29 protein-coding genes are annotated in these 45,446 nt (G+C 41.3%); 27 read left to right on the top strand and 2 right to left on the bottom strand.

Translation table 11 applies throughout. The features are described from left to right. Positions 1-239 precede the first annotated feature (239 nt). Together IQ246_RS11935 and IQ246_RS11930 are read right to left on the bottom strand one after the other, a co-directional pair. Positions 240-1,547 (bottom strand): sulfite oxidase, encoded by a 1,308-nt coding sequence (locus tag IQ246_RS11935; RefSeq protein WP_194003230.1) that lies wholly within the window; start codon positions 1,545-1,547, stop codon positions 240-242. A 112-nt stretch (positions 1,548-1,659) separates the two neighbouring features. Further along, positions 1,660-3,114, bottom strand: a complete 1,455-nt coding sequence (locus tag IQ246_RS11930) for an aminotransferase class V-fold PLP-dependent enzyme (RefSeq protein ID WP_194003228.1) — start codon at positions 3,112-3,114, stop codon at positions 1,660-1,662. 885 nt (positions 3,115-3,999) lie between these two features. Here IQ246_RS11930 and IQ246_RS11925 point away from each other — a divergent pair. The 27 genes from IQ246_RS11925 (at position 4,000) to IQ246_RS11780 (ending at position 45,400) form a co-directional block, all read left to right on the top strand. Further along, on the top strand, positions 4,000-4,446 hold the full coding sequence (locus tag IQ246_RS11925) for a DUF2127 domain-containing protein (RefSeq protein ID WP_244142003.1): 447 nt from the start codon (positions 4,000-4,002) through the stop codon (positions 4,444-4,446). Positions 4,447-4,508: 62 nt separating this feature from the next. Then, the gene (locus IQ246_RS11920) at positions 4,509-5,915 is read left to right on the top strand and encodes a 1-acyl-sn-glycerol-3-phosphate acyltransferase (protein WP_194003224.1); all 1,407 of its coding nucleotides are present in this window, start codon (positions 4,509-4,511) and stop codon (positions 5,913-5,915) included. A gap of 1,203 nt (positions 5,916-7,118) precedes the next feature. Further along, complete coding sequence (locus tag IQ246_RS30335) at positions 7,119-15,848, top strand: non-ribosomal peptide synthetase (protein ID WP_244142002.1); 8,730 nt, start codon at positions 7,119-7,121, stop codon at positions 15,846-15,848. A 273-nt stretch (positions 15,849-16,121) separates the two neighbouring features. Continuing rightward, positions 16,122-16,784, top strand: coding sequence for a hypothetical protein (locus IQ246_RS11895; RefSeq protein WP_194003222.1), 663 nt, complete (start codon positions 16,122-16,124; stop codon positions 16,782-16,784). Positions 16,785-16,985: 201 nt separating this feature from the next. Then, a complete protein-coding gene (gene cysC, locus IQ246_RS11890) occupies positions 16,986-17,561 on the top strand; it encodes an adenylyl-sulfate kinase (protein ID WP_194003220.1) in 576 nt (191 codons plus the stop codon). 21 nt (positions 17,562-17,582) lie between these two features. Beyond that, positions 17,583-19,736, top strand: coding sequence for a Rieske 2Fe-2S domain-containing protein (locus IQ246_RS11885; protein WP_194003218.1), 2,154 nt, complete (start codon positions 17,583-17,585; stop codon positions 19,734-19,736). 202 nt (positions 19,737-19,938) lie between these two features. After that, positions 19,939-20,844, top strand: a complete 906-nt coding sequence (locus IQ246_RS11880; protein ID WP_194003216.1) for a DMT family transporter — start codon at positions 19,939-19,941, stop codon at positions 20,842-20,844. Between the two features lie 52 nt (positions 20,845-20,896). Continuing rightward, a complete protein-coding gene (locus IQ246_RS11875) occupies positions 20,897-21,505 on the top strand; it encodes a LysR family transcriptional regulator (protein WP_194003214.1) in 609 nt (202 codons plus the stop codon). Beyond that, positions 21,498-22,202, top strand: coding sequence for a cupin domain-containing protein (locus IQ246_RS11870; RefSeq protein WP_194003212.1), 705 nt, complete (start codon positions 21,498-21,500; stop codon positions 22,200-22,202). The genes IQ246_RS11875 and IQ246_RS11870 overlap by 8 nt, the downstream gene beginning before the upstream one ends. Positions 22,203-22,214: 12 nt before the next feature. Next, on the top strand, positions 22,215-23,009 hold the full coding sequence (locus IQ246_RS11865; RefSeq protein ID WP_194003210.1) for an SDR family oxidoreductase: 795 nt from the start codon (positions 22,215-22,217) through the stop codon (positions 23,007-23,009). A 107-nt stretch (positions 23,010-23,116) separates the two neighbouring features. Then, positions 23,117-27,970 (top strand): non-ribosomal peptide synthetase, encoded by a 4,854-nt coding sequence (locus IQ246_RS11860; RefSeq protein WP_194003208.1) that lies wholly within the window; start codon positions 23,117-23,119, stop codon positions 27,968-27,970. Between the two features lie 78 nt (positions 27,971-28,048). Beyond that, a complete protein-coding gene (locus IQ246_RS11855) occupies positions 28,049-28,825 on the top strand; it encodes an SDR family NAD(P)-dependent oxidoreductase (protein WP_194003206.1) in 777 nt (258 codons plus the stop codon). Between the two features lie 33 nt (positions 28,826-28,858). Then, complete coding sequence (locus IQ246_RS11850) at positions 28,859-30,631, top strand: ABC transporter substrate-binding protein (RefSeq protein ID WP_194003204.1); 1,773 nt, start codon at positions 28,859-28,861, stop codon at positions 30,629-30,631. A gap of 69 nt (positions 30,632-30,700) precedes the next feature. After that, a complete protein-coding gene (locus IQ246_RS11845; RefSeq protein WP_194003202.1) occupies positions 30,701-31,675 on the top strand; it encodes an isopenicillin N synthase family oxygenase in 975 nt (324 codons plus the stop codon). 111 nt (positions 31,676-31,786) lie between these two features. After that, positions 31,787-32,776: an isopenicillin N synthase family oxygenase gene (locus tag IQ246_RS11840; RefSeq protein ID WP_194003200.1), complete on the top strand. Its 990-nt coding sequence runs from the start codon at positions 31,787-31,789 to the stop codon at positions 32,774-32,776. 81 nt (positions 32,777-32,857) lie between these two features. Continuing rightward, a complete protein-coding gene (locus tag IQ246_RS11835; RefSeq protein ID WP_194003199.1) occupies positions 32,858-34,012 on the top strand; it encodes a hypothetical protein in 1,155 nt (384 codons plus the stop codon). Positions 34,013-34,046: 34 nt separating this feature from the next. Continuing rightward, positions 34,047-35,582, top strand: coding sequence for an MBOAT family protein (locus IQ246_RS11830; protein WP_194003197.1), 1,536 nt, complete (start codon positions 34,047-34,049; stop codon positions 35,580-35,582). Between the two features lie 37 nt (positions 35,583-35,619). Beyond that, positions 35,620-36,336, top strand: coding sequence for a class I SAM-dependent methyltransferase (locus tag IQ246_RS11825; RefSeq protein ID WP_194003195.1), 717 nt, complete (start codon positions 35,620-35,622; stop codon positions 36,334-36,336). A gap of 111 nt (positions 36,337-36,447) precedes the next feature. Further along, the gene (locus IQ246_RS11820) at positions 36,448-38,286 is read left to right on the top strand and encodes a carbamoyltransferase (protein ID WP_194003193.1); all 1,839 of its coding nucleotides are present in this window, start codon (positions 36,448-36,450) and stop codon (positions 38,284-38,286) included. A 5-nt stretch (positions 38,287-38,291) separates the two neighbouring features. After that, the gene (locus tag IQ246_RS11815; RefSeq protein WP_194003191.1) at positions 38,292-38,699 is read left to right on the top strand and encodes an SxtJ family membrane protein; all 408 of its coding nucleotides are present in this window, start codon (positions 38,292-38,294) and stop codon (positions 38,697-38,699) included. Further along, positions 38,699-38,863 (top strand): DUF5989 family protein, encoded by a 165-nt coding sequence (locus IQ246_RS11810; RefSeq protein WP_194003189.1) that lies wholly within the window; start codon positions 38,699-38,701, stop codon positions 38,861-38,863. The genes IQ246_RS11815 and IQ246_RS11810 overlap by 1 nt, the downstream gene beginning before the upstream one ends. Positions 38,864-38,873: 10 nt before the next feature. After that, positions 38,874-40,163, top strand: a complete 1,290-nt coding sequence (locus tag IQ246_RS11805; protein WP_194003187.1) for an SGNH/GDSL hydrolase family protein — start codon at positions 38,874-38,876, stop codon at positions 40,161-40,163. Positions 40,164-40,220: 57 nt separating this feature from the next. Further along, on the top strand, positions 40,221-41,300 hold the full coding sequence (locus IQ246_RS11800; RefSeq protein WP_194003186.1) for an SGNH/GDSL hydrolase family protein: 1,080 nt from the start codon (positions 40,221-40,223) through the stop codon (positions 41,298-41,300). Positions 41,301-41,322: 22 nt separating this feature from the next. Beyond that, a complete protein-coding gene (locus IQ246_RS11795) occupies positions 41,323-42,294 on the top strand; it encodes a carbohydrate-binding protein (RefSeq protein WP_194003184.1) in 972 nt (323 codons plus the stop codon). 56 nt (positions 42,295-42,350) lie between these two features. Continuing rightward, positions 42,351-43,253 carry a carbohydrate-binding protein gene (locus IQ246_RS11790; RefSeq protein WP_194003182.1) on the top strand — a complete coding sequence of 301 codons (903 nt, stop codon included), beginning with the start codon at positions 42,351-42,353 and terminating at the stop codon, positions 43,251-43,253. A 104-nt stretch (positions 43,254-43,357) separates the two neighbouring features. After that, a complete protein-coding gene (locus IQ246_RS11785) occupies positions 43,358-44,371 on the top strand; it encodes an isopenicillin N synthase family oxygenase (protein ID WP_194003180.1) in 1,014 nt (337 codons plus the stop codon). Between the two features lie 75 nt (positions 44,372-44,446). Continuing rightward, on the top strand, positions 44,447-45,400 hold the full coding sequence (locus IQ246_RS11780; RefSeq protein ID WP_194003178.1) for an isopenicillin N synthase family oxygenase: 954 nt from the start codon (positions 44,447-44,449) through the stop codon (positions 45,398-45,400). The last annotated feature ends 46 nt before the right edge of the window (positions 45,401-45,446 follow it).

The raw sequence follows: 45,446 nt of genomic DNA, 5'->3' as shown, positions 1-45,446 counted from the left end.
GGGCATGGGGCATGGGGAAGAAGTAATAAAGATGTACTGAATTTTTTTCAAAAATCAAATATGATTCCTATAGAGTAATCTGATTTGATTCGTGAACTGACTCGTAGAGATGGGGAATGGAGAATAGGAAATAGGGAACAGCAAAAAAGGGAGTTAGAGGTATACGCAGTTTTTTCCAAAATCAAATATGAATCCTATAGAGCAATAAATCGCTGATTACGAACCAGAGATTTAGCTTGTTAACCTTGTACAGTTACTGGATGGCTAACAACACCTCCGTAGAGCAATCCAAAATCATTCCACGGAACTGTAATCGGCTGTGTGTTACCTAAATTGTCAGTAGCACGAGCTTGGAGAGAATACTCTCCAGGAATTGGGTTCCATTCAATGTCCCAACGTACCCATGCAAATGGAAAATTAGGTTCTCTCAATCGTGCAAATTGCCAGATTTTACCACCATCTAGGCTGACTTCCACACGTACAATCTTCCCTTTTCCAGACCAAGAACGTCCGCGCAGTAAGTAAGGTTTAGCAACAAGTGTAGCTGGCCAAGCTAACTCAAAGGCGCTTTTAACATTTTGGTACTTAATTAATTTACCTTTGTATGGAGAAATAGCTGGGTAATCTGCACCAACTAGCACCATCTGCTCTAGCACCCATTGGGTGTATATTGGTGTTTCAGAAACCTCAATTCGTTCAATCCATTTAACGTTAGCATTTCCTCCCCAACCAGGAAATAAAGCACGGCATGGCTGACCGTGGTCTGGAGGTAATGGTTCCCCATTCATTGCATAGACGAGGAGCGAATTATCTGCTAGTGCCTTTGAAATCGGAACTACACTACTAAACTTGGATTGCTTTGAATCCAGCGAATCTAAATCTCCGCCTTCAACTAGTACGTCTGTTGCAGTTGATTTCAATCCAGCTCGCTCAAACAATATGCTCAGTGGTACACCAGTCCACTCAGCGACACCAATAGCGCCAAGCCGCCACCGCGTTCCAGAGAGTGGCTTGTTATAAGCGTCTTCAAAGAAGCGCCGACCATTAGCAGCACACTCAATAGCGCAAGTGACTGATATGGATGGCATAGTAATGATTTCATCGTAAGAGAATTCGCACGGTGTGGAAATGCCAGTTCCTTGAATCTGCAAACGCCAAGTAGATGGGTCGAAAGGAGGAGGCGTATTGCGATTATGAACGTAAAACCAATCATTTGGTACTATGTACCCACGTTCATACATCGCTTCCCAGTTCATCTCTAATGTGCCTTTGCTATGAGAGATATATCCTGGTGGCAATGGCTTAAGTATCTTACTGCTTTTGGCTTTGACAGTAGCAGAGGGATTTGACAGACTTGATGTGCTCGTCTGGCTGTGAGCAGGTGCAGGTCTAGCCAATCCTCCAATGGCTGTTGCGCCAACCATAGTGGCTAGTATTTGCAAAAACCGCTGGCGCGAAATACCTGCATCTGAGCTTTTTTGCCAAATGTATTCATCAACCCGTGCTTGTAGGTAATCTTCCTGGTCAAAGAGGTTTTCATCTCTCAAGCTATTACCCCCTTGTAATTAAATATTCTCAGGTAGCAAAGGTGTTTAAAGTTTGCCTCTGCTACCTGAGAGGATCAACAAATATCAGTTTTAGCGTCAAGAACAGATGAGACTAATCGTCTATTGCAGCCCAAACGCCAGTTGTTTGATCTTGTTTGTAGGAAGGCAAATAGTGATCAAGTCCATTTCGAGCTATTTCCGAAATCGCGTCAAGGAACCGATCGCAATCTTCCAATGTATTATACACAGCAAAGCTTGCCCGAATAATGGTAGGAATGTTACGCGTAATTCCGCTTTCTACTTCCTTAGCAATCTCGCAGTCTTGCTCGTCCGAAACATTTTTGAGTTTGCGAATGTATTCATAAGTGCAGAAAGCCCCGGCTCGAACTCCAATTCCATATTCTTGGGCCAGAATCTCTGCTACTAAACGTCCGTCAAACCCATTAATGTCGAAGGGTATGACATGAGCTAAATTATCTCCTGAGATGTGTACTTTCACACCAGGAATCAGCCGCAGCCGTGTGAATGTAAATTCAACTAGAGAGTGTTCGTATTCAGCAATGCGATCGCGTCCAAGTGCCTCTATAATTTTAATTGCCTTGGCAATAGCGATCGCACCCATTGCATTTGGTGTTCCGGGGTCATGTGCCCGTTCTGTATAAAAGCGCTTGATCTCTAGGTTTCTGGTAATATACGGCAAGTTTCCACCGCCGATTTGATAAGGATAAGAGCTATCAAAAAACTCCTTCGGCCCCAGCAAAACCCCTGTTCCATAAGGGGCATACATTTTATGTCCAGAAAAAGCTACAAAATCCAAATGACATGGGTCATCATCTGCACGCATATCTACCCGCTCATGCTGGATTAACTGACATACGTCAGCAAACATCTTAGCTCCATACCGATGTGCTAAAGCGGCAATTTCGTAAATAGGTGGTTTGTAACCTGTAATGGTTGAAGCACCTGTAATAGTCAGTAACTTGATTTGCTCTGCTTCGGGGCGATTTTTGTGCGCTTTGAAAATATCTTCAATTTCAGCAACACTCACACTTCCGTCTGGTTGAGTTCTGTACTGAACAATTTCGTCTCTAGTTACCCAAGGTAGAAGGTTTGATGAATGCTCAATATCAGAAACTAAGATTTTGCCAGGTTTTTTTGCCCACAGTGTAGCAGCTCCATTAATTGCTTCTGTGGTATTCTTGGCAAAGATTACATAGTTCTGTGAGGATGAGCCGACAAAATCCCGAATCACGTCTCGGCTTGCATCATATTCTCGCGTAGTAATAATAGACTTTTGCCCAGAGCCTCGATGCACGCTGCCATAGGTGTCAAGCATATCATCTACGTGCTGTTTGAGGGTTGTAAAGGGAGTGGTTGTCGCTCCATTATCCAAGTTGACGTACTTGATGTTGTTTCCGTTACGAGTTTTGACTCTGAAGGATAGAGACTCATCTGTAAATAAAGGTCTAATTTCTTTGTCCCAAAAGCTGTCAATATTTTCTGCAAATAGCAGCAATTGGGTTGCTTCTGGCTTTATTCTCTTGCCAAAATCGAGCAATTCAGTCATTTTTAACACCTCTTATGTGAAATTTTTAATTTCCTGTAAGCCTAACTGTCACAATGCTTGATCTAGTCCAGTAATCACATTACTTGGTAGGTAATGTGGTGTTTAACAGTACTTGGTAACTAACGGAAAACTCGGTGATTGGAAGTATTTTTTAATAAACAACAAAACAATAAAAAAATATAGCCGTAATTATACTGAACTATAAAATACTTAACCCCACAAATAATACGGTGTATTTATTTTTACTAAAAATAGTCTGTGATTGAAGTATTTTTCTTTCAATCATCAGAAAAAATTAGGATGTTGATAGTAATAAAATAGTACAAAGTTATCATTGAATCAGCCTGAAAATGCTTACAATGAATGTCTTTACTGAAAAGAAGCCTGTGCTAAGTTTTATATATCTTTGAGAAAAGGACATAAATTTAGTTAGCTAATATTGTTTTTTATTAACTATTTATTTACGTGTTTTAACGTAAATATCAATATTCGTTGACTTTATAATTACAGTAAAAGCTCTTAATTGTTTACTAGAATTATGGCTAACATAACTCAGCCCTTTTGAATCAGATGTTAAATGATAGATGACTATATAAATATCAATCTAAAGTAGTAAATAATCCCAGTATAAAATGTCTTCAGAGATACATTTTTAATGTATACCCTCAGATGGTTGTAATTATAGGCTTAATAGTATGTGTAAAAGCCCGACTTTTTTATACTGAGAAAGTTAATAAGCCAGTACATCTGGCAAACTTGTAGCAAGTGACGCGCGATTTCTAATCGCCAGGATACATGAAAACGGACTTTTCAAACATCCTCTTAGTTACCATAATAAAGAACCAGTTAATCAAAATTTGTAGTCACATCTACGGAGGAGGCGATTTGAAAAAGCGTCCACTTGGGTTAGTAGCGATTATTATCTACAAAGTATTAGTTGCTTTACTATTTACGGTTACTTCCATAGCTTTATTCTTGGCATTAAATAACTATCAAATTCTAGATAATTTTTCTCAGAATTATGTCTTAGAAGGGAAAGCAAGAATTATTGATTGGCTTTTAGATAAAATTATCAACTTAAAGCCTAAAACCCTTGCCTTCAGCAGCTTAAGTGCAGGTATTTATGCTATTGTTACCACTATTGAAGCGATTGGTTTATGGTACGAAAAGCCCTGGGCACATATTTTAGTATTATGCCTTGTTGGAATCAGCATTCCGCCAGAAATCTATGAGTTAATCCAGGGTATATCTCTGATAAAATTAGCCATTTTTTTAGTGAATGCAGGGGTATTTTGGTATCTGTTACGCAATTTTCCTAAAAATTACAACTAAGCGATCGCACAGCGAAAGACCCCATATTGTACAATCGCTAGAAACACAATCTGGAGAGCGACTTGCCTAGATCGATTCACTCTACTCAACCACCACTGAGATTTATTCCCCTACGTTTTAACCGACTCATACTCCAGATTACTCAGTGGTTACTGCCGATTTTGCTCCGGTTTCGGACTCGACCCTGGCTACCTGCTGGTATCGTCAATATTGAAGCCAAAAATACTGAAGTATTAGCCGAACTGTATCAACAATTCCAGTCAGGCAAAATTCGTTTTTTGATCGCATTTCGCCATCCAGAGGTGGAAGATCCCCTTTGTATGCTATATCTGCTTTCCCGCATTGTGCCAAAGGTTGCTCGTCAGCAAGGTATCAAGCTAAAATACCGAGTTCACAGCTACTTCCTTTATGACCGAGGTATGACGCTCTGGGCTGGGGACTGGCTCGGTAAATTGTTCTCTCGAATCGGGGGTGTTCCAGTTCGTCGTGGTAGAAGACTAGACCGAAAAGCCATCCAAACAGCACGGGAGTTGTTTGCTAATGGCAAATTCCCGATCGCAGTTGCACCCGAAGGAGGTACTAATGGTCTTAGTAGCATTGTTAGCCCTTTGGAACCTGGTGTTTCCCAAATGGGTTTCTGGTGTGTAGAAGACTTGCAAAAAGCCAATCGTTCTGAGACTGTTGTGATTGTGCCGATCGCCATCCAGTATCGCTACGCTGAGCCACCTTGGTCAAAACTGGATTGGCTATTGAGTAAATTGGAAACTGATAGCGGCTTACCAATTCAAGAAATTGCTCAGGGCGATCAAGAACAAATATACTATGAACGCATCTGTCGGCTGGCTGAATATCTGATTACCGAGATGGAAGAGTTTTATCGCCGCTTCTATCATCAAGACATCCCCAAAACTATCTCAACTGATGAATCTACCAATTCTAATCAGATACTGATTGACCGACTGCACCATTTAATGAATATAGCTTTACAAGTAGCCGAGGAATATTTTGGACTCCAGTCACAGGGAACTTTTATTGACCGTTGTCGCCGTTTGGAAGAAGCTGGCTGGAATTATATTTACCGAGAAGATTTAGCAGATATCAATACTTTATCACCCTTAAAACGTGGACTTGCAGACTGGATTGCTGAAGAAGCAGACTTGCGGATGCGACACATGCGCTTAGTGGAGAGTTTTGTAGCAGTTACAGCCACCTATATTCAAGAACAATCAACCGCAGAAAGGTTTGCAGAAATAGCGTTACTGATGTTTGATATGCTCTCTCGAATTAAGGATACAACACTTCCGGGGCGACCTCGGTTAGGTTGGAAAGAGGCGCAAATTACGGTGGGTGAGCCAATTTCAGTTACTGAGCGCTTAGCAAGTTCTCAAGGCGATCGCCACGCAGTTAGACAAGCTATGAGCGATTTGACAAAGGATTTGCAAGTTGCATTGCAGAAGATGATTAGTTAACGCTCTTCCATCACTCTGATCAAAGAAAAATCTCAGCCAACTTTTAAATAAGCAGGACTTACGCAAGTGTCATATTTTTAACGCCAGAGGTTGTCCAGAGTCAAAGGTCAAAAGTCCAAAAAACCTTGATTCTTGAACGCCACTTGCTTCAAGTCGGCAGAGCCGCAAGGGCGCAGTGGCTCCCCTTGACCCTTGACTCTTATACCAGAAGCCTTGTGTGCCAGTTGCGTAAGTCCTAATAAGGTACAGAAACGGGGTTTCGAGCTTTATTTTCTAAGATTATGGCTAGAATCATCTGTTTGAAATGAAAGTCTTGTGTAGCAAGGATTATTGTTTTTTCCTGTGGACAGAGTGATGGAAGAGCGTTATGTTATGTCCGGTTGAATACTTATAGTTAAGGCTGACACGGGAACGCGGGGAATTTTGAATTATGAGTAATTAAGCGGACTTGATATTAACCTGCTTCTCTAGTTGCAAAAAAGTTACAGTTGTCTGGTGATTATTCTTTATTAATTGTCTTAACTGTCTTAACTGTCTTAACTGTCTGCTTAACTGTCTTAACTGCTATTGCGTTTTTCTGAGAAAACTGAGATTATTTATTGGACAAAATTTATCACGCAAAAAAAAATAATTTCAAGCAAGATTGTGAAGCTACCCATATTGAAAAGAATATCAAATAAATTTTCTTAACGTGCTACGATATCGAACAGCAAAGTTCCATATTCTTTAGAAACAAGATTGAAAAATAAAAAACATAATATTGAAATTTTCGCAAGTTATGTAGAGGTTTTACAATCACCAATTCAGCGCTAAAAACTATTGCTAGTCAAACTTATTTTGATAATTATCGTGTTGTGATTTCCTCTAATTTCAAGTGTTTATATACTGTAATTGATGAGGATTGGTCGCTAATAACCCAGCCAATCTAGCTGTTTTTGGGTGTAAATTAGTAGACAAACAGAACAAATAAGTCTTAGATACAGATAATATCTTGCTAGTTTATTGAGGAACGAGTTTTATAAGGATTTTCTAAGTCAAAAATTGATAATTGTAATGGGGAAAACCTATTTTAAAAATTTTATTTGACGATGGCAGTCAAGAAAAGATAAGTTATGTAGCTTACTATCCAGCTAAATATTATTTTGTTTAGCAGTAAATTTGCTAATTTCATGAGAAATATATAAATTAGTTTAAATAAATTTTATGACTACACAACATTTTTTTAAAGATATCTGTAAACAAAAAATTGTTATTACAGCTACATTTACAAGTGAACCAATTGAGGATTATTTGTCGTATTGGCTCAAAGAGATAGGAGTCCCTTACTTAATAGAGTTTGCTCCTTACAATCAGGTATTTCAAGAACTACTCAATCCAGCTAGCTTTTTGGCTAACAATCAAGATGGAGTTAATGTACTTCTGGTTAGGTTTGAAGATTGGGAAGGAACTAAGAATCGTCTCCAATTGACAGTTGAGGATTATTTAAAAGAACAAATTTTTGGCGATCGCTTACGCCACAGCTTACCAAATCACTTAGAAATCGCTCACCTTAACCAGTACGAAACGGAGTATCTATACCAAGAAATTTTTGTAGATCGCGTCTATTTAAAGCATGGAATTGTCTTCAATGAAGACGACTGTATAATCGATGTCGGAGCGAATATTGGCCTCTTCACTTTATTTGCTCAGCAAAAATCTCCCAAAGGAACTATTTACGCATTTGAGCCTGCACCTCATGCTTTTGATCAATTACAGACTAACGCCAAGCTCTACTGTCAAAATACCCATCTTTTCAACTGCGGATTAGGTGGTGAACGCAAAGAAGAAACCTTCACTTTTTATCCTCGTTCCTCGGTTTTCTCAAGTTTTGCAGCTGATACAGAGCAAGATGAAAAAGCTATTCGCTCAGTCATCATTAATATGCTGCAACGCGATAATTCCTTGGATCAAGAGTCATTAGAGCGCCTAGCTGATGAATTTCTCAAAGATAGACTAGAGCAAGAAACTTATCAGGCTCAATTACGAACTCTTTCAGAAATTATCGAAGAATACAAGATTGAAAAAATTGATTTACTGAAACTAGATGCTGAAAAAAGCGAGTTAGCAATTCTCCAAGGAATTAAAGACCATCACTGGTCATTAATTAAACAAATAGTCATGGAGGTGCATGACCAAGAAGGCAGTACAATTAAACACGTCATGCGCCTGCTTGAAGACAAAGGATTTCAATTTATCGTCGATGAAGAATCTCTGCTACACGGATCAGGACTCTTTAATATCTATGCTACTCGCCTCAACCAAAAGCACAACCCAGGATCACAGCAATTTGGACAAAACGCAGCACAAATAGAGCAAACCGTCAGAGATTTTGGTAGTGCTTTAAAAACTGCAACAACGCGATCGCCAAATCCGTACTTGGTCTGTATCTGTCCTCCCTCTCCAATTAGTGATACAGCATCCAACACTTTACATGAAAGAATGCAAGATCTGTTAGAAGCTGATCTCAAAAATGTCCGTGGTCTATATCTGATAAAAAGTCAAGAATTGACCAGTACCTACCCAGTAAAGGAGTACTACGATCCTTACGGTGATGAATTAGGACACATTCCCTATACACCAACCTTTTTCTGTGCCTTGGGGACGATGCTGGCGCGGAAAATCTTTGCTTTAAAGAGCTATCCCTACAAGGTAATTGCCCTTGATTGCGACCATACATTATGGAATGGTATTTGTGGTGAGGATGGAGTTGCGGGAGTGAAAATCGATCCACCATTGCGATCGCTACAAGAATTTATCATAGAGCAGCAAGCGGCAGGAAAGTTGATTTGTTTGTGTAGCAAGAATCAACAAGAGGATGTATTTGCAGTTTTTGACCAACATCCAGATATGGTGCTTAAGCGCCATCATCTGGTCAATTGGCGGATTAACTGGCGATCAAAATCGGAGAATCTGAAGTCTTTAGCTGCTGAATTGCAACTGGGTTTAGATAGCTTTATTTTCATTGATGATAATCCAGTTGAGTGTGCTGAAGTTAGAGCCAACTGTCCAGAAGTCTTGACCCTCCAGCTTCCTGAAAATCAAGATTCCATCCCTCAGTTTTTACAGCATATTTGGGCTTTTGACCAACTCCACACCACCCAAGAAGACCAACAAAGAACTAATCTCTATCAACAGAATGTCCAGCGCCAGCGTTTACAGCAAGATTCTCTCTCCTTTACTGATTTCCTCGCCCAACTGGACTTAGAAATTGAGATTTCCCCAATGGAAAGCGAGCAACTGGCGCGGGTTGCTCAACTTACCCAACGCACCAATCAATTTAACCTCACAACAATCCGGCGGTCTGAGGCTGAAATTCAACAACTTTGTAATTCAGGAAAATTACAGTGTCGAACGGTCAAAGTCAAAGACCGCTTTGGAGATTATGGCTTAGTCGGTCTGCTGTTGTTTGAAGTTCAAGAAAATGCACTAATCGTAGACACATTTTTACTGAGTTGTCGGGTACTTGGTCGGGGTGTGGAACATAAAATGCTGTCCTATTTGGGAACTCTGGCTCAAGAAAGGGGATTGGGACGAGTCGAGCTTTTCTATACACCTACGAATAAGAATCAACCAGCTAGGGATTTCTTAACTAATGTTGGTAGACAATTTCAGCAGGAAAAAGATGGGGGTTGGTTATTCGAGTTTCCATCTCAAACCGCATCTGAGTGCAGTTACATACTTATATCCGATGGGGATATCGTAGATAAAGAGTCTAATGGGAACTTAGTAGAAGCAGCCTCCTTAGAAGCTAAAAAAGTACTCATATCCGATAGATATATCGTAGATAACAAGCCCGATCAAGAAGCGAAATCTATATCTAATAACTCGTTCAAAGAAGTCTCCGCCGCAGACTTCTTTGAACGCATCGCTCAAACTCTATATAGTCCCGAACTTATTCTCAAAGAGATTGCATCCCGACAACAGCGCCAACGTCCTCAGTTAGATATAGAATTTGTTGCTCCTCGGACTCCTATAGAAAAGGCGATCGCACATCTGTTTGCAGAAATACTGAAAGTTGACAGAGTGGGTATTGATGATAACTTCTTTGAACTAGGTGGGGATTCGATTCGAGGGGCGATTCTGATTAATAAACTGCAAGCGCAATTAAACGAAATTGTTCACTTTGTTGTTTTATTTGATACTAAGACAGTTAATGGGCTAGCAGCGTACATAGAAGAAAACTACCCCCAAGCAGCAGCAAAACTACTTGGTAAAGAAATAAGTTCAATTAGTGAACTACCACAAGAGCGCATCGATGAAGCTAAAGTTTTGCAAATGCGAGGGCTGATTCCCTCCATTGCTTCCCCAATCGATGATGACGCAATCAAAAACCCGCCAGCTATCTTTATCCTCTCACCTCATCGTAGCGGTTCTACCTTACTCCGCGTCATTTTAGGAGGAAATCCGCAGTTGTTCGCGCCTCCAGAATTAGAACTGCTGACGTTTAATACTCTTGGGGAACGAAAAGCAGCATTTTCTGGACGTTACAGCTTTTGGATGGAAGGGACGATTCGCACCATTATGCAAATTCGGGGGTGTTCTCCAGAAGAAGCGATCGCACTTATGGAAGAATTAGAAGCGAAAAATCTCACTACCAAGCAGTTTTACCAACTTATACAGCAATGGCTGGGCGATAAAATCTTGGTAGATAAAACCCCCTCCTACTCCATAGATGTAGAAACCCTCAAACGGGCAGAAATCAACTTCCAAAACCCACTCTACATCCATCTTGTGCGTCATCCACTAGCTACGATGCGCTCTTATGAAGAAGCCAGAGTAGAGCAAACATTTCCCTATCAACATCCCTTCAATCGGCGAGAACTCGCTGAACTCGTTTGGCTAATTAGCCATCAAAATATTCTCGAATTTTTACAACAAGTTCCTCAAGAACGCCAGTATCAAATCCAATTTGAAGACATCGTTAGCCAACCACAGACTAGTGTTGAAGGCTTATGCCAATTTTTAGGGGTGGAATTTCATCCTGATATGCTGCAACCCTACAAAGAGAAAAAGCAGCGCATGACCGATGGGATCTATGCCCAATCTAGAATGGTAGGGGATGTGAAATTTCACGAACATCAGAGCATTAATCCTAGCACCGCAGATAGTTGGAAGCAGTACTACAGCAGCGACTTTTTAGGCGATGTAACTTGGCGGTTAGCAGAGTCTTTGAAATATCAAAGAAATAACGGTGCTATTACTCCAGTTCGTCGGGGAAATCAAACAGAATCTCAGACTTTCCCGCTTTCTTTCGCCCAGCAACGCCTATGGGTTTTGGCACAATTGGAGCCGGATAGCCCTTTTTACAATATGTTTAAGGCTGTTCGTCTGAACGGGCGTTTGGATATAGAAGTTTTAGAACGCAGTCTCAACGAGATTATCCGCCGTCACGAAGTTCTACGAACTACTTTTAGTGCAGTTGAGGGAACGCCTGTACAGGTAATTGCTCCCCACGCAACTATGAAACTCTCGGTTGTAGACTTGCAACGATTGTCAGGACAAGAACAGTCAGAACAATTGCAACTTTTAGCGACTCAGGATCAATTGCAACCCTTTGATCTCAGTAGAGGATTGTTGCTGCGAGTGACTTTAGTAAGGTTAAATAACGAACCGCAGAGGTACGGAGAACACAGAGAAAGAGAGAAAGATTCTCAAATTTGGTTGACTCAGCAAAGTGTGCAACTCAAGTCGGAGTCTTATGCTTTGTTATTGACCATGCACCATATCATCGGTGATGGCTGGTCAATGGGAGTATTCATTAAAGAATTGTCGAGTTTGTATCGAGGCTTTTTGGTTGGCGAGCCTTTTCCCCTTCCAGAATTACCGATTCAATACGCAGATTTTACCATTTGGCAACGCCAATGGTTGCAAGGAAAAGTACTACAAACCCCAATCAATTACTGGACGCAACAATTAGCAGGCGCACCACCTCTGTTGGAACTACCTACGGATAGGCCCCGTCCTTCGGTGCAAACTTTCCGGGGTTGGTGTTTTTCGTTCCAGCTAGATGCAAAACTGACGACATCGCTGAAAGAACTCAGCCAGAAGTCAGGAACTACCTTATTTATGACCTTGATGGCAACTTATGCTACTTTACTGTTCCGTTACAGTGGTCAGTCAGATATTCTACTGGGAACACCGATCGCTAGCCGCAATCATCAAGATATAGAAGGGTTAATTGGCTTTTTTGTCAATACCTTAGTGATGCGAACTCGACTAGAAGGTAATCCCAGTTTCTCCAAGCTCCTAATGCAAGTCCGGTCTGCTTGCATGGATGCCTACGCCAACCAAGATGTTCCCTTTGAGCAGATTCTTGAAGCTTTGCAAATAGAGCGCAGTCTCAGCCACAGTCCTCTATTTCAGGTGATGTTTGCATTGCAGAATGCCCCATTAGAGGAATTAGAAACGCCTGAATTAGCTATCGCACCTCTACATCTAGATAATGTCAACGCCAAATTTGACCTCACATTACAAATGTGGGAAACAAATACAGACGAAGGAAACTCCCTACAAGGGTTTTGGCAATACAACACCGACCTATTCGATGAAGACAGAATCGCTCGCATGACTGGTCATTTCCAGACATTATTAGCGGGAATTGTGGCAAATCCTGAAGAATCGGTAGGTACATTGCCATTACTAACTGAGGGTGAACGTCATCAATTACTAGTGGAATGGAATGATACTGACACACCGTATCCCGATACTAAATGTATCCATCAAGTCTTTGAGGAACAGGTAGAACAAACACCTCATGCGATCGCACTGGTGTATGAGGACGAGTCTCTGACATACCGGGAGTTGAACGATCGCGCCAATCAACTAGCGCACTATCTGCAAAGCTTGGGAGTCAAAGAAGAAGTATTGGTGGGGATTTGCGTCGAGCGATCGCTTGAAATGGTAATTGGGCTGCTAGCAATTCTCAAAGCAGGCGGTGCTTACGTTCCTATCGATCCAACATATCCCCCAGAGCGGATCGCCTTCGTGTTGAATGATTCGCAAGTTAAGGTTTTGTTGACACAACAGCGATTACTTACCCAGCTATCGGAGCATGGAGCAGTAGTTATCTGTCTAGATCAAGATTGGCAGATTATTTCTCAGTCGAGTCGAGACAATTGCCTCAGCAATGTACAAACAACTAACTCCGCTTACGTAATTTATACCTCTGGTTCCACCGGACAGCCGAAGGGAGTAGTGGTTGCCCATCAAGCACTGCTAAATTTGGTGTTTTGGCATCAACAAACCTTTGAAATCACTTCATTAGATCGAGCCACTCAGTTAGCAGGAATGGCATTTGATGCAGCAGCATGGGAATTGTGGCCTTACTTGACAGCAGGAGCGAGCATATACTTAGTTGCAACTGAGGTAATTAACTCACCCATAGAACTGCGAGATTGGCTGATATCAAAACAAATTACCATCAGTTTTCTGCCAACGCCCCTGACAGAAGAGTTTTTGTCCCTAGAATGGACTGAAAATCTAGCTGTGCGAACAATTCTAACTGGTGGGGATCAGTTGCATAAATATCCATCAGCTTTGGTTCCGTTCCAGGTGGTAAATAATTATGGGCCCACAGAAAATACTGTGGTGACAACTTCTGGGGTGGTAGCTACTGATCAGCACCACAATATTTCACCTCATATTGGTCGGGCGATCGCTAACACGCAAGTCTACATCTTAGACCCCTATCTCCAGCCTGTACCCATTGGTGTATCAGGAGAATTGCACGTCAGTGGAGCCAGTCTCGCCCGTGGCTACCTTAACCGCCCAGAGTTGACACAAGCAAAATTCATCCCCAACCCCTTTAGCCCTCAAGAAAAGGCACGTCTTTACAAAACTGGTGATTTGGGACGCTACCTCCCAGATGGCAAAATCGAGTACCTGGGACGCATTGACAACCAAGTTAAAATCCGTGGCTTCCGCATCGAGTTGGGGGAAATAGAGACAGCACTGACTCAACACCTCCATGTCCGGGATGCCGTTGTCGTTGCGAGGGAAGACAAGCCCAATTTCAAGCGGTTGGCGGCTTATGTTGTCCCAGAAGGCAAGCAGCACAACACTCAAGAAGAATTGCGCCTGTTCCTCAAGGAAAAACTGCCTGAATATATGGTGCCTGCATCCTTCACAATTCTAGACACCTTGCCGATTACGCCCAATGGAAAAGTAGATCGTCGCGCCTTACCAGCACCGAAGTTTGAGTTTAATGACACGACTGGCTTTGTCCTTCCTCGTACCCATCATGAAAAAGTTTTGGTGAAAATCTGGCAGGATGTTTTATTATTGAAGCAAGTTTGTATTCACGACAACTTTTTTGAATTGGGTGGGGATTCCCTAATTGGAATCCAAATTGTCTCCAGAGCTAATCAAGCTGGATTAAAATTAACTCCCAAACAGCTATTTCAGCACCAAAACATTGCTGAGTTAGCTGCTGTAGCGGCGACAACTACCTCCTTGGGGGCAGAACAAGGATTGGTTAAAGGCATTGTTCCATCAACACCGATTCAGCATTGGTTCTTTGAGCGAAATTTACCCGAACCCCATCACTTTAACCAATCTTTCCTATTAGAAGTTCCGCCAAATATCCAACCGGAATTACTAGAGCAAGCAATACAAAAGTTAGTGTACCATCACGATGCTTTACGGCTGCGGTTTGTGCAGCAAGCAACGCAATGGCAACAGTACAACAGTGATGTGTGCGATGAAGTATCGTTAGTGATTGCTGATTTATCCAACCTGACTCAAACAGAACAATCAAAAGCAATTGAGTTAAAGGCAGAAGAAATACAGCGATCGCTAAACTTAGCAGATGGGCCACTGCTGCGGGTCGTTTTATTTAACTTCGGCAAATCTTCCCCAGGACGTTTGCTCATCGTCATCCATCACTTGGCTGTAGATGGGATTTCCTGGCGGATTTTGCTAGAAGATTTATCTCAGGGATACAAACAGTTAGATAGTGGTAACAATATCCAACTCCCTGCAAAAACAACTTCTTTTAAGGATTGGGCCATCCGATTGCAGGATTATGCAGGCGATCGCGAACTACACTCAGAGCTAGATTACTGGCTGCACTCAAGCTCCTTTGCAGTTACTCCCTTACCGTTGGATTCTCCTGCTGTTGAGTCAGAAAACACCGTCGGCTCAAGTCGCATTGTTTCTGTATCCCTCAGTAGACAACAGACTCGCGCCCTATTGCAGGATGTCCCGATCGCCTACAACACCCAAATTAACGATGTGCTATTGACCGCATTAGTACAAAGTTTTGTTGGCTGGACAGGCTATGACTCCCTACTGATTGAATTAGAAGGCCACGGACGGGAGGACTTGTTTGAGGATGTAGACTTATCCCGCACAGTAGGCTGGTTTACCAGTATATTCCCCGTTTGCTTAAAACTTGCAGGTCTTCACCATCCCGGAGAGGCTCTCAAGTCGGTCAAGGAGCAACTGCGACGCATCCCCAACCGAGGTATTGGCTATGGCATCCTGCGGTATCTGAGCCACGATGCAACTATACACAAGCAACTTGAGCTACTCCCTCAAGCTCAAGTGAGCTTCAACTACTTGGGTCAATTCGACCAAACGCACCTAGCACCCCTTGGTTGGAAATATGCTCAAGAGTCTAGCGGTTCTATTCACAGTTCCAAAGGACAGCGCCGCCATTTGTTGAATGTAAATGGATTAGTCATTGAAGGTAGATTGCAGATGGAGTGGAAATATAGCGAAGCTTTCCATCACCAGGCTACTGTAGAAAATTTGGCTAACAACTATGTGAAAGTCTTAGAAGCTATTATTGACCACTGCTTATCCCCAGAAGCAGGAGGCTATACTCCTTCAGATTTTCCTGAAGTTGGTTTCAGCCAAGAAGCGTTGGACGAACTGCTAGCAGAAATTGAATGAAGTTGTCATTAGTCATTAGTCATTAGTCATTTGTATTTGAAAGGACAGATGACAAAGGACAAAGGACAATTGTTTGAATTTTTCCACACCAACCATATTCATTGTTTGTTTATGACAATCTCGAAAGCAACACTCACAACCGCGCGTGATACAGGGATTTTAGTTAATAAGCTTGCTTCCAAAATATCCTGCATCTCTTATCAAAGTATGCGTCGGTCTAGCAGAGTATTGAGAGAATTTGTACTTTATTATTTTCCAATTTATAACCTCTCAATGAATGACTTTTTTCGGTTTTATCCCATCTTAGGTTTTATTGAAGCTCTGGTTTATCAAACTGATGATGAAGTCGAAAAAATTCAAGGTGAAGGCTACGATAAGCTGCACGTTTCTCCTTGGCATTCTAAGCAAGAAATGATTTTGGCTGTTTTAGAAGAGTATAATCTCAAGCATTGTAAAGTTGAATTTTATATGCAAAAGTTGGGAGAATATTTTGAATTAGAAACCCAGATATTAGCTACCTCTCATGTTACTCATGGAATGATTAAAAAGGCGGCGGAGTTACGTTCTTCCGATTATCGAGTGCTCCACTGTACTTTGCTCAAAATGTTAGGACTAAATTACTCAGAAGAGGAATTAAATGAAGAAGTAAGACTGATGTGGCCTTTAGAAGTTCTAAATGACATTGAAGACGATTTGATGTTTTACTCAGAGGATGTAGCAGCTAAACATTATAACACCTACAGAATGTTTGTGAAAGTTTATGGAGAAAAAGCTCCTTATTACTTAAAGAAAGAATTAGATTTTTATGAAAGTTTATTTCATAAACAGATAGGAAAATTTTCAGGAATGAAACGAGAATCTTTTATCAAACCTTGGAATGCTTATCGTCTCGATCATCCAGTACCAGTAATCCCCGAACCGATTCTAGAAGACTAATATTAAGTATTGCTAATAGCTAATAACCAATTGCTCATTTATTTCCACTATTAGTTATTAGCTATCTCTTGATCAAGCGAAACTAAATGCATAAAAAAAGTCTAGTTATAATCAAAATAGCAATTCGCAAGTCATCACAAGCTACAATGCTTTAAACACACTTTTTTAGACTAGCAGTTTAGTATAAGCGTCAGGGTTAAGATGGTGGAAAAACAGCGCGGTGTAACAATATGGTTAACTGGTTTGAGTGGTGCTGGCAAAACCACTATTTGCCAATTTTTGAACACAGAGTTGCGATCGCAAGGATATCAAATTGAGGTACTTGACGGCGATGTAGTTCGTCAAAACTTAAGTAAGGGGTTAACTTTCAGCAAGGAAGATCGAGACGAGAATATTCGGCGAATTGGTTTTGTAGCTCAATTGCTAACTAGAAATAATATCATTGTACTGGTTTCGGTCATCTCGCCATATCGAGCAATCCGAGAAGAAGTCAAAGAACGGATTGGAGATTTTATTGAAGTGTACGTCAATGCACCATTAGAAGTTTGCGAACAGCGAGATGTCAAAGGTTTGTACAAAAAAGCCAGAGCCGGCGAAATAAAAAATTTCACTGGAATTGACGACTTATATGAAATACCTCTTGAACCTGATGTTGAATGCAAAACTAATCAAGAAAGTATTGCCCAAAGCTCAAATAGAATTTTAAGTAAGTTGAAAGAATTAGGCTATACAAATTCCATATTGTTGCCAGAAGTCGAAAGTTGCTCGCGGATATGATGAAAACTAGGAAAACATGAAATGATTTTAGTAGAAGAAAAGAACCTGTGTCAACTTTTCGTGGAAGCTGGACGAGAGCAATATTATTTTGCTGCTCTGGGTAATAATTTTGCCAATAATGATGAAGTAGCATGGAATAATTTCGTTAGCATTTTATTATCAGCAAAGGGTGATTATGCTGTTGAAACAGTATATAAATATCTAGTAAATGCAGTTGCTGAATATAACAAGCAAAATCAGACAAAATTCAATATCAAAATTGTTTATGATTACTTTATTGCTAAAATCATTCGTTCAATCTTTGTTGAAATATCGGAACTAGAGAAAAACTGGTATTTTATTTGTCGCGTTGCAGAAATTCCCCAGCCTGGAGATTTTGTGACTGTTCAAATTTTTCAGGAACCGTTGGTGGCTGTACGCCAATCAGACGGAACAATTCGCGTTTTCCTCAATGTCTGTACTCATCGCCAAGCACCGGTCTTTGAAGGCCATGGTTGTGTAGGTGTAGATAAACCGGCTCTTTGTCCTTATCATGGATGGGCTTATGGTATAGATGGTCACTGCAAGAATGCACCAGGGGCAAATAGAGGAGAGTTTGGTGCTGATTTCGATCTGAGAAATTACAGTTTACAAGAGTTTGAGGTCAAGATTGAGGAGAATCAAGGAGTATTTGCCAAGCTTTCAGAAAATAGTCATCTCAAGCAAGAATTACAATCTGAGAACCATCAAAACATCGGGGTAGAAATTACCAATCTGCTTAATTCCGTGAGTCCAGGCTATGCAGATGGTGAAACAGCCACACTTCCAGAACCAATCCGCCTCTGGTTGAGAATTGGTTATTTAGAAGCACAGCTAAAGCAGCTAATTGCAGATATTACCCAAGGAAGAACAGGCGATCGCCACCAATTAATGTTGGAGTCATTGATTGGGGAACTCAAACAAGCTATCCTGACTATCGATAGTGATGGGTCAACTCCAGAACTAGATGAAGTGCTTCAACGAGTTTACAACAGTAGTGACGAGCAAAGGCAGTTTATTGAGTACTCCAAAATTGATATTGATGGCATAGAGTGTTCCGAATCATCTCAAAGAAGACAAGCATTGCCAATATGGATTTATGGCGATGCAGCATTGTTTGCTTTGGAAGTTGAGCATTTAATTAAACCAACCTGGCAATTTGTTTGCCATATCAACGAAGTTCCCCAACCGGGTAACTTCACTTGGCTGGATATTGTCGGTGAACGAGCCTACGTCATTCGCACTGCAAGCGGTGAATTATTTGCTGGCAAACTTCAGGATGTGATACAACGTGGGAGCTATCCGCAATTTGGTTTACCCAATTACGGTTTAGAACCCATCGACATTGACATTTTTTATGGATTTATTTTCATTCGCTTTACTTGGGAAGGCTCAAGATTAGCTGAAAGTTGGCATCTACCCGGCTTATTAGAACCCTACCAACTGGAAAATATGCAACCCATTGGTGGAGTCGGTAGGTATGACATTAATGTAGAGGTGGATTACAAACTGCTGTGGGAAAACTTCTTAGAAGATTACCATTTTCCCATGATGCACAAAGGTTTAACCCGTCGCTTTGGAGTGTCGAGCGATTGTGAAGGCATCAACGGCATGATTATTCCCATGCGCGATCCGGCTTCACCCAGCTTAACCCCAATCGAGCGACAATATTATGATTGCGCCAAAGCGATCGCTCGACATTCTTGGGAGCGTGAGCAGCAATTACAAGATTTTGCGTCTGAAAACCATTCTTTGCCCGAAACGCTGTGTTATTCAGCCTTCTGCTCGATGTCAGCCCAAGAAGAAATCCCCATGCCTTTTTCTTTGAGCGTATTTCCTGAACACGTCCAAACTTTTTCGTTAGTTCCCGCCGGGCCAAGGGAGTGTCGGTTTCACGTTCGCAGTTACGGACATACCCTCAACCCCCACGACACTAACAGCAAAGCTGTTGAAGAGGCGCGTCTAGCGAACACCCAACTTCTTCTGGAATCGTTGCATGAGGACATTCGCGTTAACTACATTTGTCAAGATAGCGTTTCATCGCGACTGTTCGAGAAAATTGGAGTATTCAGTATTGCCGAGTTTGATGTTGCTAAATTTCAGGAGGCTATCCGCATTAAGTTGCCAATAACCAGTCGCCAAAGAAAACCATTGTAACTAAGCTAAGGGACTTCCAAGTTGCACATTTACTAGCTAAGACCGTCATTAATCATTTGTCATGCGTCCTTTGTAAATACTTTTGACTAATGACGCATGACAGCCCTAATGAATGATTGTGCAATTTAAATGTGTTTTAGCTTACTACTGTCAAAGGGAACAGGGAAAGGTGTGTAATTAATTCTGTTTAGGTATTCATAACATGAAATTAGATGACCGCAATCAATCCACGCAAAATGCCCGCCACATTCAGGGCATAATTGCGATCGCGATCGTTAGTCTAATATGGGCGACGACCTTTCCACTGACCAAAGATGCAGTCACTAACTTTTCGCCATCTGTACTTACCGCCAGTCGTTTCAGCGTTGCAGCAGCGATATTTACCCCGTATTTGCGCTCCTTAAACGCTCACATATTACGTGATGGCACAGTTTTAGGACTTCTACTTTTCGCCTGCTTTGCCTTCCAAGCGATCGGGCTAGAAACTGCCAATGCCAACCGGGGAGGATTCATTTTCAGCCTAAATGTGATCATTGTACCCCTGTTGGCAGCGTTATTCGGTCAGCCCTTGGTGCTTAAAACTTTACTCGCCGCCGGATTTGCCCTTACAGGTATCGGCATTATGTCCTGGGAAAATGGCTCTCTAGGCATAGGTGACTTGTTGTTGTTTGGCGAAACCTGCATTTACGGGGTTTATATGCTGGTACTTCAGAGAACGGCACAACGCCACTCAACTCTATCCCTGACTGCAATCCAACTGTGGATTGTAGCAGTGTTAAGCGCCGTCTGGGCAGCGCCGGAGATGGTCGGGCAATTTGAGACTCTGAGCAATAAATATGGCATTATCCTCTACCTCGGTCTGGTAGGGACTGCTGGTACTATTTGGTTAGAAACAATAGGCCAGCAATGGATTTCAGCAACTGAAGCGGCACTATTGTGTACCCTCGATCCGGTACTCACGTCCGTTTTTTCCTTTTGGCTACTCGGCGAAAAGTTTGGAGTACGCGGTTTGATTGGCACAGTTTTGGTATTAACTGCATTGATTTTAAGTCAGAGTAAATCTCAATATATAGATAAAAAATTAATCTTTGGCACAGAACATATTTAAAAATTACTAATTTTAACTTTCTTTTTTCTACCATACGACCTTGGTTCAAACTATGCTGAAGTTTTCGATTGAATTTCAACCTCCTATTCCTCCTGCAAAAACTTTGACTATAGGCACATTGGGCCCTAGTGGTACTAGTAGTGACTATGCTTCCAGCTATATAGTCCAACAATTAGAGTCTGAAAAATTGACTGGAAAAATTCAGTTATTTGATAGCTTTCCAGATGTCAAAAAAGCTTTGCTGCAAGACAAGGTAGATTTGGCTCTAGTTCCTCATGCATACCACCTGATTAATGAGTTTTATATGGAGCCCAATTTTGATTTAGGTTTCATTTTTATCTATCCTACTCCGGTTTATGGATTGGCTAAGAAGAAAAATACAGAGGTAGTTTTCAAAGGAGCTAGAATTGTTACCCATCCTGCACCATTACCTTTGTTGTCAAGACTCTTACCAAACTCTCAAGACCAATCAGAAATTCAGGTTGATTTGTCTCCTTCTACTAGCGATGCGGCAATTCAAGTACAGCAGGGTTTAGCTAATTTAGCTATTACTAATGCAAACGCTGTAGAAGCTTATGATTTAGAGTTTATTTCCACTTATGGAAAAATTCCTATGAGCTGGTCGATTTTTTATAAAAAAATAGCAGAAAGTCATGTCTAAATTTTTTCCAACACCCAAAAACACAAAAATTAATTCAGACGTAGAGTTAATAGCTTATGAATGTCAAGACACGCTTTTGCAATTAGTCTATCTAGCTCCAGGAGCTAATTTTGCACTACATGAACATCTAGAAAGTCAGATGGGTATGATAATTTCTGGCCGTTTAGAAATGAACGTCAACGGAATAAAAAAAATTATTGAACCGCTGCAACAAGCCTATGTTGCCAATGCTTATATTCCTCACGGTTCTGTAAATATTTTTCCAGAAACAGCACTTGTATTCGATGTAAAACGGATCATAAATTCATTAAAATCGGAAAAAACTGACGAAGAATTTATCACAGTATCACCTAAAAAAGATGAAATTACTGGCTTTCCATGCCAATCTATAGTTGCTTCTTGGTTCGAGATTGCAATTACTGAAATTCCGCCAGGAGGGACAATCCCAATACAGCAATCTGATAGCGAACAAATGGGAATAATTCTAAATGGTCAGTTGATGATGTCTGTGGGAGAAGAACAGCAGCAACTAAAATATGGTAGTATTTATTACGCACCATCTAATATCTTTTGTAGAGGATATAATTCCTCTGATGAAGCAGTATCTTTGGTTAAAATTTTGATTCCGCCTCTTGCTAATTTATTGGAACAAAATGCTTATTTGAGTGAAATAACTGCGCGGCTAACTACAACCTAGAGGACTATTAATATGGATTTAGGACTAACAGGAAAAGTAGCTTTAGTGACAGGAGCTAGTGCTGGCATTGGTTATGCCATATCCCAAAAACTGGCAGCAGAAGGCTGTAATTTAATAATTTGTGGAAGAAACACAGACCGATTAGAACAGGCTTATCAAAGTCTGGTGAATTTACCAGCAAAAATCATCACTTTCTCGGCTGATGTGCAAAAGGCAACTGACTCTGAAAAATTAACTCAGAATGCTCTCAATCAATTTGGGAAAATTGACATTTTAATCAATAACTCAGAAGGGGCAAAATTTAGTGGTGCGGCGATAGAAACTTTATCAGATGAAGATTGGAGAGATGTTTTTGAACGGAAATTGCTAGGTTACATCCGCATGACCAATCTGGTTTTACCTACCATGAAAAGTCAGAAATGGGGACGAATTGTCAATATTATTGGCACATCCGGGAAAGAACCTTCCTCTCGTTTAATTAAATCAGGAGTGGCGAATGCAGCATTAATTAATTTTACCAAATCTGTAGCTACGGAAGTTGCCAAATGGAATGTGTTAGTTAACTCTGTTAACCCCGGTATTATTGATACACCAAGACATAGAGAATATTTAGAAATATTTGCTCAAAAAGAAAACCGAAATATTGATGCGATCGCACAAGAAATAGATAACACCATTCCTGTAGGTCGTCGCGGACTTTCTAGTGAAGTTGCCAATTTAGTTGCTTTTCTAAGTTCAGAATGCGCTAGTTATATCACTGGTGTAACTATTTCAGTCGATGGTGGATTGTCTACAGCAGCTTTTTAGTAACAAACATTTTCTCTAAATATAAATAAACGAACCGCTTTCATATTAAAATTGCGTTTTTCTCTCTGCGGTTAATTAACAAAATATATATTACAAGAAACACAGCAATGATAGCTATACAAAATCAAAATAAAACTAAAGATATTGAAGCCATCTACCCTCTATCGCCAATGCAGCAGGGGATGTTATTTCATACTCTTTATCAGTCAGAATCAAGAATATATTTTGAGCAGTTTCGCTTCACTGTTCATGGCGAGCTAAACAAGAGTGCGTTTGAGCAAGCTTGGCAACAAGTAGTGCAGAGACACTCGGCTTTACGGACTCTTTTTGTTTGGAAGAATCGTAAACAACCAGTTCAAGTAGTGCGTAAACAGGTTAATTTACCTTGGATTAATATCGACTTGCGTTTGCTCTCAACAGAGGAACAGCAAACACAAATTAATTCTTTCTTAAACACAGATAGAGAGCAAAGTTTTGAACTTGACAAAGCTCCCTTGATGCGCTTTGCTTTATTTCGGTTAGCAGACCAGACTTATCATTTTGTCTGGAGCTTTCATCATATATTGCTTGATGGTTGGAGCTGGCCGATTCTCTTCAAAGAAATCTTTGCTTTTTACGAGTCCATCAACAATGGTCAACAGTTATATTTAACTCCACCTCGCCCTTATCGAGACTACATTAATTGGTTGCAGCAGCAAGACTTGTCTAGTGCAGAAAGATTTTGGCGGCGAACCCTTGAGGGTTTTACTGCTTCTACCCCTTTAGTTGTGGAACAAGCAACAGGGCAGATTGCTCACCAGCAGCAAACTACTTATATTCGACACCAACATCTATCAGCCGAGGCAACTGCTACCTTAAAATCTTTTGCCCAACAACATCATCTCACCGTTTCTACCTTAGTGCAGGCAGCTTGGGCGTTGTTACTGAGTCGCTACAGTGGTGAGTCTGACGTGTTGTTTGGGGCTACAGTGTCTGGTCGTCCTCATAACTTATCTGGCGTAGAGTCGATGGTGGGGTTATTTATTAACACCCTACCTGTACGGGTAAAAATTCCTGAGACAACCGATTTGTTGCCTTGGCTGGCGCAATTGCAACAAGAGCATGTAGAACGAGAGCAGTATTCATATAGTTCACTGGTAGATATTCAAGGTGTGAGTGAGATTCCTCGGAATCAACCTTTGTTTGAAAGCATTGTCGTGTTTGAAAATTATCCTGTAAACGCAACCTTGCAAGCACTTCCAGGAAATTTAAGCATAAGCGATCGCCAAGCTCTCGGAGAAACCAATTATCCCTTAACCGTGGTGGCAATTCCCGGTGAAGAACTGGTAATCAAAATCAACTACGATCGCAATCGCTTTGACGCAGATACCATTGACCGCATGATTGGTCATTTGCTCACGCTGTTACAGGGGATTGTTGAGTTACCTCATCGCAGTGCAGGCGAACTACCGCTACTCACACCAGCAGAACAAGATTTACTGTTAGTAGAGTGGAACGCTACCCAAGCCGCCCAACCCATCAATTATTGCATCCATCAATTATTTGAGCAGCAAGTCGAAAAAACACCCGAATCTGTGGCGGTGGTATATGACAAACAACAATTGACCTACCGAGAATTAAACCAACGCGCCAATCAACTAGCCCATCATCTGCAACGTCTGGGTATCAAACCAGATGTACCCGTAGGAATTTGTCTGGAACGTTCATTAGAGGCAGCAGTTGCCATATTAGGAACCCTCAAAGCTGGAGGCGCTTGTGTTCCCCTTGACCCTACCTATCCCCCAGAGCGTTTAGCATTTATGCTGGGGGATACTTGTGCAACCGTCGTATTGACCCAAGCTAGTTTAAAGTCATTACTGCATGGCAAATTTGCTCATCATCTCATTGTGTTAGATGATGATTGGGACGATATTGGCGATGAATTGGAGTTCAATCCGCAAGTTGAATTAAAAGCTGATAATTTAGCTTACATAATCTACACTTCTGGGTCTACAGGAACTCCTAAAGGTACTCTCGTCCCCCATCGATCGCTCACCAATTTAATAGAACACCATCAGGCGAAGATGGCAACAGGCGTTGGTGTTCTCCAGTTTGCCTCCCTAAGCTTTGATGTCAGCTATCACGAAATGTTTGCGGCGTGGGGTTTGGGTGGCACACTATATATGATTGGCGAAAGCGATCGCAAGGATTTAGATCAATTAATTCAGTTACTTGCATTTGAACCAATTGCCAAAGTTTTTCTTCCCGTCACCTTATGGCAACAATTAGCAGAAATATACGGAGAAGAAGAACATCTATTTAAGAACATTAGAGAAGCGATCGCCTGTGGTGAACAACTCCAGATTACGCAACCAATGATTAAGCTGTTTCAGCGTCTGGAGAATTGTAGACTCTATAATTTCTATGGCCCCACGGAAGCAGATTTAGTCACAGCTTATACTTTTAGCAACCAACCAGAAGAATGGCCTATTTATCCCCCAATTGGTAAGCCTGCGGTTAACGTGCAAGTTTATCTATTGGACTGCAATCGCCAACCCGTCCCAATCGGCGTTCCTGGGGAACTCTACGTTAGCGGTGATGGTTTAGCTCGTGGCTACCTCAACCGCCCAGATTTGACAGAGCAAAAATTTGTCCCAAATCCCTTTTACAATTCAAAATTATATAAAACTGGCGACTTAGCTAAATATTTACCAGATGGCAACATCGAATTTTTAGGACGGATAGACGATTTAGTAAAAGTCCGGGGTTTTCGGGTTGAACTTGGCGAAGTTGAAGCAATCTTGAGCAAACATCCCCAAATTAATCAAGCAGTGGCTAAGGTGTTTGGGCAAAGTGCCAGAGAAAAATATTTAGTCGCTTACTTCGTACCAATTCAAGGACAGACAGTTACCGTCGAACAGTTGCGTACTTTTCTTCAAGACCAGTTGCCAGAATACATGATTCCATCGGCTTTTGTGCAAATGGAGTCTTTTCCCCTGACCCCCAATGGTAAAGTTAACCGTCGCGCTTTAAGCGAACCAACAACCAGCCGACCAGAATTAGCTCAAACTTTTGTTGCACCCCGGACTCCCACGGAAGAAATTTTGGCAGGTATTTGGAGGGATGTTTTGGGGCTAGAACAAGTTGGAATTTATGACAACTTCTTTAATTTAGGAGGACATTCTTTACTTGCTACCCAGGTGATTTCTCTGACACGCAAAGCATTTAAGATAGAATTGCCTCTACGAAGTTTATTTGAATCTCCGGCGATCGCTAGTTTCGCTCGAACAGTCGAGGCAGCTATTGGGCAAGAACTTTTGCAGGAAATCATCCCATTAAAAGCCGTCCAGCGTGACTACTTACTACCCATCTCCTTAACTCAATTAGAGTTTTGGTTTTTCGAGCAATTCTATCCTGGCAATCCTGTTTACAACTTGCCGCTAGTTTATCGCGTCACGGGTTCGCTAGATGTGAAGGCGTTAGAGCATAGTTTAAGAGAAATTGTGCGTCGGCACGAAACCCTGCGAACTACATTTAAGGTTGAGAACGGACAAGTGGTGTATGCAATTTCCCCTGAGCCTGTCTTTGACTTCGCCGTAATAGACTCACAAGACATCCCGGAAACGGAAGCGAAACGACAAGCTGAGAAAGAAATTAAGCAGCCTTTCGATTTGGCGCGAGGGCCGTTATTGCGGAGTAAACTTTGGCGTTTGAGTGAAACCGAGCATTTGCTCGTAGTCACTACACACCATATTGTTGCCGACGGTTGGTCTTTTAGCGTGTTAACCCAAGAACTGGCAACTTTTTACGAGGCTTTTTCTCAGAGTGAACCCTCACCCCTAAACGAATTACCCATCCAATATGCAGACTTTGCCCATTGGCAACGACAATGGTTACAAGGGCAAGTTTTAGAATCACAGATGCAATTCTGGAAACAACATTTAGGTGTTACCCCTCCAGTCTTGAAACTACCAACTGACCATCCACGCCCATCAGTGCGAACCTTCACAGGTGCGCGTCAACCGTTGGTAATCTCCAAAGACTTAACCAAAGCACTCAAAACCTTGAGTCAGCAAGAAGGCGTAACCCTATTTATGACCTTGTTAGCAGCACTCAAGACATTACTTTTCTGCTACACAGGACAACCAGACATCATCGTTAGCAGCACTGTTGCCAATCGTACCTGCCCGGAAACAGAAGGACTAATTGGTTTCTTTGTCCACTTACTGCCATTTTGCACCAACTTAGAAGGCAATCCCAGCTTCCGCGAACTACTGCGACGGTTGCGGGAAGTAGCTTTAGGAGTGTATGCACATCAGGAAATGCCCTTCATCAAACTAGTAGAAGAACTGCAACCAGTTAGAGACTCTAGTTACACATTGCTAGCTCAGGTAATGTTTGTCTTCCAAAACACTCCAGAAGATGATTTAAAACTGGCAAATTTGACTTTGAAAGAGGAGTTCATTGCAACGGATACCAAAGACACAGCAGAGTTTGATTTAAATCTGACACTCCAGGAAACATCAGAGGGAATTGAAGGCACTCTAGTCTACAAAACCGATTTATTTGAAGCTGCTACTATTGCCAGAATGATTACGATATTTCAAACTTTGCTGGAATATATTGTTACCAATCCTGACCAACGTCTTAGTGAACTTCCTTTTTTATCTGAAGGAGAAAATTTACCGATTCAAAATTCCAAATTACCAGTAACGACGAAAATTTATCATAATAATTTTGCTGAACCTACCAACCCTACAGAAGAAATCGTGTTGGCTATTTGGAAAGAGGTTTTAGAGCTAGAAGACATCAGTACTCAAGATAACTTCTTTGAACTTGGGGGACATTCCGCTCTTGTTCTACAAGTCATATACAAATTACAAAAAGCTTTGCAAGCAGATTTACCCTTAGTTTCCCTGTTTGAAAAACCTACCATAGTTCAGCAAGCAGACACTATCCGCAATTTAATAAAAAGTTTATAGGAATCTTAAAATGAATTGTGAAAATTATTTTATAGAATTCATTTTAAAACCCCTCTAATTCAAACTAGAAAAACAATTGTGAAATCCTCCCTTTTCGATCTAACAGGTAAAGTTGCCATTATCACAGGCTCCGCACGAGGCATAGGTAGAGCAATAGCTCAAGGATTAGCATCTGTAGGCACAAAAGTTGTAATTGCCGATATCAAAGAGCCGGAATCAGAAAAAACTGCACAAATGATTCAAGCAGATGGAGGCGAAGCGATCGCCATTCCCACCGATGTCAGAAATCGCCAAGATTGTTTACGCCTAATTGAGCAAACTGTAGCGCACTATCACAGACTCGACATTATGGTGTGTAATGCCGGCATTGACATCATCAAATCGGCGGCTGACTTAGAAGAATTAGAGTGGGATAACATCATCAACGTCAATTTGAAGGGATACTTTCACTGCGCTCAACTGGCGGCACTACAAATGATCGAACAAGGCATAGGCGGCTCAATTATCATGAACTCTTCCATCGGGAGTGTAGTGGGAATCAACGGCTCGGCGGCTTATACAGCAGCCAAAGGAGGAGTAAATTTACTAGTGCGATCGCTTGCTCTGGAATGGGCAGATCATCAAATTCGTGTCAATGCTTTTGCTCCTGGCTATATCGACAACATCATGGAAGGTACTGAAACATTTCAGCGATCGCCACAAGAGGATCAACAACATCTAAGTGCTGTGATTCCTATGCAGCGACGCGGTAAACCAGAGGAACTCATCGGCCCAGTGATATTTCTCGCGTCTGAGGCAGCTTCTTATGTAACGGGGGCAGTTTTGATGGTGGATGGGGGATACAGCGCCATGTAGGGCAGGTACAAGAAGTTTCTCAAGAACACAACTATGCGAAGATTGATCACATTTACCGCTATCCGCCGTCGGCAATCGCCACTTTTACTAGGATTTATCCTGGCGTTTGTCCTAGTTAGTTGTGTCCAAACTAACTTGCTCTACAAAGCAGTAGCCGGATCTCAAATCATTGTTAGTAGTTCTATTGAACCCAATACCTTTAACCCTCAGTTGATGGAGCAGGGAGTCGGGATTTTGACTTACCTTTATGAAGGTCTAATTCGTGAAAATGGTCGAGGAGAAATTGAACCAGCATTAGCGCGATCGTGGGAGATTTCTGAAGACCAAAAGCAAATTATTTTTACCCTGAGAAAAGGACTGAAATGGTCAGATGGTGAACCGCTGACTGCCGATGATGTAGTATTTACTTATAAAGATATTTATACGAATATCGCCATTCCTTCTTATGCAAAAGATTTTTTACAAATAGGTAAAACTCGCAGTTTTCCTACAGTGAAGAAACTGGATAATTGGCGGGTTGAATTTACCCTTCCAGAACCTTTTGCCCCCTTTATTCGCACAACAAAACTAGAAATTTTACCCGCTCACATCCTGCGATCGTCCATCAATACGAAAGACTCCGCAGGTAGACCGTTATTCCTTTCAACCTGGGGTACAGATACTCCACCCAACCAAATTATTAGTAACGGTGCTTATAAATTAGAATCATACATTCCAGGTGAGCGGATAACCTTTCGCAAAAATCCCTATTACTGGCGTAAAGATGCTCAAAGTCACACTCAGCCTTATATTGATCGCATTATTCAAAGCACGGTCAGTAATAATGATACGGCGTTAATCCAATTTCGTTCTGGAAGTCTTGATTTTATTGATGTAAATCCTAATTATTTTTCATTATTGAAACGAGAAGAAAAACAGGGAGAATTCACAATTTATAATGGCGGTTCTCAAACAGGAACCACAGCTATGATGTTTAATTTGAATACAGGACGCAGAAATGGTAAGCCTCTAATTGATCCTATTAAATCTCGCTGGTTCAATACAGTGGCATTCCGCCAAGCGGTTGCTCATAGCATCAATCGTCCGCGTATGCTCACCAATCTCTTTGGGGGGATAGGAGCACTACAAAATTCGCCCATCGCAGTGCAAAGTCCTTACTATCTTTCTCAAGAAACAGGTTTACCAGTCTACGACTATAACCCTCAGAAGTCAAAAGCGTTACTTCTCAAAGCAGGTTTTCGATACAACAATCAAGGTGAGTTATTCGATGTCGATGGGAATCGAGTCCGATTTACGCTCACCGCTAATGTTGGTAATAAGGTGTTGCAAAACATGGCTCCACTGATTCAAAACGATTTGAACCAGATAGGAATCCAGGTAGATTTGAATTTGATTGCAGTCGGCTTAGTTGTAGACAAATTAACAAATCGTCTGGATTGGGATTGTCAGATTATTGATGGTTTCCCAATGACGGTAGAACCCAACGAAGCAGTAAATATTTGGTCTACTAAAGGGAACTGGCATTTTTTTAATCGCCAACCCCAAGCCGGACAAATGCCGATTACTGGACAGCAGGTAGCAGATTGGGAACAAAAGATTGATGATCTCTACATTCAAGGTGCAGCAGCAAATGAAGCACAACGCCAGCAGATTTATGCAGAAACTCAACAGCTTAGTCAGGAATATTTGCCGTTTATTTATTTAGTGAACTCATTATCAATGGTGTCCGTGCGAAATCGTATTCAGGGGGTGAAACACTCTGCTTTACAAGGAACATTTTGGAATGTTTATGAATTGAAAATTTAGATCCCCAACTTCTTAAAGAAGTCAGGTATCTGGACACCGCGCAGAATTACGAAGAGGAATTTTTTACCAATGAACCCAATCAAAGAACGTGAACCCCAAATAATTGTTTCCACACCGATTCCGATGATTGATTTCCATCCGTTTATAGTCGGTGATACCGCTACCAAGCAAGCAGTTGCCGATCGCATTTCGTCTGCTATTCAAGAAACTGGATGTTTTTACCTCGAAAATTGTGTACCTCAGGGCTTGGTTGAGCAAGTTTTTGCTCAAGCACAGGCTTTTTTCGCACTACCAGAGGAGGAGAAAAATCAAGCAAAACTGTTTCCTGGAACAAGTCGAGGCTACGTTGCTCGTGGAAAAGAGCGGGTATTACTGGAAGCATTCAATTATGGTTTAGATGTTGCACCAGCTGAAGCGGATGGAACTCACCAGAGGTTTGGTGAACCAAATCAATGGCCTGAAAACCAAACAGAGTTTCGCCAAACCCTATTGGAATTTTTTACAACTTGTCGTGATGCGTCCTTTAGTATTTTACAAGCACTGGCGATCGCCTTAAAAATACCAGAGTCCTACTTTACCGATTTCCATCTAGAACGCAACTTCAACACCTCCATCAATCACTATCCACCTTTACAGGAAACTCTTTCCCCTGGCGAAACTCGGTTTGCTGAACATACAGATTACGGCAGTATTACTTTAATATTTCAAGATGAGACGGCTGGGCTAGAAGTTTGCACCAATGCAGGGGAATGGGTTGCAGCGCCCTACCTCCCTGGTAAAACTCTGGTTATTCTTGCAGATTTAATGCAGCGCTGGACAAACGACAAGTTTCCCGCCACCAAACATCGAGTTCCCCTACCCTCCAAATTCCCTAGTAATCCCAGGTACTCGATTATCTATTTTGAATCTCCCGATTATGATGCCGAAATTACTTGCTTAGAAAATTGCATCAAGGCAAATGCAACTCCCAGCTATCCACCAATTCGTACCCATGAATATATCAATCAAGTCGCTACAGGAAGCTATACATCTGAAAAACAATAGGTATCTCCGACAAAAAATGTAGAGACGTAGCAGTGCTACGTCTCTACTCAATTTGGCAACGCCGGATTTTAGACAACGCATAATTAATTTCCTTTTTAGAAATTTTTAACGATGATCTCAACCAACGAACTTTCAAAAAAATCTATTGTTTCAACGCCGATTCCCCTCATTGACTTCCATCTATTTTTAGTGGGTGACACGGTTGCTAAAGAATTAATTGCCAATCAAATTGTCAGTGCTTTACAGGATATGGGATGTTTCTACCTAAAAAATCATGATATCAGCGCAACTCTAATTGCTCAAACCTTTGCTCAAGCCAAGCATTTTTTTGCACTGCCGTTAGAAGAGAAAAAGCAGGTAGCTTTAACAGAAAAGTGTCACCGAGGATATATCCCTATGGGGATGTCAAGCATACTCAGCGAACAATTTTACTTTGGTAGGGAAATGAACCCAGAGGAATTGGATGCACTAGATCATCCTTTTCACCAACCTAACCAATGGCTGCAAAATCAACCGGAATTTCATGAAGTGATGTTGCAATTCTTCGCAGCTTGTCACGCAAGTGCGCTGAAAGTCCTTGAAGCCTTAGCCATTGCTTTGAAACTGCCAGAATCTTATTTTACCAAATTGCATTCTGAGCAAAATCATGCAATGGGTTTGCATCACTATCTTGGTGCATCTGAACCTGCCAAAACCCAAAACATTCGCCTGGGAGAACATACAGATGGAAATACTATCACTTATGTGTTTCAACATGAGGTAGAAGGGTTGGAAATTTGCACCAAAACTGGAGAGCGAGTTCCAGTTCCCCTGATTCCTGATACGGTTGTTGTGATGGCAGGAGAAATTTTACAACGATGGACGAACGATAAAGTTTATGCCACAAAGCACCAAGTTAAAATACCGTATGCATCCCAATCCATCCAACCAAGATACTCCTTTGCTTTTTTTGCTTCTCCTAATAATGATGCCGAAATTGCCTGTCCTGAGAGTTGTTTAGGTGCAAATGAAACTGCAAAGTATCCACCCATTCTGACAAGCGAGTTTTACACCCAAAGAAATAATAAAAATACATCGATTTTAATTTCTTCTGAAGATTAGACTTTTGGCAAAAGTTATAATTTTATATTTTCTCTCTGCGTAAGGCAAAAATAAAGTGTTTATTCTCAAGGCAACCTGACAATGAATGTAGATATTTTAAAAAAAATAGTGCCAAAACCACTAATTATGTTTGGTTATAGCTTGGTTTTTCTGCTTGCTTTGATTTCGACGGCTGGATTAATCAATACAGTTTTACCATCTTCTGGTACTCCTCAAAATCTTGATGACATCAGTGTTAAATTCCAATATTTTACTGAACACAAAGATGATTATAATGTTATTTTTTTGGGGCCAAGTACCACATATCAAGGAGTTACACCCAAAGTCTTTGATGAAACAATGGCAGAGAATGATAAGAAGATCAGATCTTTCAATTTTGGTATATTGGCGGCAAATGTAGCTGAAATGGATTTCTACTTGCAAAAAATTCTAGCTTTAAAACCAGCAAAATTAAAATGGATATTTTTAGATTGTTTGGATAACATTTACATGGAAGAAGCACCGAATTCAGCTAAAAATGTTTACTGGCATACTCCTATAAAAACGATAGAGAATTTTAAATTAATCGCAGAATCAACCTATAGTTTTAAAGATAAGATTAGCGGATATTATGCAAATTCAATAAGCTTTCTCCATCGATGGCTAGGGATTGGTTATTTTTCTAATTATTGGCAGCCAAAATTAGATCCATTATCCAAAAGAATAACTGGTGAAAAATTACTACAGGAAGCTGGATATTACGCAATGGATTGGCTGAAAAATAGTGAAGAGTGGAAAAAAACTTTTCAATTGAATTACTTGCAGAGTTATAAAATTAGATTAAAGCAAGCAAAATTAGGAGTTTTGGATCGAGAAAATACATCTGTATATCCACTCGATTCTTATGCGCTTAAAATTATTAAAAAGATGATTTATAGAATTGATAGTCAAGAGGAGATAAACAAAATTAAAGTTGAACCTATCTTTTTTATTCCTCCAATTCTAGATTCTGATGGGGACCATTCTGCTATTATGAGAGCTTACGATTTAGGACATATTTCGACCATATTGGCTTTTAATAATCCCAATACTTTCGCCACTCTCTATGACATTGAACGCCGAGCTGATGCTAGGCATTTAAATCACCAAGGCGCTCAAGAATTCACACGCGCTTTGGCTGCAAAGTTTTCTGAACATCTTAAGTTATCTCAAAAGGAAATATATAATCAACAGCCTATATCTATAAGTCAGAATTGATTTGGTAGAAGTTAATTCACCCATTATAATAAATATGGTTTTTACAGAATTTCGTTTTCTCTTTTTCTTTATTCTTATTTTCTGCGTCTACTGGGCTTTACAGAAACACAATCATCGTAAAACCTGGTTGCTAGCCTGTAGTTATATTTTCTATGGTGCTTGGGATTGGCGTTTTCTTTCCCTGCTTTTACTTTCTACAGTTGTTGATTACTTTGTCGGTTTGATGCTATATAGACCACAGGTAGATTGTTCAACAGTAGGACAAGAAATTAAAATTAGCGAAGCAGTAGATAGAGAAAAAACTAAGAACGGATGGATAAACACATTTTCTTGGGATGCACTACTAAATGAACCCCTAAATCAGCCGCAGCGCCAAGCATGGTTAGCACTCAGTTTAGTAGTAAATCTAGGATTATTAGGATTTTTTAAGTACTATAACTTTTTCGTTGATTCTGCCTCAAACTTATTAACTTTTTTGGGATTACCTATTAGTATTAAAACCCTTGCAATCATTCTTCCAGCAGGCATTAGTTTTTACACATTTCAAACTCTGAGCTATTCAATTGATGCGTATCTGGGTAAACTCAAACCTGTTAGAAGTTTTTGGGATTTTTCTCTATTTGTATCTTTTTTCCCTCAATTAGTTGCGGGCCCCATTGTCCGCGCATCTACTTTTTTACCTCAACTACTAACCCCGAAAAGTTTAAACGAGGTTGATTTTCGAGGATGTTTAACGCTTTTTCTGGTGGGATATTTTAAGAAAGCTTGTATTTCGGATAATCTCTCTCCATTGGTAGACCAGTATTTCACGAATCCAGAGATTTATACCGCCTTAAGTTGTTGGATTGCTGTTATTTCTTTCGTTATACAAATATACTGCGACTTTTCTGGCTATTCAGATATGGCGATCGCCTGTGCAGGTTTACTTGGATACAAGCTACCTCTCAACTTTAATTTTCCCTACTTTTCCAGCAATATCACTCAGTTATGGCAACGTTGGCACATTACCCTCTTCACCTGGCTGCGAGACTATATTTATACCCCTTTGATGAAAATGCGACCAAAAGATCAACGCACAGAACTCTTTAGGTCTAGAAATCTTCTCATTCTGATGCTTACCTCTGGATTCTGGCATGGTGCGGCTTGGCATTTTGTCGTTTGGGGGGGATTGAATGGCATTGCTTTAATTGTTCACAAGCAATGGTCATCCTGGATTGCTCCCTATAAACGATTGTTGCCACTGAGAAATATGCTAGGCATCCCCCTGACATTTTACTGGTTTTGTGCCTCTGCAATCTTCTTTCGGAGTAACGATCTAGCAACTGCTATACAAGTAGAAAAATCTTTTGTATTCCTGAATTCTCCTGGATCTCAAAATCTAGATATTCAAATTGGATGGATTTTTATACCTTTAATTGTGATGCATTGGGCAACCTATAAAGGTTGGTTTGCGGACTGGTGGCAGAAAATTCCTAAATGGAGTTTTGCGGTTTTCTATGGAGTGTTAGTTTCAACAATACTTCGGTTTGCAGCAATCAGTCCTCAACCCTTTGTCTACTTTCAGTTTTAGTAACCGTTAGCAATAAACTTTTTTAAAATTAAAAACTATGAGCAAGGATAGCATTCTACATCCCATCAAATCTTTCTTGAACCATCTGTCATTTAATTTACAATATGAATTGATGCTTTTATCGTTTCGAGGCAAAAATAGAAAGGAAGTTTTTAATGATATATATTATCGTAATAGGTGGGGCGATCGCGAATCTGTTTCTGGCAGAGGTTCTAATATTCAGCAAACATTAGTTATTCTCAAAAAATTACCAGCTTTACTGGAGAAACTCAATATCAAAACAATGCTCGATGCTCCTTGTGGAGATTTCTATTGGCTAAAAGAAGCACAATTAAATCTAGAAAAATATATTGGATGTGATATCGTTGCCGATTTAATTACCGACAATCAACGTCTTTATGGTAATGAGACTAGAGATTTTATTGCTATTGATTTAGCAACAGATACACTCCCTCAAGTCGATTTGATTTTCTGTAGAGATTGTCTAGTACATCTCTCATTTAAAGATGCTCTTGCTGTAATTAAAAACTTTAAAAAAAGCAATTCTCAATATCTTTTAACTACAACTTATCCAGGAATTCTTGAAAATAAAGATATTGTTACAGGTGATTGGCGAGCAATAGATTTACAATTACCTCCGTACAAATTTCCAGATATGCTCGAAATCATTGATGAAGAAACGACTGAAAGACAAGACTATAAACAAAAGAGTTTGGGTCTATGGAAATTGAGCGATATAGGGAATAGGGAATAGGGGATAGGGAATAGGGAATAGGGGATAGGGGATAGGGAATAGGGAATAGGGGATAGGGAGTAAAAATTTACTAGTTTTTGAGAGAAACAAATAGGAGTTTTATATAAAAAAATGCGTATTCTGGGAATTTCAGCTTATTACCACGATAGTGCCGCCGCCTTAGTTGTTGACGGTGACATTGTTGCTGCCGCTCAAGAGGAGCGTTTTTCCCGTAAAAAACATGATGCGAGATTTCCCAAAAGTGCGATCGCCTACTGTCTGAAACAAGCTGGTATTGTATTGACACAAGTAGACCAAATCGTTTTTTACGATAAGCCATTAGTTAAATTTGAGCGGCTACTGGAAACCTATCTCGCCTACGCGCCCAAGGGATTGGCTTCCTTTATTGCCGCTATGCCAGTTTGGTTAAAGGAAAAGCTTTATCTAAAAACGCTCTTAAAAAGGGAACTGGCGACCCTTGGAGATTGCAAAAGAACGCAATTGCCCCAACTTTTGTTTACTGAACATCACCAAGCTCACGCCGCTTCTGCCTTTTTTCCCAGCCCCTTTGAACGGGCGGCGGTGCTGTGCCTGGATGGGGTAGGAGAATGGGCAACCACCTCCGTTTGGTTGGGAGAAGGACATCAACTAACTCCTCAATGGGAAATTGATTTTCCCCACTCTTTAGGGTTGCTCTATTCTGCCTTTACCTACTACACAGGTTTCAAGGTCAACTCTGGGGAATACAAACTCATGGGTTTAGCGCCCTACGGTGAACCCAAATATGTAGACCATATCCTTAACCATCTCTTGGATCTCAAGGAAGATGGAACCTTTCGGTTGAATATGGACTACTTCAACTACACCACGGGGTTGACCATGACCACCCCGAAATTCCATACGCTGTTTGGCAGTCCGCCCCGTGAAAGTGAGGGTAAATTAACCCAACGAGAGATGGATTTAGCTCGTTCTATCCAATACGTTACCGAGGAAGTCGTTTTGCGTTTGGCAAGAACGGTAAAGAAGGAACTGGATACAGACTATCTTTGTTTAGCCGGCGGAGTTGCCTTGAATTGCGTCGCCAATGGTCGAATTTTGCGAGAAACAGATTTTCGAGATATTTGGATTCAACCCGCCGCTGGAGACGCAGGGGGGGCAGTTGGGGCAGCATTAGCTATTTGGCATCAATATCATGATAAGCCTCGTTTTCCCCAGGATGGGGATGCTATGCGGGGTGGCTATCTAGGCCCTAGTTTTGGGGAAACAGAAATTCGTGAATATCTCCAGTCTGTAAATGCGCCCTATCAATACCTAGAAGATGATAAACTCATGCCTCATCTTGCCGAAATTCTAGAGCAAGAGCATGTCATCGGTTGGTTCTCTGGACGGATGGAGTTTGGCCCACGGGCGTTAGGCGGTCGCTCGATTATTGGTGATCCTCGCAGTCCCAAAATGCAATCGGTGATGAACCTGAAAATTAAATACCGTGAATCCTTCCGTCCTTTTGCCCCTTCCGTCTTAGCAGAACAGGTTTCCAATTACTTTGAGCTTGACCGTCCTAGCCCTTATATGCTTTTGGTTGCACCCATCAAAGCTGAACTACGGATTTCCATGACAAAAGAGCAGGAGGAGTTGTTTGGTATTGAAAAGTTAAACGTGAAGCGATCGCACATTCCTGCCATCACCCACGTAGATTACTCGGCTCGGATTCAAACGGTTCATCAGCAAACCAATCCTCGATACTATGAACTGCTGCGACATTTTCAGGCAAAAACGGGTTGTGCAGTTTTGGTAAACACATCATTTAATGTTCGAGGTGAACCGATTGTGTGTACCCCAGAAGATGCCTATCGCTGTTTTATGAGAACAGAGATGGATTATTTAGTGCTGGAGAACTTTATCCTTGCCAAATCTGATCAACCCCAGATCCACAAAGATGAATCTTGGAAAACAGAATTTGAATTAGATTAACGCTGATGAACGAAATACGAGAACTTGATCGCAAAGGACTACGGGATTTTGGACTGCTTGGCGGTGCGATCGCAGCTGGTTTATTCGGTAGTCTACTGCCCCTGCTCCACCATGAACCTTTACCCATTTTACCTTGGTTGATTGCCACCATCCTTTGGGTTTGGGCACTTATAGCCCCCGCAACCCTCAATGGTATTTACCAAATTTGGATGAAGATTGGCCTAGTTTTAGGCTGGATTAATACGCGCATCATTCTAGGCATTGTTTTCTATGCTTTATTGATGCCAATGGGTTTAGTGATGCGGGGTGTGTTCCATCAAGACACAATGAAAAGAAAGTTAGATGCTGATTTAGCAACCTATCGCGTTATCGCTCAAGTAAAACCTAGAGAAAGAATGGAGAAACCTTTCTAATGTTTGAAACAACACAAGACTTCCTCAAAGATTTATGGGGCTTTCTGAAAGAACGCCAAAAATTCTTCCTGCTTCCACTCATCGTTACACTATTGCTTTTAGGTATCCTGATTGTCTTCGCACAAACATCCGTGCTAGCACCCTTTATTTACACGTTATTTTAAGGAATGTAACGTGACAACATCATTAAAGGGTTGGGTAAAGGTAACGCTGAGCCTCGGTTTGCTGCTCGGCGGGATTTTCTTCGGGTTGGCTGTCGTTGAAATTGGCTTACGCATTGCCGGGATTGAGTTTAACACATTTTATACCGTTGATCAACACAGAGGTTGGGCAGGACGACCTGATGCAGCTGGGTGGGTTCGTGACGAAGGAGAAGCTTATGTTCAATACAATAGCGAAGGTTTTCACGACCGAGAACATCCGCAGGTTAAGCCAGAGAACACCTTTCGCATTGCCTTGCTGGGAGATTCCTTTACAGAAGCTGTGCAAGTGCCGCAAGCACAAGGAATTGCAGCAGTCATCGAACGTGAACTGAAAGATTGTCCTACCTTAGCAGGTCGTGACGTGGAAGTGATGAACTTCGGCGTGAATGGTTATGGAACCGATCAACAACTAATCTCCTTACAGCAAAAGGTCTGGAACTATTCACCAGATCTCGTACTTCTGAATTTCTATACTGGCAACGATGTGATCAACAACTCCCGCACTCTCACCGAAAAAATGGTGAGTAACACTGCTATGGATAATAGCGCCCTCATGAAACCCTATTTTATCGATCAAGAAGGTGATTGGGTGGTTGATGACTCATTTGTGAATATGGACATCTATCGCTCACAGAAGTCATGGTGGCATCAGGCTTATCTCCAAATTCAAGACCACTTGCGGATTTTACAAGTTCTAAAGCAACTAAAATATGCTTTGCCACTTCCTCGTCAAGATAACGAAAAACAAGACCCCCAGTTGGCAACCAAACCTGCAAAACTGTCTCCGTTAACTGACCATGAATGGCAAAATGTCTGGAAGCAAACAGAATGGCTTGTCTACAACACCGCTACTGATCCTGAATGGCAAAAAGCATGGCAACTAACAGAAGGACTAATTCGCTTAATACATGATGAGGCGATCGCCAAGAAAGCGAATTTTGCTGTGGTGACGCTAACAACTGCCCTCCAAGTTAATCCCGATCCTAACGTGCGTCATGCTCAGGAGGTATCAGGGCTAACAGATTGGTTTTACCCAGAAAAGCGGATAACAGCGTTAGGAGAACAAGAAGGTTTTACCACGATCAATCTAGGACAACCTTTTCAGGCGTATGCGGAAGAGAATAACGTTTGCTTACACGGGTTTGATAATACTTTTCCCTGTGATGGGCATTGGAATGCTTTAGGACATCAGTTAGCAGGAGAAATTGTGGCTAAAACACTCTGTCAACAGGGATTGACCAAAATAATTACTAATTCGTAATACTCGCCTTTGGCGAGAAGCAAGCTACGTAATTCGTAATTAAAAGAGTTAAGATTCATGCAAAAAATAAAGCCTTGGCTACAAAATTTATTTCTCATGTTGGCTGGAGTTATGGTTGGTCTGTTGCTCGTTGAGACTTTTGCCATTAGTACGGGAGTTGCTGTTCCCCAAAAGTCCAAGGCGCAAATTTTTTATCAATTTATTCAACCGGATGCTCAATTAGGCTACAAGCCGAAATCAAACCTGAAGGACTTTAAAACTGTTTGGCAAGAAGCAAAAGTTACAGAAGTTGCTAATACAGATAGTTATGGATTTCGGAATTTAAGAAAAGATTACACCAAATCCAACTTGTATTTTATTGGAGATTCATTTACATGGGGGCAATGGGTCAGTGAGGAAAAAACATTTCCCCGGCTTATTGAATCAGAATTGAAACAATCAGTAATTAACTTAGGTGTTCCTGGTTATTCTTTTGCCCAATATGAAACATTATTTAATGATTTTATAGCTAAATATAAACCTAATACAGTAATCTTATCTATAGTTGCTAATGACTTGACTAATTATTCAGCGGATATTGGTCAAAAGATATACAATACTCTTAAAGAAAGAAGTTATTCACCTTGGTATGAAAAAAGTTTTTTGTACCAGTTTGTGTTGAAAAATAACAAAAAAAGCTTGCATTTACCTATCTCTAGAGAAGCAGAGAATGGTTTAACTCTATTTAATTTATCGCTGGCGCAACCTGAATCAGGTGTTGGTGTAGATAGCGATTATTTAACATCTGATGCTGTTGTAAAAGTAGAAGCGGCATTATCACGCATCATTAACTTGACCAAAGAAAATCAAGTTAAGCTGTTTGTTTTTCTTGTACCTTCAAAAGAATCAGCATATATCAACGATTACGCCCAGCTATTTCCTGATGATGTAACTTTGCTGAAAAATGAAGAAATTGGGTATCAACGATTATGTGATATCGCTAAATTAAAAGAGGTAACTTGTGTCAATTTAACTGATGATTTTAGAAAAAATAGTCAGCAAGAAAAGCTTTACTTTGATATCGATGGTCATTGGAATCCTGCGGGACATCAACTAGCCACTAAGGTAATTTTAAAAAGTCTAAGAAATAATTCGTAATTAATTCAGGTTATAAGTTTTTATGACAATAAGCCAAACAACTACAGAGGAAATATCTAACGAGATGCCGACAGTAGAAATGGAACCTCTAGATGCTTCTCGACGTATTCCCTATCCTCCACCAACCCCATATCCAATGATGGGTGCTGCTTCAACAGAAGAGATGCCATCTTTTGCAATGGATGGAGTAAATCTTGGGGGTTACTCTCAGTATGGTGTTGCTGCTACTTCTGAGGCAGAAAATCGGCTAGATGTCTTTACCATTGGTAAGGATAGCGCTATGTACTATAAAAAGTGGGATGGCTCAATCTGGAGTGATTGGGAAAGGCTGGGGGGCTACTGTATTTCTGCACCAGTTGCGGTTTCTAGAGGCGAGAACCGGATTGATACTTTTGTGATTGGGGGCGATCGCTCCGTCTACTACAAGTACTGGGATGGCTCAACCTGGAGTGATTGGCTAAATCTTGGGGGCTACTCTCAGTTTGGTGTCGCAGCTGCTTCTTGGGCAGATAATCGGCTGGATCTTTTTATTGTCAACTGGGATGGAGCCATGTACCGCAAGTATTGGGATGGCTCAATTTGGAGTGATTGGGAAAAAATTGGAGGCTACTGTATTTCCACGCCAGCTGCGGTTTCTAGAGGAGAGAACCGGATTGACACCTTTGCTTTGGGTAGCGATCGCGCCATATACCACAAGTGCTGGAATGGCTCAAACTGGGTTGGTTGGGAAAAACTCGGTGGCTACTCCCAGTACGGTGTCACTGCTGCTTCTGGATCTGAGAATCGGCTAGATATTTATATCATCAGCCGTAATGGTGCAGTGTACCACAAGTACTGGGATGGCTCAAACTGGGTTGGTTGGAACAATCTCGGTGGCTACTCTATTGCTGCACCGGCTGCGGTTTCTTCGCAATCAAACCGCGTTGATACCTTTGTTCTCGGTAGCGATCGCGCACTATATCACAAGTGGTACAGCGTAGTGGAAAAATTCTAATTCAAAAACGCTTTAGTTAAGGAACCGCAAAGAACGCAAAGGAAGAAAAGAGTCCAATGACAATAAGCTATTCAACTACCGCAGCAATCGGTATGCCATTTCCGGCAATGAGTCCTGCTTCAACAGCAGATATGCCAACATTTTCCACGGATGGGGAAAATCTAGATGGATACTGTCAGTATGGTGTAACAGCCGCTTCTTGGTCAGAAAATCGGCTAGATATCTTGATCACCGCTAGTATTGGCCCTCTATGGCATAAGTGGTGGGATGGCTCAACTTGGAGCGATTGGCAAAGACTCGGTGGTTATTGTATTTCCTCACCATCTGCGGTTTCTTGGGGGCTGAACCGCATTGACACCTTCGTTTTGGGTAGCGATCGCGCTACATACCGCACATGGTGGGATGGTTCAAAGTGGAGTCGTTGGGAAAACCTTGGTGGGTACTCTCACTATGGTGTCGCCGCCGCTTCTGGTGGTGAGAATCGGCTAGATATTTTTACTGTTGGCATTGATGGCGGGATGTACCACAGGCGTTGGAATGGTTCAGCCTGGGATGAGTGGAATAATCTTGGAGGTTACTGTCTTTCTGCACCAGCTGCGGTTGCTCGCGGGACAGACTGCATTGATACCTTTGTATTAGGGGGAGATGGCGCGATTTATCACAAGGGGTGGAATGGCTCAGCTTGGAGTGGTTGGGAAAACCTGGGAGGATATTGCCAATACGGTGTCGCCGCCACTTCTACTGCTGTAAATCGGCTTGATATCTTTACTGTTGGCTGTGATGGTGCAATGTACCGCAAGGTATGGGATGGTTCAACCTGGAGTGATTGGGATAATCTCGGTGGATATTGTACTTCTGCACCGACTGCGGTTTCTCGGAATCCTAATTGTATTGACACCTTTGTTGCGGGTGGCGATCGCGCAGTTTACCACAAGTGCTACGTAATACTTGTGAGTTAATGCGTGATGAATAATTCATTTTCTCTAAAAGCTTTTCTATCTGTACAGAAACGCTAACTATTACCCAAGAGATAATCATCTATATTTTTAGGAATTTTTTAACGATGACTTCAATCAACGAACTTGCAAAGCAAACAACTGTTTCAACACAGATACCGATTATTGACTTTCATCCATTTATTGTGGGTGATACCAATGCCAAAACAGCAGTTGCTAACCAAATTTCTCATGCTATTCAAGAGGTGGGCTGTTTTTACTTAAAAAATGGTATCTCCCAAACTTTAATTGACCAAGCCTTTGCTCAAGCCGAAAGATTTTTTGCACTCCCATTAGAGGAGAAACAGAAAGTAGCCTCAGCAGTAACCGGGCGTAGTCGAGGATACATCCCATTTGAGAAAATGTTCATTGGTAATCAACCAGGACAGTTACATGAGTCCTTTAGTTTTGCTAATGAACTTGACTCAAATAAAGCCGAGGTTGACAGTTATGCAGAGGCGTTGGATGTTCCTAATCAATGGCCGCAAAATCCGCCAGAGTTTAGTCAAGTTTTGCAGCAATTTTTCCAAGCTTCCCAGGAATGTGCTTTGAGTGTGCTAGAAGCATTGGCGATCGCCTTACAATTACCAAGTTCCTATTTTACCGATTTACATTCTCAGCAAAACCACGCCGGGGTTTTCAATTATTATCCCAATATCTCCCAGGCTCCAAAAATAGGACAAACTCGCTTTTTTGAACACACTGATTTGGGTAGCATCACCTTGCTGTTTCAGGATCAAGGAGGAGGGCTAGAGGTATACACACCTCAAGGAGAATGGCTCACCACTTCTTCAGTTCCTGGTACAGTTTTGGTCATGCCGGCAGATATGATGTCCCGATGGACAAATGATAAATTTTGCGCTGCACCTCATCGAGTTTCAGTCCCGAATGATTTCCAAGCGGTTAAAGAAAGGTACTCATTTAGCTTTTTTGTGATTCCTGATTACGATGTGGAAGTTACTTGTCTAGAAAGTTGCTTAAAAGCAAATGAATCTCCCAAATATGCCCCAACTTTTGTCGGCGATCATCTTCTGAATAGAACCAATGACCGAGCCACAAAATACGGGCGTAGTGGTTCGTAGTGAGCGATAAATCGCTCAAATTTAAGGACTAAAGTCCTGACTACAAACTTATTTTACTTCACCGACTTTCAACTTATGAACTCCATTAAAGAACTTGAACAACAATCTGCTATTTCAACGCAGATTCCCATCCTTGATTTTCATCAGTTTACTGCCGATCAAGTATTGCAGGCAATTCAAGAGGTTGGCTGCTTTTATCTGAAAAATTGTGTCCCCCAAAATGCAATTGATCAAGCCTTTACTAAGGCTAATGGCTTCTTTGCGCTACCAGAGGCAGAAAAAAGACAACTCGCCTGGAAGGATGGCGCGGCTCTGGGATACTTTTACACTAAATATAATGGTGACTTTCGGGAGGCTTTCGTATTTGGAGAAGCCGTTTTAACAGATCGTATAGATACAGATTCCTCTGTGGTGCAGCAGGTTCATCAACACCTGGAACAGCATCCCGCTTTTCGTGATGCTGTTCAGCAATTATTTACAGCTTGTCATGACGCAGGCGATCGCATCCTCAAAGCGATGGCCATGGCCTTAAACTTACCCGAATCTTATTTTAGCGATCGCCACCCTCAACAAGCAGACTACGGGCTTTTACACCGCTACTATGAGGTATCTGAACCTCCACAACCTGGAGAAGCACGCTTTGAGGAACATACAGATTGGGGCAGTCTTTCCTTGCTCTTTCAGGATGATAATGGTGGGTTAGAGGTCTGCACTAACGCCGGAGAATGGATTGCTGCGCCCCCACTCCCTAACACACCCATAGTCTTTATCGCAGATGTCATGCAGCGATGGACAAACGATAAACTACCTGCTACCAAACATCGGGTACTTATGCCAGCTAATGCCCGTAGTCTTCCAGAAAGATACTCTTTAGCTTTCTTTCTGTCTCCTGGCGATGATACAGAAATTGCCTGTATTGAGACTTGCTTAAATGCTGGTGAATCTCCTAAATACCCGCCAATGTTAACCAAGGAATTTTACCAGCAGAAAACTGAAGATTTGGCAAAAAGGTTTAACGGTTCTAAATGAAAGGGCATTGGGCATTGGGAATGGGGCATGGGGCATGGGGCATGGG

Origin of the sequence: aff. Roholtiella sp. LEGE 12411, from assembly GCF_015206995.1 — a bacterium.
Classification (GTDB): Bacteria; Cyanobacteriota; Cyanobacteriia; order Cyanobacteriales; family Nostocaceae; genus Komarekiella.
The sequence above is the reverse complement of the archived record's forward strand: the minus strand, read 5'-3'. Positions and strand labels throughout refer to the sequence as shown.

Excerpts from the sequence above, each read along its gene's own strand:
- IQ246_RS11820 (WP_194003193.1), top strand. The coding sequence starts at position 36,448 with ATGCGTATTCTGGGAATTTCAGCTTATTACCACGATAGTGCCGCCGCC.
- IQ246_RS11845 (WP_194003202.1), top strand. The coding sequence starts at position 30,701 with ATGAACCCAATCAAAGAACGTGAACCCCAAATAATTGTTTCCACACCG.
- IQ246_RS11885 (WP_194003218.1), top strand. The coding sequence starts at position 17,583 with ATGATTTTAGTAGAAGAAAAGAACCTGTGTCAACTTTTCGTGGAAGCT.
- IQ246_RS11830 (WP_194003197.1), top strand. The coding sequence starts at position 34,047 with ATGGTTTTTACAGAATTTCGTTTTCTCTTTTTCTTTATTCTTATTTTC.
- IQ246_RS11930 (WP_194003228.1), bottom strand. The coding sequence starts at position 3,114 with ATGACTGAATTGCTCGATTTTGGCAAGAGAATAAAGCCAGAAGCAACC.
- IQ246_RS11800 (WP_194003186.1), top strand. The coding sequence starts at position 40,221 with ATGCAAAAAATAAAGCCTTGGCTACAAAATTTATTTCTCATGTTGGCT.
- IQ246_RS11870 (WP_194003212.1), top strand. The coding sequence starts at position 21,498 with ATGTCTAAATTTTTTCCAACACCCAAAAACACAAAAATTAATTCAGAC.
- IQ246_RS11850 (WP_194003204.1), top strand. The coding sequence starts at position 28,859 with ATGCGAAGATTGATCACATTTACCGCTATCCGCCGTCGGCAATCGCCA.
- IQ246_RS11835 (WP_194003199.1), top strand. The coding sequence starts at position 32,858 with ATGAATGTAGATATTTTAAAAAAAATAGTGCCAAAACCACTAATTATG.
- IQ246_RS11785 (WP_194003180.1), top strand. The coding sequence starts at position 43,358 with ATGACTTCAATCAACGAACTTGCAAAGCAAACAACTGTTTCAACACAG.
- IQ246_RS11795 (WP_194003184.1), top strand. The coding sequence starts at position 41,323 with ATGACAATAAGCCAAACAACTACAGAGGAAATATCTAACGAGATGCCG.
- IQ246_RS11825 (WP_194003195.1), top strand. The coding sequence starts at position 35,620 with ATGAGCAAGGATAGCATTCTACATCCCATCAAATCTTTCTTGAACCAT.
- cysC (WP_194003220.1), top strand. The coding sequence starts at position 16,986 with ATGGTGGAAAAACAGCGCGGTGTAACAATATGGTTAACTGGTTTGAGT.
- IQ246_RS11790 (WP_194003182.1), top strand. The coding sequence starts at position 42,351 with ATGACAATAAGCTATTCAACTACCGCAGCAATCGGTATGCCATTTCCG.
- IQ246_RS11875 (WP_194003214.1), top strand. The coding sequence starts at position 20,897 with ATGCTGAAGTTTTCGATTGAATTTCAACCTCCTATTCCTCCTGCAAAA.
- IQ246_RS11810 (WP_194003189.1), top strand. The coding sequence starts at position 38,699 with ATGTTTGAAACAACACAAGACTTCCTCAAAGATTTATGGGGCTTTCTG.
- IQ246_RS30335 (WP_244142002.1), top strand. The coding sequence starts at position 7,119 with ATGACTACACAACATTTTTTTAAAGATATCTGTAAACAAAAAATTGTT.
- IQ246_RS11815 (WP_194003191.1), top strand. The coding sequence starts at position 38,292 with ATGAACGAAATACGAGAACTTGATCGCAAAGGACTACGGGATTTTGGA.
- IQ246_RS11840 (WP_194003200.1), top strand. The coding sequence starts at position 31,787 with ATGATCTCAACCAACGAACTTTCAAAAAAATCTATTGTTTCAACGCCG.
- IQ246_RS11860 (WP_194003208.1), top strand. The coding sequence starts at position 23,117 with ATGATAGCTATACAAAATCAAAATAAAACTAAAGATATTGAAGCCATC.
- IQ246_RS11780 (WP_194003178.1), top strand. The coding sequence starts at position 44,447 with ATGAACTCCATTAAAGAACTTGAACAACAATCTGCTATTTCAACGCAG.
- IQ246_RS11880 (WP_194003216.1), top strand. The coding sequence starts at position 19,939 with ATGAAATTAGATGACCGCAATCAATCCACGCAAAATGCCCGCCACATT.
- IQ246_RS11895 (WP_194003222.1), top strand. The coding sequence starts at position 16,122 with ATGAATGACTTTTTTCGGTTTTATCCCATCTTAGGTTTTATTGAAGCT.
- IQ246_RS11865 (WP_194003210.1), top strand. The coding sequence starts at position 22,215 with ATGGATTTAGGACTAACAGGAAAAGTAGCTTTAGTGACAGGAGCTAGT.